The organism is Ruegeria sp. AD2(2025) (genome assembly GCF_056542385.1).
In genome coordinates this window covers 337,277-393,337 of sequence record NZ_JBQFZS010000004.1, presented here as the reverse complement: position 1 = coordinate 393,337, position 56,061 = coordinate 337,277, and the positions used below count along the sequence as shown (strand labels likewise).

The window sequence follows — 56,061 nt, the reverse complement described above, 5'->3', positions numbered from 1 at the left end:
GAAAACGCCACAAGGTTGATATTCACCGCCAACAGCATCAGTTCGATGCTCATCAGCAGGATGATGACGTTCTTGCGGTTCAGAAAGAGACCGAAAATGCCGATGACGAACAGCGTCGCCGCGACCGTAAGATAGTGTTCAAGTCCGATCATAGCTTCGCTCCTGGCGAGTCGGGGTAGTAGAGTTTGCAGCCGCAGGTGTAGTCGATGCGCTTGTGGTCTTTGGTTCGAGCAAAGAAATTTCTGAGTTCTTTCGTGAATGAGTAACGGTTATCGGTCGCAACCTCTTGAACATCGGAAACCGTTGTTTCCGGAGTCAGCCCAATTTCTCCAAGCGGTTTTTGGATTAGGTCAATGGAACTCGGCGTGTAGCCGGCGATTTCCGAAGTGTAGTGCAACCCATCCACGACGATGCCCGTTCCGTCAGTGCAATTCATGAAGAAAAGGCTTTCATCCGGGCTGCAACCTTCACCACTATGGATGCGTTGGCCGATACGTCCATTTCCAATATCGACAACCGGTTTGCCGCCGAAGATCGCAAATTGACCTCTGCCGCCATTTCGAAAGCTGCAATCAGGCATAACCTTCTTCATCTTGAAGCCTTCGTTTTGCGCGGCACTTTGGCAGGCAATGGCACCCGTCGAAAGCGAGACAAGGCAGCTTGTTACGGCCACTACTTTTGAAAGTTCGTGTCTCACAACCCCTGCCCCGGCTTCACGTCCTTCAACTCCATCGCCTTGGCCGGGTCGCGCATCATCTGGCCGATGATGTCCTGACGCTTGATGTCCTTGCGATGGCGCAGCGTCAGAACGATGGCACCGATCATCGCCACCAGCAGGATCAGGCCCGCCAGTTGGAACAGAAGGAAGTATTGATCGTAAAGGATGACACCCAGCGCCTCGGTATTGTGGCGGCCCGCCGGAACCGGCTGGGCCAGATTGGCCGCCGCACCCTGCGCGCTGTCCCATGCGCCAAAGGCCATGACGAACTGCATCAGGATGACCAGACCGATCAGCAGGGCCAGCGGCATATAGCGCGCCATCTCGGCCTTCAGCTCGGCAAAGTCCACGTCCAGCATCATCACCACGAACAGGAACAGCACCGCGACCGCGCCGACATAGACGATGATCAGCAGCATCGCCACGAACTCGGCCCCCAGCAGCACGAACAACCCTGCCGAGGACAGGAAGGACAGGATCAGCCACAGCACCGAGTGCACCGGCTGGCGGCTGATCACGGTGAACAGCCCGCCGGTGATGGCGCTGATGGCAAACAGGTAGAAGGCAAAGACGGTCATTGATCCTCATCCTCGTTATCGCCCAGAACCTCTTGCGCCAAATCCAGCGCGCGGGTCATGGCCGGGATGCCGGCAAAGACCGACATCTGACCGATCGTTTCCACGATCTCTTGTTTACTCGCCCCGGCCTCCAACGCATGGCGTACGGTCTGGCGCACAGCGGTATCGGCCTGTGCGCCCTGACAGGTCAGCCCAGCCAGCGTCAGCAGCAGACGGGTCTTGGCATCCAGACCGTCTTTGTTGACGGTGTTGCCGAACATCATCTCCATGACCTCTTTGGGCATGGTCGGCCAAAGCGCCTCGAACCCCTTGGGCGAGAAATTCTCCATCGCCGGGTTCATCGCCTTGGCCATGTCCTGCGCCTGCTTCATCATCAGTTCAAACGGATTTGTCGGCGTGTCAGTCATCTGTACGGCGCGTCCATTTCCAGATTGCGGGCGATCTCGGCTTCCCAGCGCTCACCGTTATCCAGCAGCTTTTCCTTATCGTAGAACAGCTCTTCGCGGGTTTCCGTGGCGAATTCGAAGTTCGGGCCTTCGACGATGGCATCGACCGGGCAGGCCTCTTGGCAGAAGCCACAATAGATGCACTTGGTCATGTCGATGTCATAACGCGTGGTGCGGCGGCTGCCGTCTTCGCGCGGTTCGGCGTCGATGGTGATGGCCTGTGCCGGGCAGATCGCCTCGCAGAGCTTGCAGGCGATGCAGCGTTCCTCGCCATTCGGATAACGGCGCAGAGCGTGTTCGCCCCGAAAACGCGGCGACAGAGGGCCCTTTTCGTGCGGATAGTTCACGGTCGCCTTAGGGGCGAAGAAATACTTCATCCCCAGTTTGAAGCCGACCCAGAAGTCCTGAAGCAGAAAATACTTGGCAGCGCGGGTATAGTCGATTTGGGTCATGGGTCAGCCTCCTACGCTCCAGCGGGCGAAGATGCCCCAGAACCAGTCGAATTTCGCTGCAAAGGACACGAACACCACCCAGGCCAGCGAGAAGGGCAGGAACACTTTCCAACCCAGCCGCATCAGCTGGTCATAGCGGTAGCGGGGCGTGATTGCCTTGACCATGGCGAAGATGAAGAAGAAGAACGTCATCTTACCGACCATCCACAGCACTCCGTCCGGCAGGCCGGGGATCGGGGACAGCCAGCCGCCAAAGAACAGCAGCGTGGTCAGCGCACACATCAGGAAGATGGCGATGTATTCACCGGCCATGAACAGCAGGAACATGGTGGCCGAGTATTCCACCTGATAGCCCGCCACCAGCTCCGATTCCGCTTCGGGCAGGTCAAAGGGCGGGCGGTTGGTCTCGGCCAGCGCCGAGATGAAGAACAGGAAGACCATCGGGAAGTGCGGCAGCCAGTACCAGCCGAAGAAGCCGTACCCGGTGTCCTGCGCACCCACGATGGCTCCGAAATTCATTGACCCGGTCGAGATGATAACGCCGATGATGATCAGGCCGATCGACACCTCGTACGAGATCATCTGCGCGGCTGACCGCAGGGACCCCAGGAACGGGTATTTCGAGTTCGAGGCCCAGCCCCCCATGATGACGCCATAAACCTCAAGCGAGGACACGGCGAAAATATACAGAACCGCCACGTTGAGGTCGGACAGAACCCAGCCGTCGTTGAACGGGATCACGGCCCAGGCGATCAGCGACAGCACGAATGAGGTCAGCGGTGCCAGGACAAATACTGCGCGGTCGGCGCCTGCGGGGATGACCACCTCTTTGACGACATATTTCAGCGCGTCCGCCACCGATTGCAGGATACCGTATACGCCCACCACGTTGGGGCCGCGGCGCATCTGGACAGCGGCCCAGATCTTGCGGTCGCCATAGACGAGGAACAGCAGCGAGATCATCACGAAAGCCACAACAGCCAGCACCTGCGCCAGGATGATGATGGCTATTCCGCCTGGGGTGTTAAAGAAATCAGCCATTTGTCCTCACACCTTGGGTATTCCGTTGGCCGCTTTGGGCGGCACGGGCCGGCGCGTTGGTGTAAACAGCATCCGCCGTCCATGCGCCACCCTTATTCTTCAGTTTCGCACGCAAAACAGGCGCGGCCATCTGCCGCCCATCCTCGCGCGTTATGACCCTGCGCCCGTTCATTCCGCCGCGATCTTTTCGGATTTGCGTGCCTGAGCCTGCGCCGACAGCTCGGCCATCAGTTGCGAGGCGCGGGCAATCGGGTTGGTCAGATAGAAATCCTTGACCGTATTGCGGAAGGCGGCCTTGCCCAGAGGGCCAGCGTCCAGCGCCTGAACCTCGTTCTCGATCACTTCGTCGATGCGGGCCAGATGCGGAACCGCCTCGACCAGCGCGCTGCGCAGTTGCGCCAGCGAGTCGAAGGGCAGCGTCGCACCCAGTTCGGCGGACAGCGCCCGCAGGATGGCCCAGTTTTCCTTGGCTTCGCCCGGAGCAAACCCGGCGCGCATGGCCAGTTGCGGGCGGCCTTCGGTGTTCACGAACAGGCCGTTTTCTTCCGTGTAGGCCGCGCCCGGCAGGATCACGTCGGCGCGGTGCGCGCCCCGGTCGCCATGGCTGCCCTGATAGATCACAAACGCGCCCTCGCCGATTTCGACCTCATCCGCGCCAAGGTTATAGATCACATCCGCCGCCGAGACCACATCCATGCCGCCTTCGTTGGTGGCACCCACATCCATAGCCCCCACGCGCGACGCAGCGGTGTGCAGGACGATCAGACCGCTCTCGGTATTCGCGGCAACGGCTTGCGCGGCGGCCAGAACGGCGGCACCGTCCGCCTCTTGCAGCGCGCCCTGCCCGACGATGACCAGCGAGCGTTTGCCCTTGATCTCATCATCCCCGCCCATCTCGACGACCTGTTGCAAGGCCGCACGGTCGTCCCCGACATGATGGTAGTCATAGGTCAGATCGACCGCAGGCCCGACCAGAGCCACCTCGGCCCCATGCGCCCAGGCCTTGCGGATCCGCGCGTTCAGCACGGGGGCCTCGTCACGCGGGTTGGTCCCGATCAACAGGATACGTTCAGCCGCATCAATGTCTTCGATCGCTGCGGTCCCGGCATAGGCTGCTCGGTTACCCGCAGGCAGTTTCGCACCGTCGGTGCGGCACTCGACGACCCCACCCTGCCCTTCGATCATCTGTTTCAAGGCAAAGATTGCCTCGACCGGGGCCAGATCGCCCACGATTCCGGCGGGCTTTTCAGCGCCCTTCAGCGCCTCGGCGGCTTTCGTCAGCGCCTCCGGCCACGAGGCCGGGCGCAGTTTGCCGTTTTCGCGCACATAAGGCTTGTCCAGGCGCTGACGACGCAACCCGTCCCAGACAAAGCGCGTCTTGTCGCTGATCCATTCCTCGTTCACGCCATCATGGTTGCGCGGCAGAAAACGCATCACTTCACGGCCCTTGGTATCCACGCGGATGTTCGAGCCCAAGGCATCCATCACATCGATGCTCTCGGTCTTGGTCAGTTCCCAAGGCCGCGCGGTAAACGCATAAGGCTTAGAGGTCAGCGCCCCAACCGGGCACAGATCGATGATGTTGCCCTGAAGGTTCGAATCCAGCGTCTGGTTCAGGTACGAGGTGATTTCGGCATCCTCGCCACGCCCGGTCTGGCCCATCTGAGTGATCCCGGCGACCTCGGTGGTGAAGCGGACACAACGGGTGCAACTGATGCAACGGGTCATTGCCGTGCCAACCAGCGGTCCCAGATCCAGATCATCGACCGCCCGCTTGGCTTCCTTGAACCGCGTGCCCGACAGACCATAGGCCATCGCCTGATCCTGCAGGTCACATTCGCCGCCCTGATCGCAGATCGGGCAATCGAGCGGGTGGTTGATCAGCAGGAACTCCATCACCCCTTCGCGGGCCTTCTTGACCATGGGCGAGTTCGTCTTGACCTGCGGCGCCTGCCCCTCGGGGCCCGGGCGCAGATCACGCACCTGCATGGCGCAGGACGCGGCGGGCTTGGGCGGGCCGCCCACAACCTCGACCAGACACATCCGGCAGTTCCCGGCAATCGACAGACGCTCGTGATAGCAGAAACGTGGCACCTCGACCCCGGCCTGCTCACACGCCTGGATCAGGGTCATCGCACCATCGACTTCGATTTCCTGCCCGTCGATATTTACCTTGCGGAGGTCAGACATGGTCTAGTTCGCCCTCAAATACACGCCGATGGCGCTGTTTCTTTCAATCTCTTTCCGCCCCAAGGTGCAGAAAGAACTGGGATTTTCGTAAGACACACCGTTCTGGGCCAGATACGCCTCGCCTTTGGCGCGCATCCGGTCCTTTTCGGCATCCGAATCCACGTAGGCGCGGATTTCCTTGTCCGAATATCCCAGTTTGTTCGCTTTGGACCGCAGATCCCACATCACCCCAATCGCCTTGAGCCGACGCCCGCTGATCGACGGGCAGTACTCGGAAATCTCATTTGCGATGGCGATGTAATAGAGCTCGTTGTCGATCTCTTTGACTTCGCGCAAGGGCGGTTTGGCCTCGGCAGCGACCGGAAGGATCAGGGCGGCGGCCAGGGCAAGCGTTTTTACTGCAGACATGGGGTTTCCTTTCGTCTTGGGTTCCCCAAGACGCGCCCCATCTGCGCTGCTAGGCAATAACGCCCGGCCCGTTGGCCCGTGATATCCGATAACGCGGTTCATGGGCGTTGACAGGTCCCCGCAAAGGTCAGCTGATCCTTCTCGATCCGCAGCTTCTGCGGCTCGGTATCCGGGCCCACCTTCCACTTGATCCGCGAAGATCCAAAATTCTGCACGCAGAACTTGATGCCTTCATGCCGACCAGCCTCGCGCGCACCGTCGAGCGACGCGGACACATCCTTAACCGTCACCGTGAATTCGGTGGGTGACACCTTCTTATCCACCTGCTTGGCAGAGGCACGGAAGAAGTTGCCGTCAAAGGCGACGCGCGTACCGCTGGACGGGGCATCGCCACAAGCGGCGGTCAGCAAGACCGTAGCCAGAGGCAGAAGAAGCGACTTTGATACCGGCATCATTCCCCCTCAGAACGCGGCCACAAAAGACATCAGGCCCAGCACAACCATACAGGCCCAGCCGACCACATAAAAAACCGAGCGCACCCCGCTATGCGGCTGACCCAGCCCACGCAGATGGATCACCAGCATGACAATCCGCGCAACCAGTGCGAGCGAGGCCAGCAGATTTACCCAGAACGGGCTGACCCCCAGCAGAATGGCCGCAATCGTCACCGCCAGAAATGCCGGCAGCGTTTCCGTGCCGTTCAGATAGGCCCGGTTCAGCCGATAGGCCTTGTCGGCATAGTCCTGATCAGGCGTCGCACCGGGGGCGAGGCCTTTGCCCTGCTTTGCCAGCGCCGAAAACGGCGACAGGAACAAGACGATCAGGGTGAAAATCACTACAGACGCAATCGCGTGGCCGTATTCCGCATAGGCTTCCATATCGCTACTCCGCCGCCATCGCGCCCGTGCGGCCCGATTTCTGCGCCTTGATGCGATCTTCGATCTCTTCGCGGAAGTTGCGGATCAGGCCCTGGATCGGCCAGGCTGCCGCATCACCCAACGCACAGATCGTATGACCTTCGACCTGTTTGGTTACGTCGAACAGCATGTCGATCTCTTCCAGTTCCGCCTCGCCGCGCACCAGACGGTCCATCACGCGCATCATCCAGCCGGTGCCTTCACGGCACGGCGTACACTGGCCGCAGCTCTCGTGCTTGTAGAATTTCGACAGCCGCCAGATCGCCTTGATGATATCGGTGGACTTGTCCATCACGATCACGGCAGCGGTGCCCAGGCCCGAGCCCAGCTCTCCGCGCAGATAGTCGAAATCCATGATCGCATCGCGCATATTCTCACCACGTACGCAAGGAACGGACGAGCCACCTGGGATCACCGCCAGCAGATTGTCCCAGCCGCCGCGAATGCCGCCGCAATGGGTTTCGATCAGGTCCTCGAAGGAAATCGACATCGCCTCTTCGACGACGCAGGGGTTGTTCACATGGCCCGAGATCGCAAACAGCTTGGTGCCTGCATTGTTCTGACGGCCAAAGCCCGCGAACCAGTCCGCGCCCCGGCGCAGGATCGTCGGCACAACGGCAATCGATTCCACGTTGTTCACCGTAGTCGGGCAGCCATACAGCCCCGCCCCCGCCGGGAACGGAGGTTTCATCCGCGGCATCCCCTTCTTACCCTCAAGACTTTCGATCAGGGCGGTTTCTTCACCGCAGATATAGGCGCCTGCCCCGTGATGCAGGAACAGGTCGAAATCCCAGCCCGAGCCAGCGGCGTTCTTGCCCAGCAGGCCCGCATCATAAGCCTCGTCAATCGCGGCCTGCAGCGCCTCACGCTCGCGGATATATTCGCCGCGGATGTAGATATAGCAGGTATGCGCGTTCATCGCGAAAGAGGCGATCAGGCAGCCCTCGATCAGCGTGTGCGGATCATGGCGCATGATCTCGCGGTCTTTACACGTTCCGGGCTCGGATTCATCCGCGTTCACCACCAGATAAGCCGGACGTCCGTCGCTTTCCTTGGGCATGAACGACCATTTCAGACCGGTGGGAAAGCCCGCCCCGCCACGACCGCGCAGACCGGAATCCTTCATCGTCTGGATGATCCAGTCGCGGCCCTTTTCGATCAGGCCAGCGGTGCCGTCCCAGTGCCCCCGGGCCTGCGCCCCCCTCAGGCTGCGCTCATGCATCCCGTAGATGTTGGTAAAGATCCGGTCCTGATCCTTCAGCATCGCTTACCCTCAGCTCTCCTGACGCATACGCCAGAGTTGAAATATGTTGACGCCCGCATAGATGAATCCTGCCAGAGCGGCAAAATCAAACAGCAGCGCATGGCGTGCCGTCAGCTCCAATGCGGGGCCGATGAACAGGTTCATGGCAAGCCAGATCACCATCGTCACGGCGATGACGATGCCGATATGACGGCCCTTGCGGGCTATGGCCAGTTCCTTGTCCTTGTCCATCTCATCCCGATGCCCCGGACGGGCACCCGTTTAGTCCTCGTAAGTGCCGTCTTCCTTGGCACGTTTGGCGAATTCGGTCTCTTCCCCGGCGGCCAGCTTGGCGGCTTGTTCGATCCAGCCGTCGCGCTCGATCCGGCCCTTGAACTTCAGCCGCGCATCGACCCAGGCCACCTGTTCCGGCGTCCATTTCGCGATCTGGTCATAGTGGTAAAAGCCCAGCCCGTTCAGGGTTTCTTCCAGCTTCGGCCCCACGCCCTTCAGCATCTTGAGGTCATCGGCCTTGCCATCCCGTGCAGCGGTCAGCGTTTCAGGCTGCGCCTCCTTGGCCTCAGCCACCTGTTTCACCGCAGGTTTGCCCTGCGCCGGAGCCTTGGGCGGTTTCGGAGCCGCCTTCGTCGCGGCCGCCTTACCATCCTTGCCCAGCCACGGGGTCAGGATCGGCACCTCAGTCCCGTCGATGCGCTTGACGGTGTCGCCCAGATCAGTCGCCAGTTGCACGCTGGCATTATACTGGGTCTTGCCACTGTCATGCTCGGTCAGGCTGGACAGGCCTTTAAGCGGTTCTGCCCCATAGCGCCCGTTCTGCGGGCCCGGAACCGGAACCTTGCCCGCCACCAGATCTTCGAGGATCTTGCCGAAACTCTCAGCGGTCAGATCCTCGTAATAATCCTTGCCGATCTGCGCCATCGGTGCGTTGGTGCAAGAGCCAAGGCATTCCACCTCTTCCCAGCTCAGCTTGCCATCGGCTGACAGCTCATGCGGCTTGGCGGCGATCTTTTCTTTGCAAACCGCAATCAGATCCTCGGCCCCGCAGATCATGCAGGAAGTCGTGCCGCAGACCTGAATATGCGCCACCGATCCAACCGGTTGCAGCTGGAACATGAAGTAGAACGAGGCGACCTCGAGCACGCGAATATAGGCCATGCCCAGCATGTCGGCGACCGCTTCAATCGCCGGGCGGCTCAACCAGCCCTCTTGTTCCTGCGCGCGCCACAGCAGCGGGATGACCGCGCTGGCCTGACGGCCTTCGGGATATTTCGTAATCTGCGCTTCGGCCCATTGCTGGTTGGCAGCGGTGAAGGCGAAGGCTTCGGGTTGTTCGGGGTGAAGACGGCGGAGCATTAGCGGTCAATCTCTCCAAATACGACGTCCATCGTGCCGATGATGGCGGCGACGTCGGCCAGTTGGTGGCCTTTGGCCACGTGGTCCATGGCTTGCAGGTGCAGATAGCCCGGCGCGCGCAGTTTGGCGCGGTAGGGTTTGTTGGTCCCGTCGGCGACCAGATAGACGCCGAACTCGCCCTTGGGGGCCTCGACGGCGGCATAAACCTCGCCTGCGGGGACGTGGAAACCTTCGGTATACAGCTTGAAGTGATGGATCAGGCTTTCCATCGAGGTCTTCATATCCGACCGTTTCGGCGGAGTGATCTTGCCGCGCGCCAGAACGTCGCCGGGACATTCGCGGATTTTGGCGATGGCCTGACGGATGATCAGCAGCGACTGGCGCATCTCTTCCATACGCACCAGATAGCGATCATAGCAGTCGCCATTCTTGCCGACGGGGATCTGGAACTCGAACTCGTCATAGCATTCATAGGGCTGCGCACGGCGCAAGTCCCATGCCAGACCTGAACCACGAACCATCACGCCCGAGAAGCCGTATTTCTGGATGTCATCCTCGGTCACGATGCCAATATCGGCGTTGCGCTGTTTGAAGATGCGGTTCTCGGTCAGCAACCCGTCAATGTCATCCATGACCGAGGGGAACTCGTGGCTCCACGCCTCGATATCGTCCAGCAGTTCCGGCGGCAGGTCCTGATGCACACCACCGGGGCGGAAATAAGCCGCGTGCAGACGGGCACCACAGGCGCGCTCATAGAACACCATCAGCTTTTCGCGTTCTTCGAACCCCCACAGCGGCGGGGTCAGCGCGCCCACGTCCATCGCCTGCGTGGTGATGTTCAGCAGGTGGTTCAGAATGCGCCCGATCTCGGAATACAGCACCCGGATCAGCGAGCCGCGGCGTGGGACCTCGACTCCCGTCAGCTTTTCGATGGCCAGACACCAGGCGTGCTCCTGATTCATCGGCGCCACGTAATCCAGACGGTCGAAATACGGCAGGTTCTGCAGATACGTCCGGCTTTCCATCAGCTTCTCAGTACCGCGGTGCAGCAGACCGATATGCGGGTCGCAGCGCTCGACGATTTCACCATCAAGCTCAAGAACCATCCGCAAAACACCATGCGCCGCAGGGTGTTGCGGGCCGAAGTTGATGTTGAAATTGCGGATCTTCTGTTCTCCGCTCAGCGCGTCCGTGCTGCCGTCATCGTATCTTGAGCCGTCCATCAACGCCCTCGTTTCTTCTTTGCCTCGGCCCGGACCCGGACCTTTTCGGCTTCGGCCGCTTTCGCAGCGGCCCCTGCAAGCAAGACGCCCAACGCGCCCAATATGATCAGTTCGCCCATCATGTCAGCGCCGCTCCATCTCTTGCAGCTTCATGGCCATCATCCAAAGCAGGACAACCACAGCCGGAGAGAGGATGCAGGCAAACGCCCAGTTCTTGTTGATCCCGAAATGCGGTAACAGCTTGATCATCGGTACAACCGTAGCCACCACCAGAATTATCCAGATCAGGAACTCAAACATGATGACTACTCCTGTTTCTCATCCCCCGGGAGAATGTAGTTGGCACCTTCCCACGGGGACATGAAGTCAAACTGCCGGTATTCCTGCACCAGACTGACGGGTTCATAGACCACGCGCTTTTGCGCCTCGTCATAGCGGACCTCGGTATAGCCGGTGGTCGGGAAATCCTTGCGCAGCGGATAGCCGCGGAACCCATAGTCGGTCAGGATGCGCCGTAGATCCGGGTGGCCTGAGAACAGGATACCGAACATATCGAACACCTCACGCTCGAACCAGTTGGCCGAAGGGTGGATGTCGGTGATCGAGGGCACCATGTCTTCCTCGCGGATCGAAACCCTCAGGCGGATGCGCTGGTTCTGGTACATAGACAGGAAGTGATAGACCACGTCGAACCGCTTGGCCCGTTCGGGATAGTCGACGCCGGTGATGTCAACCAGAGTCGAGAACTTGCAGTTCTGGTCGGTCCGCAGGAACTCGACGAATTCCACAAGGTTCGACGGGGCCACATCCACGTTCAGTTCGCCATGGGTCACATCCCAGGACAGAACGCAATCGGTCCGCTTCAGCTCAAGCTGCGCGCCGAGCTCCTTGAGTGCTTCACTCATCGCGTCCCTCCTGAAGAACTTCGTCATAAAACGTCGCTTCGGCATCGTATGACTTGAAAAACTTCGCCATAAAATCAGGCATGACCGTCTTTTTGGCGTTTTGGCCAGCATATGCCACGACTGCTGCCATATCGCGCCATTTTGTCAGCACGACAACGTGACAGGGGTCCTGCTCGCGTCTGACCAAGAACGAAACCGACAGGAACCCGTCCAAGGCGCGCATTCCGGGCAAAGCTCGGGTACGAAACGTCTCGATCCAGCCCTCGACATCACCCCGGGCGACCACGGCTTCCCAGCGCCTGACCACAGCAGCACTCATCGGACAATCGTCCCGGTGCGGCGGATTTTGCGTTGCAGCTGCATCAGTCCATAAAGCAACGCCTCAGCGGTCGGAGGACAACCGGGCACGTAGATATCTACAGGCACAACACGGTCACAGCCGCGCACCACCGAATAGGAATAGTGATAATAGCCGCCGCCATTGGCGCAGGACCCCATCGAGATCACATAACGCGGCTCGGGCATCTGGTCGTAAACCTTGCGCAGCGCCGGGGCCATCTTGTTGGTCAGGGTCCCAGCCACGATCATCACATCCGACTGACGTGGAGAAGCGCGGGGAGCGATGCCGAACCGTTCCGCATCATAGCGCGGCATCGAGGTATGCATCATCTCAACCGCGCAGCAGGCCAGACCAAAGGTCATCCAGTGCAACGACCCGGTGCGCGCCCAGTTGATAATGTCTTCGGTCGAAGTCAGCAGGAAACCTTTGTCCTGCAGTTCCGCATTCAGGGCCTGGGTGGCGACTTCCTTGTCGACGCCGGCGGTGTTTGCACCCGTCATCACTCCCATTCCAGCGCCCCCTTCTTCCATTCATAGGCAAAGCCGATGGTCAGCACGGCAAGGAACACCATCATCGACCAGAAGCCGACGTCGCTGATGTCGCGGAAACCGACGGCCCACGGGAACAGGAACGCGATTTCCAGATCGAAAATGATGAACAGGATCGAGACCAGATAGAATCGAACATCGAATTTCATCCGCGCATCGTCGAAGGCGTTGAAGCCACATTCATATGCACTGACTTTTTCGGGGTCGGGATTGCGGACGGCCAGAACCACGGCAGCCAGAATCAGGACGATTCCAAGGCCCACGGCAACGGCCAGAAACACCAGAATCGGGAGGTACTCCCGCAGCAGGTCTTCCACGTATAGCTCCTTTCCTGCGCCTGTCCCAAAGGGATGCGCCGTCAATTGGCGTGTTGACTGGCCATTCTCTATCTGCGCGGGGTCAGAGGGTCAACCGAACAGAAACGCGCAGGGGGGCATTATTACAATTGCCCCGCCACAGCTTGTCAGGAATGTGGATGGATCAGCTAGATCGGCTAAACCTGCTTGTTCCATACAGGTTTGCGTTTATCGAAGAACGCACCGATTCCCTCTTGGGCCTCGTCGGTTTCCCAACGTGCGACAAGTTGTTGAATGGTATGGTCGATCACCGCATCATCAATGCGCGGGCCCAGCGATTGAACCAGCGCCTTGGCCGACGATACCGCCCCCGGAGCGCAGGACAGATAGGGCCGCACCTCGGCCTCGACCGCTTCGGCCAATGCGTCCGCAGGTACCGCGCGAGCCAAGAGGCCGAGATCAACCGCCTCGGCTGCGTCGAACAGGCGGGCCGACATGAAAACGCGCCGTGCCCGTGCCTCGCCCATGCGAGCAATGACATAAGGGCCGATCGTAGCCGGGATCAGGCCCAAACGGGTCTCGGTCAGGCCCATCTTCAGGCTGTCGACGCCGATCGCAACATCACAGACCGAGGCCATCCCCACACCGCCGCCAAACGCATTGCCCTGCAGCGCCCCGATCAGCGGCTTGGGAAGCGTGTTCAAAGCGTTCAGCATCTCGGCCAGCTTGCGCGCCTCGACAAAGCGGGTTTGAGGGTCGGCAGCCATCTGCGCCTGCATCCAACCCAGATCGCCCCCGGCGCAAAAGCTTTTGCCTGACGCGGCCAGAACGACCACGCGCACCGAGTCATCGCGGGCCAGCTGCCCGGTGGCTTGGGTGAGCTCGGCAATCATCTGCGCCGACAGAGCGTTGTGTTTTTCGGGACGATCCAATGTCAAGGTGGCCACGCCACGCGCATCGGTATTCAGTGTGATTGTGTCGAACATATCCTACTCCGCCCGCATGGCCCGCGCCATGCCTGCCGCCTGTTCCAGAACAGCCGCGTCCAGACCGGTTTCATAGCCCAACCGTTCCAGATGGGCGGCCACGGCCTCGGTCGCAACATTGCCTGCGGCACCCGGCGCATAGGGGCAGCCGCCCAGCCCGCCTGCAGCGGTGTCAAACACCCGCACGCCCAGCGCCAGCGAGGCGTCGATATTGTCGATTGCCCGCCCGTTGGTGTCGTGGAAATGGCCAGCTAGCCGGGTGACTGGTACACGTTCACGCACCGCCAGCAGCATATGGGCGATCTTGTCCGGAGTCGCCTGCCCGATCGTGTCGCCTAGAGAAATCTCGTAGCAGCCATGGGCGAACAGCGCGTCCGCTACCTCGGCCACCTTTTCGGGTGAGGTCGGGCCGTCATAGGGGCAATCGGTCACGCAAGAGACATAGCCCCGCACCGGCAGGTCGATATGGCGCGCGGCTTCGAGGATCGGCACAAACCGCTCGATGGACTCGGCGATGGTTGCGTTGATGTTGGCTTTCGAAAACCCCTCGGAGGCAGAGGCAAACACCGCGACCTCATCCGCCTTGGCCGCCAGCGCATCCTCATACCCGCGCATATTCGGTGTCAGCGCCGCATAGCGGACACCGTCGGCCCGGGCAATTCCGGCCAGCACCTCTGCGCTGCCCTTCATCTGCGGCACCCATTTCGGAGAGACAAAGCTCGCCACCTCAATCCGGTTGAACCCGGCGCGGCTGAGGCAATCGACCAGAGCCACTTTCTCGGCCACCGGAATTGCGCGCTGTTCGTTCTGCAGACCATCGCGCGGCCCGACCTCGAATATCTCGACCCGTTCTTTCATCAGCGCATCCCTTCCCGGCTTCTTCTTGTTTCAAATACGGATGACTGTGCCACGCAATGCACGGCCCGAACAGATCAATCCTCGGCCAGCCGGACCAAAGCCGCCCCGGCCTCGACCTGAGCACCTGCCCCGGCCAGCACCTCGGCCACCACGCCATCTCGGGCGGCCAGCAGCGAATGTTCCATCTTCATGGCTTCCAGAATGGCCAACCGGTCGCCTTCCTTTACCGCCTGCCCCGCCGAGGCAAAGACGGCCTTGACCAAACCAGGCATCGGAGCCTCGATCACATTGGTGTCACCCGCCGCGCTGGCGTCACGGTCCAGCGGGTCAACGACCTCAAACACCTGCCCGTAGTCGTCGAATACAGTGATATGCGACCCGGCGATTGCGACACTGGGCATCGGCTTGCCATCGATGGTCCAGTCGCCGCTGCGCTGAGCGATCAACTGCGTGCCGTCGACCTCCCAAACCTGACGATCAGGCCCGTCGACCTGCACATCCAGATCGACGATGTCCCCATCCCGCAGCAACTGAACCGCGCGGTGCATTGGTCCCCAAAGGGTAAAGCCGGTCTCCGAAACTGCATCTGTCAAACCCAGCGCAGTCATCGCAGCGGCCACGGCGGACGCAGGGCCTGGGTCGGCCTTTTGAACCAGATTTTCCAGGTCACGCCCGATCAGACCAGTATCCACATCGCCTGCAGCAAAGCCGCTGTGCCGCGTCAAAGCCCCCAGGAAAGCAAGATTGGTCACCGTCCCTGCCACCTCGGTACGACGCAAGACACGGTGCAGGCTTTCCAGAGCAACCGCACGGGTCGGTCCATGTACCACGACCTTGGCAATCATGGGATCATACCACGGGCTGATCGTATCCCCGGCCCGCACGCCACTATCGGCGCGGCAATCTTGCGGGAAGTTCAGATGGGTCAGAGTGCCCGTCGCGGGCAAAAAGCCCTTGGGCACATCTTCGGCGTACAACCGCGCCTCAAAAGCATGCCCGCTGATGGACAGATCGCTTTGCCGTTTCGGCAGGCTCTCGCCCGCTGCCACGCGCAGTTGCCATTCGACCAGATCGACGCCCGTGATCGCCTCGGTCACCGGGTGTTCGACCTGCAGGCGCGTGTTCATCTCCATGAACCAGAACCGGTCCGGGCGCAGCCCGTCCGAGGCATCGACGATGAACTCAACCGTCCCCGCGCCCTTGTAGCCAATCGCCTCGGCAGCCCGCACGCCCGCCTGCCCCATCGCCGCGCGCATTTCAGCGGTCATGCCGGGGGCCGGAGCCTCTTCAATCACCTTCTGATGCCGCCGCTGCAACGAGCAGTCGCGTTCGAACAAATGCACTGCATGGGTGCCGTCGCCAAACACCTGCACCTCGATATGACGGGGTTTGGCGACGAATTTCTCGACCAGCACGGCGTCATTGCCAAAGGCTGTCTTAGCCTCACCGCGCGCGCTGTCCAAGGCCGCTGAGAACTCCTCGGGACGTTCGACCAGCCGCATTCCCTTGCCACCGCCTCCGGCAACGGCCTTGATCAGGACCGGATAGCCGATGGTTTCCGCCGCCCCGGCCAAATGTTCGGGATCCTGATTGTCGCCATGATAGCCGGGCACGACGGGAACGCCCGCGTCCTCCATCAGCACCTTTGCCGCGTCCTTGAGGCCCATCTTGCGGATCGCATCCGCAGACGGCCCGATGAAGGTCAGGCCCGCAGCTTCGACCGCATCCACAAAATTCGGGTTCTCGGACAGAAATCCATAGCCGGGGTGGATCGCCTGCGCACCCGTATCCAGCGCCGCCTGTATGATCACGTCGCCCTTCAGATAGCTCTCCGCCGGGGCCGCGCCGCCGATATGCACGGCCTCATCCGCCATCTGCACATGCTTGGCCGAGGCATCTGCGTCAGAATAAACCGCCACGCAGGACACGCCCATCTTCTGAGCGGTTTCCGTGACGCGGCAAGCAATCTCGCCCCGGTTGGCAATCAGGATTTTGTTGAACATCAAGACTCTCCGGCTACTTCGGCAAAGGGAACAGTGAATGAAACAACTGCCAACAAGAAGAAAATCAGCAACAGGATCGCAGGCACAGACTGTGCGAGGAATTTCCCATCCAGTTGGAAGATTGGGTCACCAATACCAGGAAGATCTGCCTTTAGAGCACCAAACAAAGCACCATCAAACTGCGCCATCCGCGCGATGATAGCCCATTGTATTAGCATCAATATTGCCCCCAAAAACACCGTGAGAAATGCGAAGCCCGACAATCCCTTGTTATAGAGAGCAAACCAGCCAGCAATGACTGGTATCGCAACAATTGGTGTCGCATAGACCGTGCGCCACATCTTGTTACTGTGCTCTACCCAGAGATAGGCAATTTTATCCTTCGAAAGCTCAGCCATAGAAAACTTTCATTACATCCTGAACACGCCGAAACGTGTCTCCTCAATCGGGGCATTCAGCGCAGCACTCAGCGACAGGGCCAGCACATCGCGCGACTTGCGTGGGTCGATGATGCCATCGTCCCAAAGACGGGCCGAAGCATAGAGCGGGTGCGACTGCTCCTCGAACATCTCCAGCGTCGGGCGTTTGAACTCGGCCTCTTCCTCGGCCGACCATGTGCCACCCTGCCGTTCGATCCCGTCGCGCTTGACTGTGGCCAGAACGCCCGCGGCTTGCTCTCCGCCCATCACCGAGATGCGCGAATTGGGCCATGTCCACAGGAACCGAGGCTGATACGCCCGCCCCGCCATGCCGTAGTTCCCAGCCCCGAATGAGCCACCCACCAGCATGGTGATCTTCGGCACAGATGTCGTCGCCACGGCTGTCACCATCTTGGCCCCGTGTCGCGCAATGCCCTCGTTCTCGTATTTCCGTCCGACCATGAAGCCGGTGATGTTCTGCAAGAACACAAGCGGCGTCTTGCGCTGCGAGCACAGCTCAACAAAATGCGCGCCCTTCTGCGCCGCCTCGGAGAACAGCACACCGTTATTGGCGATAATCCCGACCGGACAGCCTTTGACATGGGCAAAGCCGGTCACCAGTGTCTCGCCAAAGCGCGGCTTGAATTCATCGAACCGAGAACCATCGACCAGACGCGCAATCACCTCGCGGATGTCATAGGGCGTGCGCAGATCAGCGGGAACAACGCCCAGGATTTCTTCGGGGTCATAAGCCGGGTCCTCGGGAGTCTCGAACTGTAGGCCGGGCTTCAGCCCGGCACCGCCCAACGACCCGACCGCGCGGCGGGCCAAGGCCAGCGCGTGGGTGTCATCCTCGGCCAGATAATCCGCCACGCCCGAAAGGCGCGTGTGCACATCGCCACCGCCCAGATCTTCGGCGCTGACCACCTCTCCGGTCGCGGCCTTGACCAGAGGCGGCCCGGCCAGAAAGATCGTCCCCTGCTCTTTGACAATGATCGTCACGTCCGACATCGCAGGCACATAGGCCCCACCTGCCGTGCACGAGCCCATCACGACAGCAATCTGAGCAATCCCCTTCGCACTCATCCGCGCCTGGTTGTAGAAGATGCGGCCAAAGTGGTCGCGGTCGGGAAAGACCTCATCCTGATTGGGCAGGTTCGCGCCGCCGCTATCGACCAGATAGATGCAGGGCAGATGGTTTTCCTCGGCAATCTCCTGCGCGCGGAGGTGTTTCTTGACGGTCATCGGATAGTAAGTGCCGCCCTTCACGGTGGCGTCGTTGCATACCACCATGACCTCGCGCCCCTGTACCCGGCCAATGCCCGCGATCACCCCGGCACAGGGCGCTGCATCACCATACATCCCATGCGCCGCCGTCGCACCGATTTCCAGAAACGGAGACCCCGGATCGAGCAGGTTCGCCACCCGGCGTCTGGGCAGCATCTTACCCCGAGAGACGTGCCGCGCGCGAGATTTCTCGCCGCCGCCCATGCGGGCCGCTTCGGCAGCCGTCGAGATTTGCGCCAACGCGTCGAGATGAGCAGTACGGTTTGCTTTGAAGCCCTCGGAGGTGGGCATGGCTTTGGATGTGAGTTTCATGTTTCCTCCAGAAGCGATTCAATTTCAGAGAGCTGCCGCATCCACCAACTTGCAGCTTCGGACAACAACTCATCAAAAGACCAACCTGCAAACGGTCCTGTTGGCATGAGTATCGCTTTCATTGTTCTACCCTCCAAACCCGTGAAAAACGCTTCCGAAAACTGTTTTGACTCTTCTGATGCGTTCGGCCCGGCCGGCAAAGCTCTCCACTTGAGTTCCACCTCGTTGTCAGGCGACCAATTGGGCGCGTACTCTTTCAGAATTAAGTTTCTCTCTTTCTCGATGAACTCGGTAAAAATAACGTCTCGACCTTCGCCCTTCTTCCATTGTTGAAATTTGCTTTCGACCTCAGCCCGAATTTCGGGGAATTTTTTGCAATCCACTTTATGCAGTACGTGGCCAACGACTCGCAGGAGGGTTACAGCTGAAACATACATTACTCTGGATTCGCCACCCGGCTGAATTGGGCCGTAAGCCCATTTGTAAATTGCGCTAGATGCATCATCCAGCGCCACTTGAGCTTTCAAACGCCGCGCTTCCTTGCCAAAGTTTACCCAAGTCATGCTTGGGCCTCCCCAACAGCCCGCGCCTTCAATTCCTTTCGGATCACCTTCCCAGTCACCGTCATCGGCAGTTCTTCTAGAAACGCCACCTCACGCGGATAGGAATACTGCGCAAGCCGATCTTTGACCCACGCCTGCAACTCCGCGCCCGTCGCTTCGACCCCCGGCTTCAGCACCACATAGGCCTTCACGATCTCGGTCCGCAGCGGGTCGGGCTTGCCAACGACGCCCACCGTTGCCACCGCCGGATGGGTCAGCAGGCAATCCTCGATCTCGGCTGGTCCGATGCGGTATCCGGCAGAGGTGATCACGTCGTCGTCGCGGCCCACAAAGCGCAGATAGTCGCCCTCCCAAACCCCACGGTCTCCGGTGATCAGCCAGTCGCCGCGGAACTTCTCAGCCGTGGCCTCGGGCCGGTTCCAGTACTCCAGCAGCATCGAGGCCGAACCACGCCGGATTGCCAGGTCGCCTTCTTCATCAGTTGGGTGACCGTCCTCATCAATCACCGCAACCTCATGGCCCGGTACCGGTTTGCCAATGCAGCCGGGGCGCACGGGGAAATCCTCGGCGCAGGAGGACACGACCATGTTGCATTCGGTCTGGCCATAGAACTCGTTGATCGTCAGGCCAAACGCCTGCTGCCCCCAGGCCAGCATCTCGGCCCCCAGAGGCTCACCCCCCGATGCCACCGAACGCAGGCCGGAGATCGACTGATCCGCCGCCTTCAGCATCCGCAGCGCGGTTGGCGGGAAAAACACATTCCGCACCCCACCGCGCGTTACCACATCGGCGCAGGCCTCGGGCGAGAACTTCTCAAGCCGCGCCGCCACCACGGGGATGCCCAGCGCCAGACCGGGCATCAACACGTCAAACAACCCTCCGATCCACGCCCAGTCGGCGGGGGTCCACAGGCAATCGCCCGGACGCAGATGATTGTGGCTGATCGAAACACCCGGCAAATGACCGGTCAGAACCCGGTGCCCATGCAGCGCCCCTTTGGGACTGCCCGTGGTGCCCGAGGTGTAGATCAGCACCGCCGGATCCTCAGGCCCGGTATCGGCAAAGGGCACCGCCGCGCCCTCTTCACCGATTTCATCCACGATCAGCGGCTGGGCCAGCCCCCCCAACAAGGCCGCGCCCTCGGCATCGGTCAGCACCAGCCGCGCGCCCGCGTCACCGACACGCGAGGCCAGCGCATCATGCTTGAACAGCTTGAACAATGGCACCGAGATCGCGCCGATCTTCCAGATCGCCAGATGCGCCGCCGCGCACCAGGGCGACTGGCTCAGCAACACACCCACCCGGTCGCCGGGCTGAACCTGCCCCAGCAGCGCGCGCGAGAGACCGTCGGTCATAGCGCCGAGTTCACCAAAGGTAACTGTACGGCACCCGTCCCGGGTCAGGTCCACGATGGCCGTTTGCTCGGACGGCTGCGAAAGGCATTGCCGCGCCATATTCAGCCGATCCGGCAGCGCCCAGCTTTGATCGGGGTGCAAACCCGGTATGACCTTATCGGGATGCATGATCAATCACCCTTGTTTTACAGGCCTTTGAGCAGGCATCGCTGCTCATCTCTGTCACGACAACTTGATGCAGATCAGAGTTCCCGCGCCGCCCTGCCCCCAGAACTTGGGAACCAACAAAACAAAAGGCATGAATATGACAAAGAAACTCGCCGCTTTGACTCTTTCTACCGCACTTGTCGCGCTGGCCGCCCCCGCTTTGGCCCAATCGCAGGGCGATTGGACGCTTGGTGCCGGTCTCGGTTATCTGGATCCCAAGTCCGACAACGGCACCCTGGCCGGCGCCGACGCCGAAGTCGGTTCGGACACCCGCCCGATCTTTACGGTCGAATATTTCATCCGTGACAATCTGGGCATCGAACTTCTGGCCTCGACCCCCTACGACCATGATGTCTCGCTTGGGGGCACCGAGATCGGTAGCGTCGATCACCTGCCGCCCACCCTGTCGCTGAACTATCACTTCCCGACCAGCAGCGCCTGGACGCCCTACGTCGGTGCGGGCGTGAACTACACCATCTTCTTCGACGAGCAATCGTCGCTGGGCGACCTCGAGCTTGACAACTCGGTCGGTATCGCGCTGCAGGCCGGTGTGGACTATGCCGTCTCGGATGCGGGTGCGGTCCGTCTGAACGTGCGCTGGTTCGACATCGACTCGGACGCAACTCTGGACGGTGCCGATATCGGAACCGTCGAGATTGACCCTTGGCTGGTGGGCGTGTCCTACGTTCATCGCTTCTGATCCAATCACATCAAAGCTCCGCGGCCTACCCGGCCGCGGGGTTTTTCGTCACCGCATCTCATTCATCATTTCGCGCCCGATCAGCATCCGGCGAATTTCGCTGGTGCCCGCGCCGATCTCCATCAGCTTGGCATCGCGGAAAATCCGGCTGACCGGCGCGTCCGACAGGAACCCGGCCCCGCCCAGCGCCTGCACCGCCTGATGCGCCTGCACCATCGCCTGCTCGGACGCATAAAGACAGCACGCCGCCGCATCCTGACGGGTCACATCCCCCCGATCACAGGCTTTGGCCACCTCATAGACATAGGCGCGCGCCGAGTTCATCGCGGTATACATATCCGCAATCTTGCCCTGCATCAGCTGGAACGACCCGATCGGTTTTCCGAACTGCTTACGCTCGGCCAGATAGGGCATGACCTCATCCAGACAGGCCGCCATTATGCCCGTTCCGATCCCGGCCAGCACAACGCGTTCATAATCAAGACCGGACATCAGCACAGCAACGCCCCGGCCCTCTTCGCCCAGAACGTTCTCGAACGGCACTTCGACGTCTTCAAAGATCAACTCGGCCGTGTTCGACCCGCGCATCCCAAGCTTGTCGAAATGGGGCGAGGTCGAAAATCCCTTCATCTCTTTCTCGATCAGAAAGGCGGTGATCCCCTTCGATCCCGCCTCAGGGTCGGTCTTGGCATAAACCACAAGGGTATCCGCGTCCGGCCCGTTGGTGATCCAGTATTTGTTGCCGTTCAGCCGGTAATGATCGTTGCGCTTCTCGGCGCGCAGCTTCATCGACACCACATCCGACCCGGCCGAGGGTTCCGACATCGCCAGCGCCCCCACATGATCGCCCGAGATCAGACGCGGCAGGTATTTCTGCTTCTGTTCTTCTGAGCCATTCAACTTGATCTGGTTCACGCACAGGTTCGAATGCGCCCCGTAGGACAGCGAAACCGAGGCCGAAGCCCGCGCCACCTCCTCCACCGCGATGGTATGGGCCAGATAGGACATCCCCGCCCCGCCATATTCCTCGGGCACCGTGACGCCCAGAAGACCAAGATCGCCCATCTCTTTCCACAGCTCATTCGGGAACGCGTTGGATTTGTCGACCTCTGCCGCCATCGGCTTGACCCGCTCCTGCGCCCAGCGGTGGACCATCTCGCGCAGGGCGTTCACGTCCTCGCCCAGATCGAATTGCATTGTGGCCGTGAACATGCGGGGGCACCTCCGATTGAGTTAATGAACAAGTGTTCAATAACCAGATAACAGCGAATCCTTCCCCGGTCAACGACAGTGCACAAAGCGACGCCCTGCAAAGGGCGGCGCTTTGCCAAAAATCGAGCGTGCGCTGAAAGCGCACTCCGTTGGATTACGACTGATAGACAGCGCCTACCTCGGCGCGGATGATCCGCGCGATCAGGCGGCAATCTTCGATGGAAAAGGTTAGCGGTACCCGCATATCCATGATCCCCGCCAGAATACGGTCACTGTCCGGCATCCGGACACTGTCCGCATAGCGCCAGCTGTCATAGCGCGAGGTAAAGCCAATGGGCTCGGACCCGCCGAACCACTTCAACTCCACCCCCCGCGCGGCGCAGCGGCGGATCACCTCGGCAATGCGCTCGGGCGACCAATCCAGCAGCAGAAACTGGATCGACGATCCTACATAGGTCTCGTCCGAGGGCCGCTCGACAACCGTCAGGCCCGGTGTCCCGCGCAGACCTGCCTCGACCTCGGCATAGCGCTCGTTCCAGCGCATGACCTGCCGGTCCAGATCGCGCAGTTGCGGGCGCAGGATTGCCGCCCGCAGATTGTCCATCCGGCCCGAGATATTGGGCGTGTCATATTTGATCCGCTCGAACACTTCAGGCCCCGGCGCGGCCAGATGACGTTCATACAGCATATAGGACCCCGACAGCATAATCGCCCGCGCCGCAATCTCGGGATCATCGGTGATCAGCAGACCACCCTCGCCCGAGTTGACATGCTTGTAGGTCTGGCAGGAATAGCATCCGATGGCCCCCTGCCGCCCGGACATATGCCCCCGCCAGGCGGCCCCCATCGTATGCGCACAGTCCTCGATCACGGTAACCCCGGCGGCATCACATATCTGCATCAGCCGGTCCATGTCGCACAGATGGCCGCGCATATGACTTAGCATCAGCACCCGCGCCTGATCCAGCTTGGCCGCCAGATCGTCCAGATCAATCGTCAGCGCCTCGGTCACGCCCACAAACATCGGTCGCGCCCCCACCGAGGCAATCGCCCCCGGCACCGGAGCCAGCGTAAAGGCATTGGTCAGCACCGCGTCGCCGGGTCGCACCCCCACCGCCCGCAGCGCGGTGGCCAGAGCATACCCGCCCGACGCCACCGCCAGACAGTATTTCGCGCCCATCTGCGCGGCAAAGTCCTGTTCCAGCAATGCCGTCTCGCTCAACTCGCCGGGCGTGACATTGTAACGGTGCAAGCGACCATGGTTCAGCACGGCCAGCGCCGCCTCGATGGCCTCATCGGGGATCGGTTCCTGCTGGGTGAAGCTGCCGGTAAAGGTCTCGGTCATAAGGCTGTTCTGATACCGGCTGCCGCCCGGGTCAAGGGATCACACCGCCGCTCCGATCAAATCGGAAACCAGTTTCGGTAAATCATCAAAATGATGCAGCAGCGCCTCAGGTTCCAGCGCCGCCATATCATCGCCCGAGGGGCTAAAGGTCACCAGAACCGAAGGCACCCCGGCGGCCCGCGCCGTATTCCGGTCGGTGTCCGAGTCGCCGATCAGGACGCAGTGATCGGGATGCCCGCCCGCCCGCCGCGCCGCCTCGCGCAGCGGTTCGGGATCGGGCTTGCGCACCGTCAGCGTATCGGCCCCCACCAGCGAGGCAAACCGGTCACGCACCCCTAGCCGGGTCAGAAGAAGATCGGCCAGCGCCTCGGGCTTGTTGGTGCAGATCCCGACGCCATAACCCGCATCCGCAAGGCGCTCGACCGCCGCAATGGCACCGGGGTAGAACCGTGTATGAGTGTCGATTGCCTCGGCATAAGCGTCCAGCAGCATGGGATAGTAGGCCAGAACCGTCTCTTCCGCATAGGCACCCACGCGTTTCAGCCCGTGGGTCAGCATCATCCGCCCGCCGCGCAGCGCGACGCCTGCATCCTGATCGTGGATCAGCACATCGCCATGCCCCATCTGCCGGAAGCAATGGTTCGCGGCGGCCAGCAGGTCACCGGATGTATCCGCCAGCGTGCCGTCCAGATCGAAGATCACCGTGCGCATGTTGCCTCCTGCCTCAGCGGGTTTTTGCCGTGTCATGTTGCAAACGGCAATCTTCTTTGATGCCCGAACCGCTTGCGCCCTTGATCACAGCGGATAAAACGGGCCGCATCAAAACACAAAGAGAAAACGATTTCATGACCACCGCCCTTGTCATTCTTGCCGCCGGGAAAGGCACAAGAATGAACTCTGACCTTCCCAAAGTCCTGCATCCCATCGCGCAAACCCCCATGCTGGTCCATGCCATGCGCGCCGGGGCCGTCCTGTCGCCCGAACGCACCGTGATCGTCACCGGCCACGGGGCCGAGGCGGTCTCGAATGTGGCACAGGCCGAGGACGAGACCGCGCAGATCGTCGTGCAGCAAGAGCAACTGGGCACCGCGCACGCCGTCGCCCAGGCTCGTGATGCGCTGGCAGAGTTCGAGGGCGATGCGGTCGTGCTGTTTGGCGACACACCGTTTCTGCAACCCGATACGCTGGAACGGATGATCGCCGCGCGAGCCGGGAACGATCTGGTCATCCTGGGCTTCGAGGCTGCGGACCCGGCGCGTTATGGCCGCCTTGTCATGAATGGCGAAATGCTGGAACGGATTGTCGAATTCAAGGACGCATCGAATGAAGAGCGCGCCATAACCCTTTGCAACTCAGGCCTTATGGCTTGCGACGCGCAAGCACTGTTCTCGCTGATTGACGCGGTTGGGAATGACAACGCGTCGGGCGAATACTATCTGACCGACATTGTCGAGATCGCCCGGAATCGCGGCCTTCGCGTCACAGCCGTGGCCTGTGACGAGGCACAGACATTGGGCGTGAACTCGCGGGCGGATTTGGCCGCCGCAGACGCGATCTTTCAGACGCGCGCTCGGGCCGAGTTGCTGGATCTGGGCGTCACGCTGATGGCCCCCGAGACGGTATATCTGGCCGCCGACACCATCATCGGGCGCGACACTGTGATCGAACCAAACGTGGTCTTCGGCCCCGGCGTAACCGTCGAAAGCGGCGCGACGATCCGGGCGTTTTCCCATCTGGAAGGCTGTCATGTCAGCCGAGGTGCCACCGTTGGCCCGTATGCCCGCCTGCGCCCGGGCACGGAACTGGCCGAAAACACCCGCATCGGCAATTTCGTCGAGATCAAGAATGCCGAGATCGCCGAAGGCGCGAAGGTGAATCACCTCAGCTATGTGGGCGATGCCTCGGTCGGGGCAGCGACAAATATCGGTGCGGGCACGATCACCTGCAACTATGACGGCGTGATGAAGCACAAGACCACGATTGGGGAAAATGTGTTCATCGGGTCGAACACGATGCTGGTCGCTCCGGTCTCGCTGGGCGATGGGGCGATGACGGCAACCGGCACCGTGGTGACGAAAGATGTGGAACCGGATGCGCTCGCCGTCGCCCGCGCGCGGCAGGACAACAAACCCGGTTATGCGCGAAAACTGTTTGATATGCTGAAGGCGAAAAAAGCGCGCCGCGACGGAGGAGCCTGAACCATGTGTGGAATCGTAGGTGTTCTGGGCAGTCACGAAGCAGCCCCCATTCTGGTCGAGGCGCTGAAGCGCCTTGAATATCGCGGCTATGACAGCGCCGGGATTGCGACCGTCAATGACGGCACGCTGGACAGACGGCGGGCCGTGGGCAAGCTGGTCAATCTCAGCGATCTGCTGGTGCATGATCCCCTGCCCGGCAAATCCGGCATCGGGCACACCCGCTGGGCCACCCATGGCGCGCCGTCGGTCGGCAACGCTCATCCCCACAAGGCCGGGCCGGTCGCGGTGGTGCACAACGGCATCGTCGAGAATTACCGCGAGCTGCGCGCCGAACTGGCCGCGCATGGGATCGGGTTCGAGACGGAAACCGACACCGAAACCGTTGCCCTGCTGACGGAACACCACATGGCATCGGGCCTTGACCCGGTCGCGGCCGCCTTCAAGACCATTGATCGGCTGGACGGAGCCTTTGCGCTGGCCTTCCTGTTCAACGGGCAGGACGATCTGATCGTGGCCGCCCGCAAGGGCTCTCCTCTGGCCATCGGTCATGGTGACGATGAGATGTATGTGGGCTCGGACGCGATTGCGCTGGCACCGCTGACAGACCGGATCACCTATCTGGAAGAAGGCGACCGCGCGGTTCTGACCCGCACCTCACATGAAATCCGCAACGAGGCCGGTGAGATCGCCAACCGCGAGATGCGCCAAATCCGCATTGATCAGGCGCGCACCGACAAGGGCGGGCACAAGCACTACATGGCCAAGGAAATCGCCGAGCAGCCGGTCGTGGTGGCCGAGGCGATCCGCTCGTATCTGCCCACAGGCGGCGATCGCGTCATCCTGCCCGACGAGCTGGACTTTTCGCAGCTGGACAGGCTGACGATGGTGGCCTGTGGCACCGCCTACTACGCCTGCCTCACCGCAAAATACTGGTTCGAGCAGCTGGCGCAGATGCCCGTTGAGGTCGATATCGCCAGCGAGTTCCGCTATCGCGAGCCTCCGATCACCGACCGTACGCTGGCCCTGTTTGTCAGCCAGTCGGGCGAGACCGCCGACACGCTGGCGGCGCTGCGCTATTGCGAAGGCAAGGCGGACAAGATCGTCTCGGTGGTGAATGTGCCCGAAAGCTCGATCGCGCGCGAAAGCGATGTGGCGCTGCCGATCCATGCAGGCGTCGAGATCGGCGTGGCCTCGACCAAGGCGTTCACCTGCCAGCTGAGCGTGTTGCTGATGCTGGCCCTGAAGGCGGCCGCCGACCGGGGGACACTAAGTGACGAGGAACTGGCCGACCACGCCGCCGCCCTGCGCGGATTGCCTGCCGTCCTGAACACCGCACTGGATCAGAGCGAGGTCATCCGTCAGGCCGCCCAACGCCTGTCCGAGGCGCGCGATGTTCTGTTTCTGGGCCGCGGCCTGATGTATCCCCTGGCGATGGAAGGCGCGCTGAAACTCAAGGAAATCAGCTATATCCACGCCGAAGGTTATGCGTCGGGCGAACTGAAGCACGGCCCCATCGCCCTGATCGACAAGCACATGCCGGTGGTGGTCATGGCCCCGCGCGACGCGGTGTTCGATAAGACGGTTTCCAACATGCAAGAGGTGATGGCCCGCAAGGGAAAGGTCATTCTGGTCTCGGACGATGACGGCATCGCCGATGCCGAGGACGGGGTCTGGAGCACGATCAGGATGCCGCATATCCACACCAGCGTCGCCCCGATCCTGTATTCGGTGCCGGCGCAGCTTCTGGCCTATCACACCGCCGTCGCCAAAGGGACGGACGTAGACCAGCCCCGTAATCTGGCGAAATCCGTGACCGTTGAATGAGCGCGGCTCTGCTCAGGACCCATCTGGATCAGATCAAAGCCCATGCCGACCCGGCGCGGGCCGAGCAGGTCGCGGCCTATCACAAGGTTGACCGCACCTATCTGGGCGTCGCCAACCCGATCCTGAACGATCTGACCAAAGAATGGCGGCGCGAGCTCGACCTGCCCCAGCGGGTCGAACTGGCCTCGGCCCTTTGGCAGACAGACATCCACGAAGCCCGCGTGGCAGCGGCGAAGCTGCTGACTCAGGCGCGTATCCGGCCCGATGACCGCGTTTGGGACCTGTTGCAAAGCTGGGTGCCCGATTTTGATGCCTGGGCCATCGCCGATCATGCCTGCATGGCGATGCAGAAGCGATTGTCTGCCGACCCGTCAAGGCTGGATCAGGTCGAACAATGGACTTTGTCCGATCACATGTGGACCCGGCGCGCGGCGCTGGTCGCCACCCTGCCGTGGACCAAGCAAAACCACCCGAAGCCCGACGAGTTGGCGTACCGAGACCGGGCACTTGGTTGGGCGGCTGGCTATGTCCCCGACCGGGATTGGTTCATCCAGAAAGCCATAGCATGGTGGCTGCGTGAACTGTCCAAACATGACCCAAAACGGGTGGTCGATTTTCTGGATCAGCACGGCGCGGCGATGAAACCCTTCGCCCGGAAAGAGGCCGGAAAATACCTGAGGGATCAGTCTGAATAAACGTCCAGCTCGACCAGTTCATCGAACGGGATCAGCAAGGCGCGCATCGCCTCAAGCGACAGGCGGCTGCCGCCCCCTTCCGGCCCGGGCGCGGGCACAAGCGTCACATAGGCCTGCGCCCCGGTGCGCGGCACGACCACGCGACCATTGGTTTCGACCTTCACCAATGGCGTCTGCAACCAGCGCCCCGGCGCGTTCGGATCCCCGAGACCCGCGATCGTCCTCTTGGCTCCGGTCCATCCTGCATCACCGACCACCGGCGCGGGCGGCTCCTCGGTAACTTCTACCGCTGGCGCGACCTCGGGCTGCGCCGAGGGGCCCCCGAACACCCGATCCGTCGTCGACCGGACAGCATCGCAACCCGCGATCAGGCCGCACACCAAAAACAACGCATATCTCATGCGCAAAGCGTAAGGCCCTGCGCCTATCTGTACCAGTCCAAAACGCAGATCGCTCTTGCCGCGTCCCCGCCTGCGCTTTACCTATAAGCCATGACAGCTCCGCTTATCGACCCGTTTGCCCGCGCCATCACATATCTCCGCGTCTCCGTCACGGACCGCTGTGATTTTCGCTGCGTCTATTGCATGTCCGAGGACATGAAGTTCCTGCCCAAAAAGGACCTGCTGACGCTGGAAGAACTTGACCGCATGTGCACCACCTTCGTGAACATGGGTGTCGAAAAGCTGCGCATCACTGGTGGCGAACCGCTGGTGCGGCGAAACATCATGTCCTTCTTCCACAACATGACGCGGCATCTGGACAGCGGCGCGTTGAAAGAGTTGACCCTGACCACCAATGGCTCGCAACTGCACCGTTTCGCGGATGATCTTTATGCGGCGGGCGTGCGCCGGGTGAACGTCTCGCTGGACACGCTGGACGAAGACAAGTTTTCCAAGGTCACGCGCTGGGGCCGCCTGAAACAAGTGCTGAACGGCATCGACGCGGCGCAAAAAGCAGGACTGCGGATCAAGATCAATGCCGTGGCGCTGAAAGGTTTCAACGAACCGGAACTGCCGCGGATCACCGAATGGTGCGCCGAACGCGACATGGACCTGACCTGGATCGAGGTCATGCCCATGGGCGATATCGGCAACGAGGACCGGCTGGATCAGTACTGGTCCCTGAAAGACGTGCGCAAGGAATACGAAAACCACTACACCGTGACAGATCTGGCAGAACGCACTGGCGGCCCGGCCCGTTATGTCCGGCTGGAAGAAACTGGTCAGAAGATCGGCTTCATCACCCCGCTGTCGCATAATTTCTGCGAAAGCTGCAACCGCGTGCGCCTGACCTGCACGGGTGAGCTGTATATGTGCCTCGGGCAAGAGGATATGGCCGATCTGCGCGGCGCATTGCGCGACTACCCCGATACCGAAGAGCCACTTGAACAGGCGATCCGCGCGGCGATCAACCTCAAGCCCAAGGGCCATGATTTCGACTATTCCAGACAGGCGGTCGACGGCCAGATGAGTCGCCACATGAGCCATACCGGCGGCTGAGATGTCCCGGCCCGGCGGACAACCGACGCTGCTGTACAAACTGTACTGCGGCCTGACTTCTCTGGTCGGCCCACTGATCTGGCGTAAGGTGCGCGTGAAACTGCAGGCCGCAAACGTGCCCGAACAGCGACAGCAGGAACGGCTGGGCTATGCCAGCCTACCCCGCCCCAACACCCGCCTGATCTGGTTCCACGCAGCCAGCGTCGGCGAAAGCCTGTCCGTCCTCAGCCTGATCAAGCGACTGGGCGAACGCCTGCCCGATGCCGAGTTCCTGATCACCTCGGGTACCCCGACCTCCGCCGAGCTGATCGCCAAACGCCTGCCCCCGCGCACGCGCCACCAATACCCTCCGCTCGACAGCGGCGGACCGGTGCGACGGTTTCTGGACCATTGGCGACCGGATGCCACCATCTTCGTCGAAAGCGAAATCTGGCCGCGTCTCATCGTCGAGACCTCAAGACGCGGAACACCGCTGGCCCTGCTGAACGCGCGCCTGTCCGAGAAATCCGTCGCCGGTTGGACGAAGCGCCCCAAGACTGCCCGGTTCCTCCTGAACCATTTCTCCCTGTTCCTGACCCAGAACAAGAAAACCGCCAGCAACCTGATCGCTATGGGTGCCGCTCCTGAGAAGGTACAACCCGGCACCAACCTAAAGGCCCTGTCCGACCCACTTCCTGTGGACACAAAAACGCTGTCTCAGATCAAGCAGCAGATCGGCGATCGCCCGGTCTGGATCGCCAGTTCCACTCATCAGGGTGAGGAAGAAACCGTTCTCACCGCGCATAAAGCTCTGCTCGACCGCCGGCCCGATCTGCTGCTTCTGCTGATCCCGCGCCACCCCGAGCGCCACACCGAAATCGGTAATCTGATCCGTGCCCAAGGCCTTACACATGCCCTGCGCAGCGCCGACCAGCCCATCACCGGACATACTCAAATCTACCTGGCCGACACGCTGGGCGAGTTGGGCACATGGTACACCCTTTGCCCCATCGTCTTCCTCGGCGGTTCCCTCAAAGAGATCGGAGGCCACAACCCCTTCGAACCCGCGCAAGCCGGAGCCGCGGTCCTGACCGGCCCGGGCACCTTCAATTTCGCGGAAACCTTCGCCCCGCTGATAGAAACTGGCGGCGCCATCGAGGTCCAGTCAGCGCCCGATCTGACCAAGGCCGTCGACCGCTGGCTCTCGGACATCAACGCACTGACCAAAGCCCGCGCCGCCGCCCAGTCCTGCGTCAACACCCAAGCCACCGCGCTGGACATGGTCATCGAAACCCTCTGCTCCACGCTCGACTTGCGTGCACCGGATCCCTCTTCATCTGGCTAAAAATATCCCGGGGGTGTGGGGGCAGAGCCCCCACGCTGTCCATCAGGCTGCAGGCATCCGCTGCTCAACAATCTCGGCCCACCAGCTGCACCCAGCCGGAATCGCTTCATCGTTGAAGTTATACTCGGGGTGATGAACCATCGCCGTGTCGCCGTTGCCCACCAGAATATACGCCCCCGGACGTTCTTCCAGCATAAAGGCGAAATCCTCGCCCCCCATGACCAGCGGTGCGTCATCGCAAGTCCCCGATACCGACCGCGCCACGTCTGCGGCAAATTCGGTCTGCGCGTCGCTGTTCACCATCACAGGATAGCCCCGGATATAGGTCACGTCCGCAGTTCCGCCAAACGTCGCGGCCACTCCGGCGCAAATCTCGTTGATCCGGGTCTCGGCCAGATCGCGCATCTCTTTGCTCATGGTGCGCACGGTGCCCTTGATCTGCACCGTCTGCGGGATCACGTTGAATGCCTTCGAGGAGGTCTCGAACGACGTCACCGACACCACCACCTGATCAATCGGGTCGGCATTGCGCGAGGCAATCGTTTGCAACGCCAACACCGCCTGCGCCGTCATCACGGTCGTATCCACCGTCTCCTGCGGTTTGGCGGCGTGACCTCCGCGGCCCTCGAAGGTGATGTCGAACTGATCGGTCGCCGCAAAGAACGAGCCCGGGCGGATCGCAAAACTGCCGACCGGACGACCCGGCCAGTTGTGCATGCCGTAGACTTCCTGAATGTTCCACCGCTCCATCATGCCGTCTTCGCACATCTCGCGACCACCGCCGCCGCCTTCTTCGGCGGGCTGGAAGATCACTACTACGGTGCCGTCGAAATTGCGTGTCTCGGAAAGGTACTTGGCCGCCCCAAGCAGCATTGCCGTATGCCCGTCGTGACCGCAAGCATGCATCGCGCCATCGGTTTTTGAAGCATAGTCCAGCCCTGTCGCCTCATGGATGGGCAGCGCGTCCATATCAGCACGCAGGCCGATGACCTTGCCCTGTGAATCGGACTTGCCCTTGATCACACCAACAACGCCTGTGCGTCCGATGCCGGCGACGACCTCGTCACAGCCGAACTCTTTCAGCTTGTCAGCGACCAAAGCGCTGGTGCGGTGGGTTTCGAACAGAATCTCCGGGTTTTCGTGAATATCCCGTCGCCATGCGGTGATTTCATCCTGCAACTCGGCAAAGCGGTTTTTGACTGGCATCTCTTCTCTCTCCTATTTCAAGCCGCCGGCATCCGGCGCTCGACCATTTCGGCAAACCAGGAACATCCCATCGGGATGATCTCATCATTGAAATTGTATTCGGGGTGGTGCAGCCCGGCGCTGTCGCCATTGCCCAGCACGATAAAGGCCCCGGGGCGTTCTTCCAGCATGAACGAGAAATCCTCGCCCCCCATCACCATAGGCGCTTCACCACAGCTGCCGCTCACGGAAACGGCGGCCTCAGTCGCATACCCCGTCTGTTCCTCGGCATTGATCGTCACCGGAACGCCACGCGTATAGGTCACTTTGACCGCGCCGCCGAAAGTCTCGGCGATGCCCTGCGCCACCTCGGTCAGCCGCGCTTCGATCAGGTCGCGCATGTCGTTCGAATGCGTCCGCACCGTACCCTTCACCTGGGCCGACTGCGGGATCACGTTGAACGCCTTGGACGAGGTCTCGACCGACGTCACCGACAGAACCGCCTGCAAAATCGGGTCTGTGTTGCGTGACACAATGGTTTGCAGCGCGACGATCAGCTGAGACAGCATGACGGTTGTATCAATGGTCTCTTGCGGTTTGGCCGCGTGGCCTCCGCGCCCTTCCAGATGAATGTCGAATTCATCCGCGGCTGCCAGAAGCGGACCAGAGCGGATCGCAAACTGACCGGTCGGCACACCGGGTACATTGTGCATGGCATAGACTTCCTGAATACCGAAGCGATCCATCAGACCGTCCTTGCACATCGCCTCGGCTCCATTGCCGCCCTCTTCGGCAGGCTGAAAGATCACGATGGCCGTGCCGTCAAAGTTCCGCGTCTCGGACAGGTACTTCGCCGCGCCCAGAACCATCGCCGTGTGCCCATCATGGCCGCAAGCGTGCATGGCGCCTTCGGTCTTGGACGCATAGTCCAGCCCCGTCTGCTCCTGCATCGGCAGCGCATCCATATCGGCACGCAACCCGATCACGCGGCCCTGCGTATCGGTCTTGCCCTTGATCACGCCAACAACACCTGTGCGGCCAATGCCCGTCACAACCTCATCACAGCCAAATTCTTTTAGCTTTTCGGCGACCAAAGCACTGGTGCGGTGGGTCTCATACAGGATCTCGGGGTGCTGATGGATATCCCGCCGCCAACCGGTGATTTCCTCGTGCATTTCGGCAAGTCGGTTCTTGATTGGCATCTGATCCTCCCAAATCAGGCGACGGGCAATCGTCGTTCCACCAGTTCTGCAAACCAGCTGCATCCGGCGGGAATGGCGTCGTCGTCGAAGTTGTATTCCGGGTGATGGCACATGGCCGTGTCCCCGTTTCCGATAAAGATGTAGGCTCCGGGCCGTTCTTCAAGCATGTAGGCAAAATCTTCGGACGGCATGATCGGATCGGTGCTGTCATTGACCTTGCCCGCCACGGCCTGCGCGGCCTCGGCGGCATAGATCGTTTCGTCGTCCGAGTTCACCGTCACCGGATAGCCCGGCGTCCACGTCATTTCAGCCGCCGCGCCGAAGGCCGAGGCGGTGTCTTCCGCAATCCGGCGCACGCGGTCCTCGGCGATTTTCCGGTATTCCGGATCCAAAGTCCGCACCGTGCCCTGCAGCCGCACCGTATGCGCGATCACGTTCGAGGCGACGCTGTCCGTCACAAACGTCCCCACCGTCAGCACGACACGCTTGATCGGATCAACGGTGCGCGACACAACTGATTGCAAAGCCACAACAATATGCGAGGCCACAAGGGTCGTATCCACCGCTTCATGCGGCGCGGCGGCGTGACCACCTTTGCCCGTGACGACGATTTCAAACTCATCGGACGAGGCCAGCAAAGCGCCGGGCCGGATCGCGAATTCCCCGACCGGAAGGCCCGGCATGTTGTGCATGCCATAGACTTCCTGAATACCCCAGCGGTCCATCAGCCCGTCCTGACACATGGCCAGACCACCAGCGCCACCTTCTTCGGCGGGTTGAAAGATCAGCACAACCGTACCGTCGAAATTCCGCGTCTCAGCCAGATACTGCGCCGCGCCCAGAAGCATCGAGGTATGTCCGTCATGCCCACAGGCATGCATCTTACCCGAAACGGTCGAGGCATAGTCCAGCCCCGTCGCCTCTTCAATCGGCAGCGCATCCATATCCGCCCGCAGCCCGATCACCCTACCTTGCGTGTCCTGTCGTCCCTTGATCACTGCCACCACGCCGGTCTTGCCGATCCCCGGTGTGATCTCGTCGACGCCGAACTCTTTCAAACGGTCGACCACAAACCCTGCAGTTTCTTCCACGTCATACATCAGCTCGGGATGCATATGCAGATGACGACGCCACTTGGTGATCTCGCCATGCATTTCGGCGAGCCGGTTTTTGACGGGCATCTTTGACCTCCGATCAGAGTGTTATTCGCAGAGCCGTTCTACCAGACGTTCCATGAATTTTTGGCCTGCGTTGAATTGAGAAATCGTAATGAATTCATTTGGCTGATGCGCCTGCGCGATGTCACCGGGGCCGCAGATGACGGCGGAATAACCCGCCTCCTGAAACTGCCCCGCCTCGGTGCCATAGCTGACCACATGGCTGGCATTGTCGCCAGTGAGTGAACGCACCAGCATCTCGGCCTCACCTTCGGTCTCGGGCACCAAGGCAGGCACTGCGAAATGGTCGGTAACATCGATGCGCGCCTCGGGGTGAACGGCCTGCATCCGGGCCTCGGCCTGTTTTACCTGTTCAAGATAATCCGCGCGCCATTGGGCCGCGCTTTCCCCCGGCACCACACGGAAATCCATCATGAAGCGGCAATCCTTGGCGGTGATGTTATGCGCGGTACCGCCCTCGATCATGCCCACATGGCATGTGGTCCAAGGCGGATCGAACACTGCCGCGATGTCCGAAGGCTGCGCCGTCCTGTTCTGAGCATTGCGCTTGTTGGCCCAGTCGATCAGCGGCGCGGCCTCCATGATCGCGTTGACGCCGGTGTGCATGATCGAGCTATGCACCTCGAACCCAACCATATGCGTGTCATAGCCGAACCCACCCTTGTGGCCGGTGACGGCCTGCATCACCGAAGGCTCACCCACAATCACGGCAGAACCTTTCGGCAGGACCTTCTGCATGGCTTCGATCATCGGCGGGGCACCGGTGCAGCCGACCTCTTCGTCAAAGCTCAGCGCCAGTTGCAGAGGGCGTTTGATGCCTGCGTGATGCGCCTCGACCAGTGCCCAGATGGCCAGTGCGTCAAAGCCTTTCATATCGCAGGTGCCGCGCCCGAAATACTTGCCGTCTTTCTCGGTCACGACGAAGGGATCAGTATCCCAAGGCTGGCCATCGACGGGAACCACATCCGTGTGGCCAGACAGAACAATCGCACCCTCTTCCCACGGGCCGACATGCGCGAACAAAGCGGCCTTGTGGGGCTGATCCGGATCCGGCCAGCGACGCGCCTCGATCCCGTGGCTGCTCAGATAGCCTTCGACCCAATCCACCAGCGGCAGGTTGGTGTCGCGGCTGACCGTGGGAAATGAGATCAGCTTGGTCATGATCTCAAGCGGAGACAGGCGTTCAGCCATGAGGCTTAGTACCCGCTGTCGGTGGTCAGAACAAAATGGCCCGGTTCGACCTCGTTGTATTGCGAGGGTTCGGGGGTGTAGCCAATTGGATGAATTGGCGACGGGATCGGCTTGAAATTCAAATCTTTTTCCGACTTCCGCTTGTTCGGATCAGCAATCGGAACCGCCTTCATCAGCGCCTGCGTATATGCGTGCTGAGGGTTCTCGAACACCCGCGCACGAGGGCCCAATTCGACGATCCGACCCAGATACATCACGCCAACATGGTGGCTAACCCGTTCAACCACCGCCATGTCATGACTGATGAACAGATAGCTGAGGCTCAGTTCCGATTGCAGTTCCATCATCAGGTTCAGCACCTGCGCCTGTACCGAGACGTCCAGCGCCGAGACCGCCTCATCCGCCACGATCAGCTTGGGGTTCAGGGCAAGCGCGCGGGCGATGGCGATCCGTTGACGCTGACCACCCGACATCTCATGCGGGAAGCGGCGCATGAAGCTGCGCGGCAGTTGCACCTTGTCGAACAGCTGGGCCACCCGGTCCTGCAATTCCGACCCCGAGGCGACGCCGTAGTTGCGCATCGGTTCCGCCACCTGATCGACCAGTTGCATCTGTGGGTTCAGCGAGGCGAACGGGTCCTGAAAGATCATCTGCATGTCCAGCCGCGCCTTGCGCAGGCCCGCCGGATCCAGCTTCATGATATCGACGCCGTCCAGATCGACCTCACCCTTCATCGGTTCAACCAGACGCAGGATCGAGCGTCCGGCCGAAGACTTGCCGCAGCCCGACTCACCCACAAGGCTGAGGGTCTGACCCCGGTTGATGGTGAACGACACGTCCTCGACCGCGTGCACGTTCGAAATGGTCCGCCGCAGCAATCCGCCTTTGACCGGAAAGCGCGTGGTCAGGTTTTTGACCGTCAGCAGCACATCGTCGGTACCGGGAATCGGCGCAATGTTTTGACCTTCGACGCCCAGCAACTTCATTGGCTCGGGCGCGGCCTTGCCCTGCATCTCGCCCAGCTTGGGCACCGCAGCCAACAGCGCTTTGGTGTAATCGTGCTGCGGGTTTTCGAAGATTTCGTTAACCGTACCTTCTTCGACCTTGTTGCCCCGGAACATCACGACCACGCGGTCGGCCATCTGCGCCACCACGGCCATGTCGTGCGTGATGAACATCACCGCCGTCCCGGTTTCGCGCTTCAAACGGTCCATCAGAGCCAGAATCTCGGCCTGAATGGTCACGTCCAGCGCGGTCGTCGGTTCATCTGCGATCAGCAGGCGCGGTTCGCAGGCCATGGCCATCGCAATAACGACGCGCTGCCTCATGCCACCCGACAATTCGTGCGGGTATTGCTTTAGCCGCCGTTCAGGTTCGGGGATGCGCACCTGTCGCAGCAGCTCCAGCGCGCGTTCCTCGGCCTGCGTCTTCGACATGTTCTTGTGGATGCGCAGCCCTTCGGTCAGTTGGCGTCCAACCGTGAATACCGGGTTCAGGGCGGTCATGGGCTCCTGAAAGATCATCCCGATCTCATTGCCGCGAATCTGTTTCATCAGATCCTGATTGGCATCGGCCAAATTCATCTCATCGCCATCGCGGCGATCAAACAGCAATTGCCCGCCCGCGATCTCGCCCCCGCCGAACTCGACCAATCGCATCAGCGACAGCGAGGACACCGACTTGCCGGACCCGGATTCGCCAACGATACATACGGTTTCACCGGGGTTCACCTCGAACGAGACATCCTCGACGCCGACCACCGGACCGTCCTTGGTCTGAAACTCGACCCGTAGTTTTTTGATCTGGGCAATAGGCTGATCCAGCACGCGCGCTCTCCCCTTGGCGGCTTTTTGGTTTGAGTGCCAAACGCTAAGGCGGGGGGGCGGGAAAAGTCAAACCCATTGCCGGTTTTCCTGCAGGCAAGGCTTGCAATTTTCTAAAACTCTGTTTCGATACGCCGCGTAACCGTTTTGGGGAGAAGACGGAAAACACGTTCGTGTGATTACCGTTATCGTTGTTTTTCAACGCATTGCACCCCATCGCGGCAACGCCAAATCCGCAGGCCATGCGGAATACGACAAGACACATAAGTGTCCAACATGGAGTGTATGATGAAAATCAAAACCCTTTTGCTTGGTGCGATTGCAAGCACGGCGATGGCCCCGATGGCCATGGCCGAGCGCGGATCGGACGGCAATGTCAGCATTATTTACTGGCAGGCCCCGTCGATCCTGAACCCGTTCCTGTCGGGCGGCACCAAGGATGTGGAAGCGGCCTCGCTGGTGATCGAACCTCTGGCGCGCTATGACCAAGACGGCAACATGGTTCCGTTCCTCGCAGCCGAGATTCCCACCGTCGAAAATGGCGGCGTCAGCGAAGATCTGACGACAATCACCTGGAAGATCGCACCGGGAATCACCTGGTCGGACGGCACTCCGTTCACCTCGGCGGATGTGAAATTCACCGCTGACTACTGTATGCACCCCGAAGGCGGCTGTGCGCAGGTCACCAAGTTCGAAGGCGTCACCTCGGTCGAGGCGGTGGACGACCTGACCGTCAAGGTCACCTTCGACGCACCGACCCCGTTCCCCTACGGACCGTTTGTGGGCGGCGAAAGCCCGATCGTTCAGGCCGCTCAGTTCGCGGACTGCATGGGCGCAAAGGCCCCCGAATGCACCGATCAGAACTTTAACCCGATTGGCACCGGCCCGTTTGTTGTCACCGAGTTCAAGCCGAACGACGTGATCACCTTCAAGGCCAACGATAACTATCGCGACCCGGCGAAACCGGCCTTTGCGACCGTGACCTTCAAAGGCGGCGGCGACGCAACCGCGGCTGGCCGTGCGGTCATGGAAACCGGCGAGTTCGACTATGCCTGGAACCTGCAGCTGGCACCCGAAGTCATCGCGCAGATGCAGGAAGGTGGCAAAGGCGTTCCGGTTGCAGGCTTCGGCCCGCTGGTTGAACGTATCATGCTGAACCAGACCAACCCCTCGCCCGATCTGCCGGAAGGCGAGCGTTCGACGGCTGCGCATCCACACCCGTTCCTGCAGGACCCCGCCGTTTACAAGGCGCTGTCCATGGCCATCGACCGCCCGCTGCTGGTGGAAATCGGTTATGGTCAGGCAGGCAAAGTGACCTGTAACTGGGTCCCGGCACCTGCCGCGTTCAACTCGACCTCGATGACCTGCGACACACAGGATATCGAAGGCGCGAAGAAGCTGCTGGATGACGCAGGCATCGTCGACACCAACGGCGATGGCGTCCGTGAAAAAGACGGCGTTCCGCTGAAGATCGTTTATCAGACCTCGACCAACGCTGTCCGTCAGGACTTCCAGGCGCTGATCAAGGAGTGGTGGAGCCAGATCGGCGTTGAAACCGAACTGCGCAACATCAACGCATCGGTCTTCTTCGGTGGTGATCCGGGCTCGCCCGACACGTTCCAGAAGTTCTATGCCGATGTTGAGATGTATGCCAACACCTTCAACGGCACTGACCCGCAATCCTATCTGGGCAACGGCCTGTGCGACAAGGCGCCCAAGCCGGAATCGCAGTGGCAGGGTGAGAACATCAGCCGCTTCTGCAACGAGGAATTCGACAAGCTGCATGGTCAGCTGGCCGAAACCGCCGGTCTTGAGCAGCGCGCCGAGATCGCGAAAAAGCTGAACGACATCATCGTTGAAAACGGCGGTATGATCCCGCTGGTGCACCGTGGTCGTCTGTCGGCACATGCAAACACCCTGGGTGGCGTTGTCCTGAACGTATGGGACAGCGAGCTGTGGAACATTGCGGACTGGTACCGCAAGACCGGTTCCTAAGCATTAGCCTTGCAAATCTGCGCCCCGGTCCATATCGGGGCGCAGTCATTTGCACACCACTCCAACAAGAAGACGCATATAAAGGCGCCTCTTAATGCTCAATTTTACCATCAGACGACTGGTGCTGGCCGTACCCACGCTGCTGTTCATCAGCCTCGTCATCTTCCTGCTGCTCGAGCTTGCCCCAGGCGACCCGATGGCGCAGGTTCCGCTTACCGTCCCCCCCGAAGTCAAAGAGAAGATGCGCGAGGCGCTTGGCCTCGGCCAGCCGATGCATATCCGGTTCTGGAAATGGATCGTGCAGTTCTTCTGGATCGAACCGCAGGTTCTGGTCGACGCCATGTTCGGCACCACCTTTTCCGAAGGTGACCTGCGCGTGATTTCGTGGCAGACTCGTTCGCCCGTCATGGACATCGTCGTTCAGCGTATCCCGCAGACCCTGTGGGTTGTCGGCACCGCCTACGTAGTCGCCATCCTGATCGCGCTGCCCATCGGCATCTATTCCGCTTACCGCCAGTATTCGTGGTTCGACCAGATGGGCACGTTCGTGTCGATGGTCGGTTTCTCGGTCCCGCCCTTCTTCTCGGGCGTGCTGGTGATCGTGATCTTTTCGGTCCAACTGGGCTGGTTCCCGTCGATCTATGACACGACCCATGTGGTGAATAGCTGGGACAGCTTCGTCGTACAGCTGAAACAGATGATCATGCCGGTCATGGTTCTGGCGCTGCAGATCACCGCGCAGCTGAGCCGCTTCATGCGCGCCTCGATGCTGGACAATCTTAATCAGGATTACGTCCGTACCGCCCGCGCCAAGGGCCTCAGCGAATACACCGTCGTCATGGTCCACGTGTTGCGCAACTCGATGATCCCTGTGGTCACGGTGATTGCTCTGGGCATCCCGGCCATCTTTGGCGGCGCGATCATCACCGAGCAGGTGTTCAAGGTGAACGGCATCGGCCAGTTGCTGATCGGCGCCATTCAGGCCAATGACCTGCCGATGGTGCAGACGCTGACCTTCATCTTCGCCGTGCTGATCGTGCTGTTCAACCTGATCGCCGACGTCCTGTACGGCATTCTGGACCCGAGGATTCGCTATGACTGATCATGATCGTACCGACACTCTGGTCCCTGACGAGGGGTTGGCCCCGGCATCCACAGTCCTGCCAACCTCGGGTGTGATGGAGGAATTCACCACACCACCCAGCAGCCAATGGCGCGATGTGTGGGATCAGTTCAAGACCCACAAGGGCGCGATGATCGGGGCGATCCTATTCATCTTCATCGTCGCCGCGGTCTATCTCGGGCCATTTATCTGGACCATCGATCCCACCCAGATCGACATCCGGTCGCGTAATCAGGGCCCCAGCCTTGCGCATCCCTTCGGCACCGATCAGTTGGGCCGGGATATTCTGGCGCGGATGATGTCCGGCGGCCAGACCTCGGTTTCGGTTGGCATCACCGCGATGCTGCTGGCGCTGTTTCTGGGCTCGTTCATCGGGGTTCTGGCCGGGTTCTTCAAACGGCTGGACGGCCCGCTGATGCGCCTGACCGACCTGTTCCTGGCGCTGCCGCTGCTGCCGCTGCTGCTGGTCATGATGTTGCTGTTTCGCGAGCCGCTGTCGGCGGCCTTCGGGCTTGAACGCGGGATCTTCATCCTGATCGTCTGCGCCATCGGCATCACCTCGTGGATGCCAACTGCACGGATCGTAAGGGGGGACGTTCTGGCGATCAAGGAGCGTGAATTCGTTCTGGCCGCCCGGTCCATCGGCACCAGCAACAGCCAGATCATCACACGGCACATCCTGCCGAACGTGCTGTCGCCAATCATGGTCTCAGCCACGTTGGGCATCGCCACGGCCATCATCACGGAAAGCGCACTGTCTTTCCTCGGCCTCGGGTTCCCACCCGACTTCCCGACATGGGGTCGCCTGTTGTTCGATGGCGTCGACTATCTGCAGCAATACCCCGAGCGCGTGTTCTGGCCCGGTCTTGCGATCTCGCTAACCGTGCTCAGCGTGAACTATCTGGGTGACGGCCTGCGCGACGCGCTGGATCCGCGTATCCGCGGGCGTTAAACGAACCTCAGTCGGCGCGCTTCAGCGCGCCGGCCAACAGGATGATCAGAACGGCCAGCGGTAACAAAATCGCAAAGGCCAGTCGCAGCGTCATCAACTCGGCCAAAAACCCGATCAGGGGCGGCCCGATCAGCAACCCTCCGTAGCCCAAGGTCGCAACGCTTGCGATCGCCTGCCCCGGCGGCACATGCCGGTCATTTGCCGCGCGGCTGAAGGCCAGCGGCATGATCACCGCATAGCCGATCCCCATCAGCGCAAAGCCTGCCAGCGCAAGCCCTGCCCCGCCCGCCGACACCACCCCGAACACACCAAGCGCTGCGCAAACGCCCCCAAACCGCGCGGTCGCAACCGGTCCGAACCGCGCGATCACAAAGCCGCCCGCCAACCGGAAAGCCACCATCGCCACCGAAAACACCGCATATCCCAGCGCCGCAACACTCTCGGCCGCGCCGGTCACATCCCGCAGGAAAATCGCGCTCCAATCCGCCACCGCGCCCTCGCCCAACGCACCGCACAGCGCGGTGAACCCCACAAGGATCAAGGCACCAGATGGCAAAGCAAACACAGACCCCGCCCCGGCCTCGGCCCGGTTCGAGACCCAGCGCACCCACGACGCGGCCAAAGCCAACGCCACAACAACCCCGCCCGCCAGCAGAAAATGCTGTATCACGGTCAGCCCCGCCTGCACCGCGCCAAACCCGCTGAGCGCACCCAGCCCGGCCCCCAAGCTCCACATCGCGTGGAACGAGGACATGACAGGCTTGTCAAAGGCCTGCTCGACCTCGGCGGCCCAGGCATTCATCGCCACATCCATCGAACCGTGAAAGGCCCCGAAGACGAACAGAAACGCGGCCAGGGTCCAGAACTCACCAGCCAGCGCCAGCAGGATTAGGGAAAGCGTGTAAAGAACCGCGATGACCCGCGTGATCGAGACCGCACCAAACCGATCCGTCAGCCGCCCCGTGATCGGAAAGGAACACACCGCCCCGGCTGCCATGAACAGCAACCCATAGCCCAGCGCCTCATGGCTCAGGTCCAGCCGGTCGCGGACCGCCGGAATACGCGACGCCCAGATGCCGAACAACGCGCCATTCAGGATGAACATGGCGGCCACGGCCCGCCACGCGGCAACAATACCAATCATGGGGACCCCCTCGCGCGAAACCTGCCCAACCTGACCCGTTCTACAGGCCCAGCCGGAATTGGCAAATGCCGCCTATTCCAGCCGCTTGCGGATCTGACGAATGCCGATCCATACCCCCAGCACCACCGGAATAGTCACAGCCGCCGTCAGCATCCCCTTGCTGATCCCCGCCTTGGTCAGCGGATAAAGCAGGTAACTGACCAGTGAGACGGCATAATAGCTGATCGCCACCACCGACAGCCCCTCGACCGTGTGTTGCAGCCGCAGCGCCAGATCCGCGCGCCGATCCATGCTTTCCAACAGTGCCTGATTCTGCGCGCTGCGCTCGACATCGACACGGGTACGCAACAGCTCACCTGCGCGAATGGCCCGGTCCGACAGCGCCTGCAGGCGGCGCTCGGTCGCTTTGACAGTGCGGATCGCCGGGTCATAGCGGCGCATCATGAAATCAGCGAAGCTCTGCCCGCCGCGAAAGCGCTCTTCTCTCAGCACCGCGATCCGCTGGTTGACCAACGCCTCATAGGCCCCCGTCGCAGCGAAGCGATAGGAACAGCGGGCCGACAGGCTTTCAAGCTCGGTCGAGGTCGACAGCAACTGCGGCAACAACGCATCCGGAGGCGTGCTGTCATCGGTCATCTCTCCCATCAGCGTGGTCAGCTGACCGTCCAGTTCACCGATCCGGGGCATCAGTTCTTTGACACGGGCAAAGCCCAGCATCGACATCGCCTTATAAGTCTCGATCTCGCATAGCCGCTGAATGACCCGCCCGGTCCGGCGCTCATCGGTCCCGTCCGAGACAAACAGGGCGAACCGCATATGTCCGGCGGGATCGATGCGGAAATCGCCGGCACAAATGGCCGAATCGTCCAGAACCCGCGCCGTCGCCAGGCTTTCGGGCTCAAACCAATCGGCCAACGCAGCGCTCACTCCCTCATCATCCGGGCGCTCGACCACCCGCAACATGATCGACGTCACCCTCTTCCCCGGACACGCCCGCAACCAGTCCGGCGGAAACACTTCGAAATCGGCCGGGTGAAAGGGCCGATCGCTGACGTTCGGAGTGATGGCGGTATAGGTGACGAACTCGGTGTGCTGCTCCCATTTCAGCCGGTGCCGACCGATCTGGCCCGCATAATGCGTCGCCTCCGGCCGCGGATGCTGCGCACCATGCCGGTCGAGCAGATCAATCAGATGCCCCCGGTCTTCACCACGATCCCCCGCCACCGCGGCAGTGGGCTTCTTGATCGCCAGAAAGACGACTGTGCAGGGCGCAGACGCTGTCGGGAAAGGCCGTGCGTGCAACTCGTTGGCCAGCGCATAGCGCAGCGGATGGTCATCTATCGGCGTCATCTGTGGCTCCGTTTTGTCCGGCGCACTATAAGGCACCGGACAAATACATCAATTATCTTTTTATTTCATAGGCTTATATGGATACCACAGCATACCGAACAGCTATCTTATTGATTTGGCTCCCACAGCTCGATGGGATTGCCCTCGGGGTCGTGAATACGCGCGAATTTTCCAACCTCGCTGTCCCAATCCGGGCTGGTCTCGACCGTGATTCCGGCGGCCCTAAGCTGCGCGATCATCGCGTCCAGGTCATCCACGCGAAAATTGATCATCCACTGCTGCCCGGCGCGTCCAAAATACTCCGTATCTTCAGCGAAGGGTGCAAAGACCGTGTACCCCTCCTGCTGCTTCCACGGCACGGGGTCATAGTGGTTCACCCCCAGATGCGTCTCATACCAAACACTCAGCGCCTTCGGGTCTCGCGCACGAAAGAACACCCCACCAATACCATTCACCTTTTCCATAGCCGCCCCCGCCAAAACATCATCCTGCCCCAACCTACCACACCCCACCTGCTTCATCTGGCCAAAAATATCCTGGGGGGCCGCTGGGGGGCAAAGCCCCCCAGCCAACCAAACAAGAAAAGGGCACCCGCAAGGGCGCCCTTTGCATTTCACTGAAACTCTCCGATCAGTCGATCATCGGCAACAGCTTGTCCAGCGACGCTTTTGCATCACCATAGAACATGCGTGTGTTCTCCTTGAAGAACAGCGGGTTTTCGATGCCCGAATACCCGGTGCCTTGACCACGCTTGGACACAAAGACCTGCTTGGCCTTCCAGCACTCCAGAACCGGCATTCCGGCGATAGGGCTGTTGGGGTCTTCCTGCGCCGCAGGGTTCACGATGTCGTTCGAGCCGATGACGATGGCCACATCCGTATCCGGGAAGTCATCATTGATCTCATCCATCTCCAGCACGATGTCATAAGGCACCTTGGCCTCGGCCAGCAGCACGTTCATGTGCCCCGGCAGACGACCGGCAACCGGGTGGATCGCAAAGCGGACATTCTTGCCCTTGGCGCGCAGCTTGCGGACCAGTTCGCTGACCGATTGCTGCGCCTGCGCTACCGCCATGCCGTAACCGGGGATGATGACAATGCTATCGGCATCGTTCAGGGCTGCGGCTACACCATCGGCCTCGATGGCGATCTGCTCGCCCTCAACCGCCATCTGCTCGCCTTGCGGGCCGCCAAAGCCGCCCAGGATCACGCTGACAAAGTGACGGTTCATCGCCTTACACATGATGTAGGACAGGATCGCACCCGACGAGCCCACCAGAGCCCCCACCACAATCAGCAGGTCATTGCCCAGCGAGAAGCCAATCGCCGCAGCCGCCCAACCCGAATACGAGTTCAGCATCGACACCACCACCGGCATGTCGGCACCGCCGATGCCCATGATCAGGTGATAGCCGATGAACAGCGCCGCCAGCGTCATCAGGAACAGCGGGAAGAACCCACCGGACGCGGTGTACCAGATCAGGCAAATCAGCGAGAGGCCCGCCGCCGCTGCATTCAACGCATGACCGCCCGGCAGCTTGGTCGCCGCCGAGGTCACCTTACCCGCCAGCTTGCCATAGGCCACGACCGAGCCGGTAAAGGTAATCGCCCCGATGAAGATGCCCAGGAACAGTTCCACATGCAGGATCGAAACCTCGGCCGCCGTCTTCTTGGCGATCAGCTTGCCGAATTCGCCCAGCCCGGACAGTTCGACCTCTTTCGCGGCATCCGCGATAGCGAACAGCTCGGCCACGTTCAGGATTTCGAAATGGGCGTTATAGCCCACGAACACAGCCGCCAGACCGACAAGGCTGTGCATTGCCGCCACCAGCTGCGGCATCTCGGTCATCTGCACGCGCTGCGCCACATATTGACCGATCAGACCACCGCCGATCAGCAGCAGCAGCGACAGCAGCCACAGGCCCGAGCCGGGGCCGACCAAGGTTGCGAACACCGCCAGCGCCATGCCGACAATGCCATACCAGACCGCGCGCTTGGCGCTTTCCTGGTTCGACAGACCGCCGAGGGACAGAATGAAAAGGACAGCCGCAACAACATAAGCGGCAGAAGTGAAGCCAATCATATGCCCGACCTCCTTAAGATTTCTGGAACATGGCGAGCATGCGCCGGGTTACGAGGAAGCCACCGAAGATGTTGACCCCGGCCATAAAGACGGACAGCGCCGCCAGCAGAATGACCAGGAACGATCCCGATCCGATCTGCATCAACGCTCCAACGATAATAATCGACGAGATCGCGTTGGTGATCGCCATCAGCGGCGTGTGCAAACTGTGCGAGACGTTCCAGATCACTTGAAAGCCCACAAAGATGGCCAGCACAAAAACGATAAAGTGCTGCATGAAACTGGCCGGAGCGATCAGCCCCACCAACAGCATCAATGCGCCACCCACACCCAGCAGGGTGAACTGCTGCTTGGTCTGCGCCTTGAAGGCCGCAATCTCCTGCGCTTTCTTCTCTTCCGGGGTCAGTTCCTTGACCTCGGGCTTTTTCTGCGCCGCAATCGCCTGCACCTTGGGCGGCGGTGGCGGGAAGGTGATCTCGCCCTCGTGCGTCACGGTCGCGCCGCGGATCACGTCATCTTCCATGTCGTGGTTGACCTTGCCGTCCTTCTCGGGCGTCAGGTCGGCCATCATGTGACGGATGTTGGTGGCATAGAGCGACGAGGATTGCGCCGCCATCCGGCTGGGGAAGTCGGTATATCCGATGATGGTCACGCCATTATCGGTCACGATCTTCTCATCCGCTACGGTCAGCTTGCAGTTGCCACCCTTTTCCGCCGCCAGATCGACGATGACCGAGCCCGGCTTCATCGCCTCGACCATATCCTTGGTCCAAAGCTCAGGCGCTTCCCGGTTCGGGATCAGCGCCGTGGTGATGACGATGTCCATCTCGGGGGCCAATTCGCGGAACTTGGCCAGCTGCGCCTCGCGGAACTCATCCGACTGAACGGAGGCATAGCCACCGGTCGCCGCGCCATCCTGCTGATCTTCTTCGAAATCCAGATAGACGAACTCGGCCCCCATGGATTCGACCTGTTCGGCCACTTCGGGGCGCACGTCGAACGCGTAGGTGATCGCACCCAGCGAGGTCGAGGTCCCGATCGCCGCCAGACCGGCGACACCCGCCCCAACGATCAGCACTTTCGCGGGGGGCACCTTGCCCGCAGCCGTCACCTGACCGGTGAAAAAGCGGCCAAAGTTGTTGCCTGCCTCGATAACCGCACGGTAGCCCGCGATGTTGGCCATGGACGACAGCGCATCCATTTTCTGAGCCCGGCTGATGCGCGGCACCATCTCCATGGCAATCACGGTCGCGCCCTTGGACTTGGCCAGTTCCATCCCCTCTTCATTCCCGGCAGGGTTGAAGAACGAAATCAGCGTCTTGTCCTTGGTCAGACGCTTCAGTTCGGTCTCGGACGGCTGACGCACCTTGGCGATGATATCCGCCGCTTTCCACAGCGCGGCAGGGGTCTTGACGACCTCGACGCCGGCGGCCTCATAAGCAGCGTCGGAAAACCCCGCAGCCGCGCCTGCGCCTTTTTCGATCAGGCACTCATAACCCAGTTTCTGCAACTGCACCGCCGAGTCCGGGGTCATCGCGACCCGGTTCTCGCCTTTGAATATTTCCTTTGGCGTTCCTATTTTCACCAGTCGGTTCCCCCTAATTTTCTGTTAAGGCCAGGTGGGTGTCCGGCATTGTTTGACAAGCCGACATTTATCTTGCGCAAGATTATTTCGCAAGTGCAGCATTTCTTGCGGTGTGTCATGCCGACCACATCTTCAGATCCACCTTCGGGTTTTGTTTTCATACCGTGCAAAATCAGCGCGGAACGTGCGGCGCAGACGATCCTCTTCCGGCAGGATAAAACGCCGTTCGAGCAGCCAGACGAAGACCGGGATCAGCACCAGAGACAGCACCGCATCGAAGCGCAGAATCAGCCCGGCCAGGATCAGCACATCACCCAGATAGATCGGATTGCGGCTGCGTTTGTAGATACCGCTCTGCACCATGGCCGACGGTGTTTCATGCGGCAGTACAGTCGTCCGATGGCGGCGAAACTCGAGAACCGCCAGCAGCGCCAGCAGCACGCCGCCGCCGATCAGAATACCGCTGAGTAGATCGGTCACCGCCCCCTCGAGCGACAGCCCCAGAGGCAGCACCCGCGCCTGAGCCCAGGCCAAAACGGCAAAGCCCGCAAGCCAGACGGGTGGTATGTCGATCCGGCGCATGACCGCCTCCTGCCGCGGCAACATGCACCGGCGCATGTCGCTTCTGATCGATGTCCTACCGCTTTCCGGCCAAGATGGCAAAAGCGCAGGGTGTCGCATCATCCGCCCCCCGGCGATGGACAGGTTCGGCCAGATCGGATAGGCCGGATGCAACCCGTTCTTTCCCTTAATGACGCAAGAGCTTCCATGACCGATTTCGCCGCCACCAAATCCATGTTCCACCTGCCCGAGGGGATGATCTATCTCGACGGCAACTCTCTGGGTCCGCTGCCGAAATCTGCCGGTAACCGAGTGGGTGATATGATGCAGGACGAATGGGGGCAGATGCTGATCACCGGCTGGAACAAGGCCGGATGGATGGCGATGCCCACTGGTCTGGGCGACCGCATCGGCCGCCTGATCGGGGCCGAACCGGGCAGCGTGGTGGTTGGCGACACGCTGTCGATCAAGGTCTATCAAGCCGTCGCCTCGGCCTTGGAGTTGAACCCGACACGCAAAGTGGTGCTGTCGGACAATGGCAACTTTCCCTCGGACCTCTATATGGCTGACGGGCTGCTGCGGTCGCTTGGCCCGGATTACGAGTTGCGCGTGGTCGACCCGCAGGACGTCGCCGCCCATGTCACCGAAGAGGTCGCCGTGCTGATGCTGACCGAGGTCGATTACCGCTCGGGCCGCATGCATGACATGAAGGCGCTGACCGAACTGGCCCATGCCAATGGCGTGGTGACGGTCTGGGATCTGGCGCATTCCGCCGGGGCCATTCCGGTCGACCTGTCCGGCTGCAATGCCGATTTCGCGGTGGGCTGCACGTATAAATACCTCAACGGAGGCCCCGGCGCGCCCGCCTTTATCTATGTTGCGCCGCGTCTGTCCGACCGGGTGCGCCCGGCGCTGTCGGGCTGGCTGGGGCATGAATCACCCTTTGCCTTCGATCTGGATTACCGCCCCGGCGCGGGGATCGAGCGGATGCGGGTCGGCACCCCGCCGGTCATTCAGATGACCGCGCTGTCGGCGGCGATGGATATCTGGGATATGGCCGAGATGGCCGATATCCGCGCCAAATCCATCGACCTGACCGAGCTGTTTATCGCCCGGGTCGAGGCCACCTGCCCCGATCTGCAACTGGCCAGCCCCCGCGATCCGCAACAGCGCGGCAGTCAGGTCTCATTCCGGTTTGCCGAAGGCTACGCCGCCATGCAGGCGCTGATCGCGCGCGGTGTGATCGGCGATTTCCGGGCACCTGACGTGATGCGGTTCGGCTTCACGCCACTTTATATCGACGAACAGGATGTGGAGCAGGCGGTCGATATTCTGGCTGATATCATCACCAACAAGCTGTGGGATAAGCCCGAATACAAGATCCGCCAGCGCGTTACCTGACCTCAAGCCCCGCGCCCAACAGCGCGGCAAGCTGGGAAATCCGCCGCTCGAACTCGTCGGCGCTGGACGCCGTCAGCTTAACGCCCTTGAGCGTGGCGGTGATCGTCCGGGCGGTCTCGTCTGGGCCATCGGGAATGCGCACGCGCCCGTTGGCCGCCTCGCGCCGCAGCCAGTCGGCATAGAGGCTGGTCAGTTCGGCCTCGCCCTCGTCCACGATATCTGACGCGGTGGATTTGCTGGCATCCAGCATCTCAACCCCATGCGGCGAGGCAAGGATCATCGCCATGCCGTCAATCTGCGCGTCAATCGCGCGCGCGATGATCTGCGGCACGGTCCCGCCGCCAGACAGAGCACTGGCCACCCCGGCGATCTTTTCAGCGTAATGCGCCTGCGTCAGGCTGCGAACGATGGCCTCTTTATTCTTGTAATGCAGATAGACCGCCGGGCGCGACATGCCCGCCCCCTTGGCGATGTCATCCATCGAGGTCTTGCGGAATCCATAGGCCGCAAACGCCTCAAGCGCCGAGGCGAGGATGGCCAGTTGCCGTGGATCGTCCGGTTTTTGCTCCATGAATCCGATCTGACAGTTTTTGTTCAGATTGTCAATTGACAGACTGACACTTTGCGCTAATTATGTCAGAAACCGTCACAGCCAAGAGAGGTGCGCCATGGCGACCGCCCTTAAGATCAACGGAAAGACCCATCAGGTCGATCTGCCCGACGATGTCCCCCTGTTGTGGGTTCTGCGCGACGAGGTCGGCCTGACCGGCACCAAGTTCGGCTGCGGCGTTGCGGCCTGCGGATCCTGCACCGTGCATATCGATGGTGAGGCGGTGCGGTCCTGTCAGGTCGCCCTGTCCGATGTCTGGGGCGACGTGACCACGATCGAAGGTCTGGGCACCCCCGATGCAATGGCGACGATCCAGCAAGCGTGGGTCGATCATCAGGTGGCCCAATGCGGCTACTGCCAGTCGGGCCAGATCATGCAGGCGGCAGCGCTGCTGGCCGAAAACCCAGCCCCCTCGGACACCGATATCGATGACGCGATGCAGGGCAATCTTTGCCGCTGCGGCACCTATCCCCGCATCCGCGCCGCCATCCACGACGCCGCAGCCAAGCTGAAGGAGGTCTGATCCATGGCCAGCATCGGAAAAATCCTGCGCCGCACCTTCCTGATCGGCTCGGCCGCCATTGTGGGCGGTGTGGCCTTCGGCGCATATTACGTCACCCGCCCCGCGGCGAACCCGTTGAAACCGCGTGACGGTGAAACCGCGCTCAGCCCGTTTGTGCTGATCGACCAGCAGGGCATCACCCTATTTGCCCCGCGCGCCGAGATGGGCCAAGGCGTCATGACCACATGGGCCGCCCTTATCGCCGAGGAATTGGACGTCGAACTGGACGATATCCGCGTTCTGCACGGGCCGGCGGCAGCAGCCTATTACAACCATGCTTTGGTGGGTGAGGGCCTGCCGAACAAGGGCTATGACATCTCTGACTTCCAGCACAATCTGGGTGAGGCTCTGGGTGTTCTGGGCCGGACGCTCAGCCTGCAGGTCACCGGCGGTTCGACCTCGATGAAAGACGGGTTCGAGCGGATGCGCATGGCCGGTGCCACCGCCCGCGAGACACTGAAACAGGCAGCGGCGGATCAGTTGGGCGTGGACCGCGCGCAATTGCAAACCGAAAACGGCGCGGTGGTTGCCCCGGATGGCACCCGCATCCCCTATACCGAACTGGCCGAGGCCGCTGGCCAGATCGAGCCACCCGAGGTCGCGCTGCGCGACCCGTCCGAGTGGCGTTTGATCGGCAAATCCCTGCCCCGCGTCGACATCCCCGGCAAATCCACGGGCACCGCAACTTTCGGCATCGACGTACGCCCCGAGGGTCTGAAATTCGCGTCCGTGCGTATGAACCCCAAGCTGGGCGGCGCCATGAACGGCTTTGACGCAAGTGCTGCCGAATCCATGCCCGGTGTCGAAAAGATCGTCGATCTGGGCACTGGCGTCGCGGTGATTGCGAACAACACATGGCTCGCCATGCAGGCGGTCGAAGCCATCGACGTGGACTGGGGCGATGCCCCCTACCCGCCCGAGACCGACGCCGTGTTCGCCAAGATCGCCGAGGCGTTTGACGCCGCCCCGAACTCGACCATGCGCGATGACGGCGATGTTGACGTTCTGCCCGAAGGCGCGACCGAGATCACGGCGGACTATACCGTACCCTATCTGGCCCACGCCACGATGGAGCCGATGAACGCCACCGCGCTTTACACCGGCAGCAAGCTGGACCTGTGGTGCGGCAATCAGGCACCGACCCTGATCCAGATGCGCGCGGCCAATACCGCAGGTCTGGACACCGAAGCGGTCGAGATCCACACCACCTATCTGGGCGGCGGCTTTGGTCGCCGCGGAGAACTGGATTTTGGTGAGATCGCCACCAAGGTCGCCATGGCCATGCCCGGCACGCCGGTCCAGACAACGTGGAGCCGCGAAGAAGACATGCGCCACGACTTCTACCGCCCCGGCGCGATGGCCCGGATGCGCGGCGCGGTCAAAGGTGGCAAGGCCGTGCTGATCGACGGCAAGGTTGCCTCGCAATCCCCCACCCAGCAAGCGGTCGCGCGCTACACTGGCTTCCCCGGCGGCGGCCCCGACAAGGTTCTGGTCGAAGGCTTCTTCAACCAACCCTATTCGGTGCCCAACTACCGCATGGCCGGGCATATCGCCGATCTGGCCGTTCCTGTGGGCTTCTGGCGCTCGGTCGGCAACAGCCATAACGGGTTCTTCCACGAAACCTTCATGGATGAGATGGCCCATGCCGCCGGACGCGACCCGCTGGAGTTCCGACTGGAACTGGCCCAATCCGAACACGCGCCCTCAGCCGGGTGTCTGGAGGCCGTCCGGGAAATGTCAGGCTGGACCGGCAAGACCCCCGATGGCGTGGGCCGCGGCGTGGCACTCGCCTACAGCTTTGGCACCCCGGTTGCGCAGGTGATCGAAGTGATGGACGAAGACGGCACTATCCGCATCTCGAAGGCCTGGATCGCCTGCGACGTGGGCCTTGCGCTGGACCCGGCCACGGTCGAGGCGCAGATGATCGGCGGCATGATCTATGGCCTGTCGGCGGCGGTGTCGGGTGAGATCACCTTTGCCGATGGCGAGGTCGAGCAATACAACTTCCCCGATTATGACGCGCTGCGGATGCACACGACGCCCGCAACCGAGGTCCGCATCCTTGAGACCAACAAGCATCTGGGTGGGGTCGGTGAACCCGGTACGCCTCCGTCGATGCCTGCGCTGGGGAATGCGCTGTTTGATCTGACCGGCGAGCGCGCCCGCAGCCTGCCGCTGAACCAGCAGTTCAACCTGCTGGTCTGAGATATCCGGTCCGGCGCCCGTCGCCGGACCGCTTAAGCCGAACGCTGCAGCCGCGCGGCGTCTTTGCCTGCGGCCCAGCCGTGTACGGCGCGGCCGAATTCTTCGAACAAGGGGCGCGAGACTGGGTCGTTTGCGGCATCCCATTCGGGGTGCCATTGCACCGACAGGGTAAAACCCGGGGCACCTTGAATATAGATCGCCTCGGGCGTGCCGTCGGGCGCGAGACCGTCGATCACCACATTCTCGCCCAACGTTTTGATCCCCTGCCCGTGCAGCGTGTTGGTCATCACCTCGCAAGCGCCCAGCAATTGATGAAACACGCCGCCCTCGGTCAGTGTCACCACATGGCGCAGGGCAAATTTCTCTTCCAGCGTGCCATCGGGCGGCATCCGGTGGTTCAACCGCCCCGGCAGATCGCGGATTTCGGGGTACAGCGTGCCGCCCATGGCCACGTTGACCTCTTGAAAGCCGCGGCAGATGCCAAAGAAGGGCTGCCCGCGCTGGACGCAGGCGCGAACCAGCGGCAGCGTGATCGCATCCCGCGCCCGGTCAAAATCACCATGCGCGGCCGTTGCAGCCTCGCCGTATTCCTCGGGATGCACGTTGGGGCGGCCTCCGGTCAGCAGAAAGCCGTCGCAGACCTCAAGCAATTCATCCACCGACACATAGCGTGGGTCCGCAGGCACCAGCAGCGGCACACAATCCGAAACATTTGACACCGCGTCCGAATTCATCGTCCCGCCCGCATGTGTCGGGTACTGATCGTTCATCAGATAAGAATTGCCGATAATGCCGACGACCGGACGCGCCATGAGGTTTCCTTTGTCTCAACTGGTATCTGGCAAAACCTACCGGCAGGCCTGCCCTTGCGCAACGGCGCACACCCTGCATGTCAGCGCAGGCGCGTGTTCAACGGTGCACATTTTGGCGGGACGCATATCTGCTCTGCGCCCGGGCGCATTGGTTGCAGCGGCGGGGCGAAAACCATAACGTCGCGCCAGATTCCCAGTCAACGAGGCCCCCGATGCGCGATGCCGCCCCCACCACCATCTATCTGAAAGATTACACCCCGTTCAGCTATCTGGTCGACAGCGTGCATCTGACCTTCGATCTGGCTCCGAACGCCACCCGCGTGACCTCGCGCATCGCCTTCCGTCCGAACCCCGAGGCGACGGATCGTACGTTTTTCCTGCATGGTGAAGACCTCAGGCTGATCCGCGTCGCCATCGACGGGGCCGAAGTGTCACCTGACCTGACACCCGAAGGTCTGACCCTTGCCGCCCCCGACGCGCCCTTTGTCTGGGAGGCCGAGGTCGAGATCGACCCCGGCAACAACACCGCGCTGGAGGGGCTTTATATGTCGAACGGCATGTATTGCACCCAATGCGAGGCCGAAGGGTTCCGCAAGATCACCTATTACCCCGACCGCCCCGATGTGATGTCCACCTTCACTGTGCGTATCAATGGCGACCTGCCGGTGTTGCTGTCGAACGGCAACCCCACGGCCAAGGGCGAGGGCTGGGCGGAGTGGGTCGATCCCTGGCCCAAACCCGCCTATCTGTTCGCGCTGGTCGCCGGAGAGTTGATCGCCCATCCCGGCCAGTTCACCACCATGTCGGGCCGGGACGTCGAACTGAACCTCTGGGTCCGCCCGGGCGACGAGGGCAAATGCGCCTTTGGCATGGAAGCCCTGAAGAAGTCGATGAAATGGGACGAGGACGTCTATGGCCGCGAATACGATCTGGACGTGTTCAACATCGTGGCCGTCGACGATTTCAACATGGGCGCGATGGAGAACAAGGGGCTGAACATCTTCAACTCCTCGGCTGTGTTGGCCAGCCCCGAAACCTCGACCGACATGAATTTCGAGCGGATCGAGGCGATCATCGCCCATGAGTATTTTCACAACTGGACCGGTAACCGCATCACCTGCCGCGACTGGTTCCAGCTGTGCCTCAAGGAAGGGCTGACCGTCTATCGCGATGCGCAGTTCACCTCGGACATGCGCTCGGCCCCGGTGAAACGCATCCATGACGCCATCGACCTGCGCGCGCGGCAATTCCCCGAGGATAACGGGCCTCTGTCGCATCCCGTGCGGCCCGAGAGTTTTCAGGAAATCAACAACTTCTACACCTCGACCGTCTACGAGAAAGGTGCCGAGGTCATCGGTATGCTGAAGCGGCTTGTGGGCGATGAGGCCTATGCACGGGCGCTCGATCTCTATTTCGACCGCCATGACGGGCAGGCCTGCACCATCGAGGATTGGCTGCAGGTTTTCGAGGACACTACGGGCCGCGATCTGCGCCAGTTCAAGCGCTGGTACAGCCAGTCCGGCACCCCGCGTGTGTCGGTGCGTGAGGATTGGACCGATGGCACCTACACCCTGACGCTGGGCCAACGGACCGAGCCGACACCGGGGCAGGACGACAAGCAGCCTCAGGTGATC

The 56,061-nt window shown here is 61.2% G+C and carries 57 protein-coding genes (2 of these 57 only partly in view); 13 read left to right on the top strand and 44 right to left on the bottom strand.

The genetic code is table 11. From position 1 onward, the window contains the following. The 27 genes from nuoK to ACR1XV_RS11440 form a co-directional block, all read right to left on the bottom strand. On the bottom strand, positions 1-152 hold the 5' end (the start) of the coding sequence (nuoK, locus tag ACR1XV_RS11570; protein WP_005984024.1) for an NADH-quinone oxidoreductase subunit NuoK. Its footprint begins 154 nt before the window's first position; the window shows 152 of its 306 coding nt (coding positions 1-152); it begins with the start codon at positions 150-152; the stop codon falls past the left edge of the window. Next, entirely contained in the window at positions 149-697 is a 549-nt protein-coding gene (locus ACR1XV_RS11565; RefSeq protein ID WP_480516904.1) for a hypothetical protein, read from the bottom strand. The genes nuoK and ACR1XV_RS11565 overlap by 4 nt, the downstream gene beginning before the upstream one ends. Continuing rightward, a complete protein-coding gene (locus tag ACR1XV_RS11560; protein ID WP_480531398.1) occupies positions 694-1,296 on the bottom strand; it encodes an NADH-quinone oxidoreductase subunit J in 603 nt (200 codons plus the stop codon). The genes ACR1XV_RS11565 and ACR1XV_RS11560 overlap by 4 nt, the downstream gene beginning before the upstream one ends. Next, entirely contained in the window at positions 1,293-1,703 is a 411-nt protein-coding gene (locus ACR1XV_RS11555) for a carboxymuconolactone decarboxylase family protein (protein WP_480531396.1), read from the bottom strand. Before ACR1XV_RS11555 ends, ACR1XV_RS11560 begins: the two co-directional genes overlap by 4 nt. Next, on the bottom strand, positions 1,700-2,194 hold the full coding sequence (gene nuoI / locus ACR1XV_RS11550; RefSeq protein ID WP_353008116.1) for an NADH-quinone oxidoreductase subunit NuoI: 495 nt from the start codon (positions 2,192-2,194) through the stop codon (positions 1,700-1,702). Before nuoI ends, ACR1XV_RS11555 begins: the two co-directional genes overlap by 4 nt. Before the next feature lie 3 nt (positions 2,195-2,197). Beyond that, complete coding sequence (nuoH, locus tag ACR1XV_RS11545; RefSeq protein WP_480531394.1) at positions 2,198-3,235, bottom strand: NADH-quinone oxidoreductase subunit NuoH; 1,038 nt, start codon at positions 3,233-3,235, stop codon at positions 2,198-2,200. 168 nt (positions 3,236-3,403) lie between these two features. After that, positions 3,404-5,425 (bottom strand): NADH-quinone oxidoreductase subunit NuoG, encoded by a 2,022-nt coding sequence (gene nuoG, locus ACR1XV_RS11540; protein WP_480531392.1) that lies wholly within the window; start codon positions 5,423-5,425, stop codon positions 3,404-3,406. A gap of 3 nt (positions 5,426-5,428) precedes the next feature. Continuing rightward, on the bottom strand, positions 5,429-5,833 hold the full coding sequence (locus ACR1XV_RS11535) for a DUF5333 domain-containing protein (protein ID WP_480531390.1): 405 nt from the start codon (positions 5,831-5,833) through the stop codon (positions 5,429-5,431). Positions 5,834-5,931: 98 nt separating this feature from the next. Next, a complete protein-coding gene (locus ACR1XV_RS11530; protein WP_480531388.1) occupies positions 5,932-6,285 on the bottom strand; it encodes a hypothetical protein in 354 nt (117 codons plus the stop codon). A 9-nt stretch (positions 6,286-6,294) separates the two neighbouring features. After that, the gene (locus ACR1XV_RS11525) at positions 6,295-6,711 is read right to left on the bottom strand and encodes an MAPEG family protein (RefSeq protein ID WP_480531386.1); all 417 of its coding nucleotides are present in this window, start codon (positions 6,709-6,711) and stop codon (positions 6,295-6,297) included. A 4-nt stretch (positions 6,712-6,715) separates the two neighbouring features. Further along, positions 6,716-8,014: an NADH-quinone oxidoreductase subunit NuoF gene (gene nuoF, locus ACR1XV_RS11520; protein ID WP_480531384.1), complete on the bottom strand. Its 1,299-nt coding sequence runs from the start codon at positions 8,012-8,014 to the stop codon at positions 6,716-6,718. A gap of 9 nt (positions 8,015-8,023) precedes the next feature. Continuing rightward, complete coding sequence (locus tag ACR1XV_RS11515) at positions 8,024-8,245, bottom strand: DUF5337 domain-containing protein (RefSeq protein ID WP_480531382.1); 222 nt, start codon at positions 8,243-8,245, stop codon at positions 8,024-8,026. Positions 8,246-8,275: 30 nt separating this feature from the next. Next, positions 8,276-9,367 carry an NADH-quinone oxidoreductase subunit NuoE gene (gene nuoE / locus ACR1XV_RS11510; RefSeq protein WP_480531380.1) on the bottom strand — a complete coding sequence of 364 codons (1,092 nt, stop codon included), beginning with the start codon at positions 9,365-9,367 and terminating at the stop codon, positions 8,276-8,278. After that, positions 9,367-10,590 carry an NADH-quinone oxidoreductase subunit D gene (locus ACR1XV_RS11505; RefSeq protein ID WP_480531378.1) on the bottom strand — a complete coding sequence of 408 codons (1,224 nt, stop codon included), beginning with the start codon at positions 10,588-10,590 and terminating at the stop codon, positions 9,367-9,369. The genes nuoE and ACR1XV_RS11505 overlap by 1 nt, the downstream gene beginning before the upstream one ends. Then, positions 10,590-10,712 carry a hypothetical protein gene (locus tag ACR1XV_RS11500; protein WP_257599041.1) on the bottom strand — a complete coding sequence of 41 codons (123 nt, stop codon included), beginning with the start codon at positions 10,710-10,712 and terminating at the stop codon, positions 10,590-10,592. The genes ACR1XV_RS11505 and ACR1XV_RS11500 overlap by 1 nt, the downstream gene beginning before the upstream one ends. A gap of 1 nt (position 10,713) precedes the next feature. After that, on the bottom strand, positions 10,714-10,890 hold the full coding sequence (locus ACR1XV_RS11495) for a hypothetical protein (RefSeq protein ID WP_480531376.1): 177 nt from the start codon (positions 10,888-10,890) through the stop codon (positions 10,714-10,716). A 5-nt stretch (positions 10,891-10,895) separates the two neighbouring features. Beyond that, on the bottom strand, positions 10,896-11,495 hold the full coding sequence (locus ACR1XV_RS11490) for an NADH-quinone oxidoreductase subunit C (protein ID WP_480531374.1): 600 nt from the start codon (positions 11,493-11,495) through the stop codon (positions 10,896-10,898). Beyond that, positions 11,488-11,814 carry an antibiotic biosynthesis monooxygenase gene (locus ACR1XV_RS11485; protein ID WP_480531372.1) on the bottom strand — a complete coding sequence of 109 codons (327 nt, stop codon included), beginning with the start codon at positions 11,812-11,814 and terminating at the stop codon, positions 11,488-11,490. Before ACR1XV_RS11485 ends, ACR1XV_RS11490 begins: the two co-directional genes overlap by 8 nt. Beyond that, entirely contained in the window at positions 11,811-12,344 is a 534-nt protein-coding gene (locus ACR1XV_RS11480) for a NuoB/complex I 20 kDa subunit family protein (protein WP_010442777.1), read from the bottom strand. The genes ACR1XV_RS11485 and ACR1XV_RS11480 overlap by 4 nt, the downstream gene beginning before the upstream one ends. Continuing rightward, a complete protein-coding gene (locus tag ACR1XV_RS11475) occupies positions 12,335-12,700 on the bottom strand; it encodes an NADH-quinone oxidoreductase subunit A (protein WP_209504455.1) in 366 nt (121 codons plus the stop codon). The genes ACR1XV_RS11480 and ACR1XV_RS11475 overlap by 10 nt, the downstream gene beginning before the upstream one ends. Before the next feature lie 176 nt (positions 12,701-12,876). Next, positions 12,877-13,665 carry a crotonase/enoyl-CoA hydratase family protein gene (locus tag ACR1XV_RS11470; protein ID WP_480531370.1) on the bottom strand — a complete coding sequence of 263 codons (789 nt, stop codon included), beginning with the start codon at positions 13,663-13,665 and terminating at the stop codon, positions 12,877-12,879. Between the two features lie 3 nt (positions 13,666-13,668). Continuing rightward, a complete protein-coding gene (locus ACR1XV_RS11465; RefSeq protein ID WP_480531368.1) occupies positions 13,669-14,523 on the bottom strand; it encodes a hydroxymethylglutaryl-CoA lyase in 855 nt (284 codons plus the stop codon). Positions 14,524-14,597: 74 nt separating this feature from the next. After that, positions 14,598-16,526, bottom strand: a complete 1,929-nt coding sequence (locus ACR1XV_RS11460) for an acetyl/propionyl/methylcrotonyl-CoA carboxylase subunit alpha (RefSeq protein ID WP_480531366.1) — start codon at positions 16,524-16,526, stop codon at positions 14,598-14,600. Next, positions 16,526-16,924, bottom strand: a complete 399-nt coding sequence (locus ACR1XV_RS11455) for a hypothetical protein (RefSeq protein ID WP_480531364.1) — start codon at positions 16,922-16,924, stop codon at positions 16,526-16,528. The genes ACR1XV_RS11460 and ACR1XV_RS11455 overlap by 1 nt, the downstream gene beginning before the upstream one ends. Before the next feature lie 12 nt (positions 16,925-16,936). Further along, complete coding sequence (locus ACR1XV_RS11450; protein WP_480531362.1) at positions 16,937-18,544, bottom strand: carboxyl transferase domain-containing protein; 1,608 nt, start codon at positions 18,542-18,544, stop codon at positions 16,937-16,939. Further along, positions 18,541-19,107, bottom strand: a complete 567-nt coding sequence (locus tag ACR1XV_RS11445; protein ID WP_480531360.1) for a hypothetical protein — start codon at positions 19,105-19,107, stop codon at positions 18,541-18,543. Before ACR1XV_RS11445 ends, ACR1XV_RS11450 begins: the two co-directional genes overlap by 4 nt. Then, complete coding sequence (locus tag ACR1XV_RS11440; RefSeq protein ID WP_480531358.1) at positions 19,104-20,630, bottom strand: AMP-binding protein; 1,527 nt, start codon at positions 20,628-20,630, stop codon at positions 19,104-19,106. The genes ACR1XV_RS11445 and ACR1XV_RS11440 overlap by 4 nt, the downstream gene beginning before the upstream one ends. Positions 20,631-20,766: 136 nt before the next feature. On the opposite strand from ACR1XV_RS11440, the gene ACR1XV_RS11435 reads away from it, so the two are divergent. Beyond that, a complete protein-coding gene (locus ACR1XV_RS11435; protein WP_480531356.1) occupies positions 20,767-21,369 on the top strand; it encodes an OmpW/AlkL family protein in 603 nt (200 codons plus the stop codon). A gap of 48 nt (positions 21,370-21,417) precedes the next feature. Here the strand turns inward: ACR1XV_RS11435 and ACR1XV_RS11430 are convergent, their stop codons facing one another. The 3 genes from ACR1XV_RS11430 to ACR1XV_RS11420 all read right to left on the bottom strand — a co-directional run bounded on the left by ACR1XV_RS11430 (position 21,418) and on the right by ACR1XV_RS11420 (position 24,637). After that, positions 21,418-22,581 carry an isovaleryl-CoA dehydrogenase gene (locus ACR1XV_RS11430; protein WP_480531354.1) on the bottom strand — a complete coding sequence of 388 codons (1,164 nt, stop codon included), beginning with the start codon at positions 22,579-22,581 and terminating at the stop codon, positions 21,418-21,420. Positions 22,582-22,735: 154 nt separating this feature from the next. Further along, complete coding sequence (locus ACR1XV_RS11425) at positions 22,736-23,926, bottom strand: DegT/DnrJ/EryC1/StrS family aminotransferase (RefSeq protein ID WP_480531352.1); 1,191 nt, start codon at positions 23,924-23,926, stop codon at positions 22,736-22,738. A gap of 39 nt (positions 23,927-23,965) precedes the next feature. After that, the gene (locus ACR1XV_RS11420) at positions 23,966-24,637 is read right to left on the bottom strand and encodes an HAD-IA family hydrolase (protein WP_480531350.1); all 672 of its coding nucleotides are present in this window, start codon (positions 24,635-24,637) and stop codon (positions 23,966-23,968) included. A 134-nt stretch (positions 24,638-24,771) separates the two neighbouring features. Between ACR1XV_RS11420 and glmU the strand changes: the two genes are divergently transcribed. From glmU to ACR1XV_RS11405, 3 genes are read left to right on the top strand one after another with little or no spacing between them, the layout of a single operon-like run. Continuing rightward, a complete protein-coding gene (gene glmU, locus ACR1XV_RS11415) occupies positions 24,772-26,124 on the top strand; it encodes a bifunctional UDP-N-acetylglucosamine diphosphorylase/glucosamine-1-phosphate N-acetyltransferase GlmU (RefSeq protein WP_480531348.1) in 1,353 nt (450 codons plus the stop codon). Positions 26,125-26,127: 3 nt separating this feature from the next. Continuing rightward, the gene (glmS, locus tag ACR1XV_RS11410) at positions 26,128-27,948 is read left to right on the top strand and encodes a glutamine--fructose-6-phosphate transaminase (isomerizing) (RefSeq protein ID WP_480531346.1); all 1,821 of its coding nucleotides are present in this window, start codon (positions 26,128-26,130) and stop codon (positions 27,946-27,948) included. After that, on the top strand, positions 27,945-28,643 hold the full coding sequence (locus tag ACR1XV_RS11405) for a DNA alkylation repair protein (protein WP_480531344.1): 699 nt from the start codon (positions 27,945-27,947) through the stop codon (positions 28,641-28,643). Before glmS ends, ACR1XV_RS11405 begins: the two co-directional genes overlap by 4 nt. Here the strand turns inward: ACR1XV_RS11405 and ACR1XV_RS11400 are convergent. Next, complete coding sequence (locus ACR1XV_RS11400) at positions 28,631-29,023, bottom strand: hypothetical protein (protein ID WP_480531469.1); 393 nt, start codon at positions 29,021-29,023, stop codon at positions 28,631-28,633. The genes ACR1XV_RS11405 and ACR1XV_RS11400 overlap by 13 nt on opposite strands. Before the next feature lie 111 nt (positions 29,024-29,134). Here ACR1XV_RS11400 and moaA point away from each other — a divergent pair, with 111 nt between their 5' ends. Both moaA and ACR1XV_RS11390 read left to right on the top strand, forming a co-directional pair. Next, positions 29,135-30,142: a GTP 3',8-cyclase MoaA gene (gene moaA, locus ACR1XV_RS11395; RefSeq protein WP_480531342.1), complete on the top strand. Its 1,008-nt coding sequence runs from the start codon at positions 29,135-29,137 to the stop codon at positions 30,140-30,142. Between the two features lies 1 nt (position 30,143). Further along, a complete protein-coding gene (locus ACR1XV_RS11390) occupies positions 30,144-31,466 on the top strand; it encodes a 3-deoxy-D-manno-octulosonic acid transferase (RefSeq protein WP_480531340.1) in 1,323 nt (440 codons plus the stop codon). A gap of 42 nt (positions 31,467-31,508) precedes the next feature. Here ACR1XV_RS11390 and ACR1XV_RS11385 read toward each other — a convergent pair whose 3' ends face one another. Genes ACR1XV_RS11385 through ACR1XV_RS11365 form a run of 5 tightly spaced genes read right to left on the bottom strand, consistent with a single transcriptional unit; the run spans position 31,509 to position 38,048 of the window. Further along, on the bottom strand, positions 31,509-32,672 hold the full coding sequence (locus tag ACR1XV_RS11385; protein WP_480531338.1) for a M20 aminoacylase family protein: 1,164 nt from the start codon (positions 32,670-32,672) through the stop codon (positions 31,509-31,511). 17 nt (positions 32,673-32,689) lie between these two features. Beyond that, positions 32,690-33,853 carry a M20 aminoacylase family protein gene (locus ACR1XV_RS11380; protein ID WP_480531336.1) on the bottom strand — a complete coding sequence of 388 codons (1,164 nt, stop codon included), beginning with the start codon at positions 33,851-33,853 and terminating at the stop codon, positions 32,690-32,692. Positions 33,854-33,867: 14 nt separating this feature from the next. Beyond that, positions 33,868-35,034, bottom strand: a complete 1,167-nt coding sequence (locus ACR1XV_RS11375; protein ID WP_480531334.1) for a M20 aminoacylase family protein — start codon at positions 35,032-35,034, stop codon at positions 33,868-33,870. Positions 35,035-35,055: 21 nt separating this feature from the next. After that, positions 35,056-36,222, bottom strand: coding sequence for an acetylornithine deacetylase (gene argE / locus ACR1XV_RS11370; protein WP_480531332.1), 1,167 nt, complete (start codon positions 36,220-36,222; stop codon positions 35,056-35,058). 5 nt (positions 36,223-36,227) lie between these two features. Continuing rightward, the gene (locus ACR1XV_RS11365) at positions 36,228-38,048 is read right to left on the bottom strand and encodes an ABC transporter ATP-binding protein (RefSeq protein ID WP_480531330.1); all 1,821 of its coding nucleotides are present in this window, start codon (positions 38,046-38,048) and stop codon (positions 36,228-36,230) included. Positions 38,049-38,333: 285 nt separating this feature from the next. Here ACR1XV_RS11365 and ACR1XV_RS11360 point away from each other — a divergent pair, with 285 nt between their 5' ends. The 3 genes from ACR1XV_RS11360 (at position 38,334) to ACR1XV_RS11350 (ending at position 42,115) form a co-directional block, all read left to right on the top strand. Further along, positions 38,334-40,040: a peptide ABC transporter substrate-binding protein gene (locus ACR1XV_RS11360; protein WP_480531328.1), complete on the top strand. Its 1,707-nt coding sequence runs from the start codon at positions 38,334-38,336 to the stop codon at positions 40,038-40,040. A 94-nt stretch (positions 40,041-40,134) separates the two neighbouring features. After that, positions 40,135-41,142, top strand: coding sequence for an ABC transporter permease (locus ACR1XV_RS11355; protein ID WP_170647655.1), 1,008 nt, complete (start codon positions 40,135-40,137; stop codon positions 41,140-41,142). Further along, positions 41,135-42,115: an ABC transporter permease gene (locus tag ACR1XV_RS11350; protein ID WP_480531325.1), complete on the top strand. Its 981-nt coding sequence runs from the start codon at positions 41,135-41,137 to the stop codon at positions 42,113-42,115. The genes ACR1XV_RS11355 and ACR1XV_RS11350 overlap by 8 nt, the downstream gene beginning before the upstream one ends. Before the next feature lie 7 nt (positions 42,116-42,122). On the opposite strand, the gene ACR1XV_RS11345 is transcribed toward ACR1XV_RS11350, so the two are convergent. From ACR1XV_RS11345 to ACR1XV_RS11320, 6 genes are all read right to left on the bottom strand, one after another. Further along, positions 42,123-43,259 (bottom strand): MFS transporter, encoded by a 1,137-nt coding sequence (locus ACR1XV_RS11345; protein ID WP_480531323.1) that lies wholly within the window; start codon positions 43,257-43,259, stop codon positions 42,123-42,125. Between the two features lie 72 nt (positions 43,260-43,331). Further along, positions 43,332-44,609, bottom strand: a complete 1,278-nt coding sequence (locus ACR1XV_RS11340; protein ID WP_480531321.1) for a DUF3422 family protein — start codon at positions 44,607-44,609, stop codon at positions 43,332-43,334. 107 nt (positions 44,610-44,716) lie between these two features. Further along, entirely contained in the window at positions 44,717-45,073 is a 357-nt protein-coding gene (locus ACR1XV_RS11335; RefSeq protein ID WP_480531319.1) for a VOC family protein, read from the bottom strand. Positions 45,074-45,239: 166 nt separating this feature from the next. Next, complete coding sequence (locus ACR1XV_RS11330; RefSeq protein WP_480531317.1) at positions 45,240-46,691, bottom strand: NAD(P)(+) transhydrogenase (Re/Si-specific) subunit beta; 1,452 nt, start codon at positions 46,689-46,691, stop codon at positions 45,240-45,242. Positions 46,692-46,704: 13 nt separating this feature from the next. Further along, a complete protein-coding gene (locus ACR1XV_RS11325; protein WP_480531315.1) occupies positions 46,705-48,276 on the bottom strand; it encodes a Re/Si-specific NAD(P)(+) transhydrogenase subunit alpha in 1,572 nt (523 codons plus the stop codon). Positions 48,277-48,408: 132 nt separating this feature from the next. Then, positions 48,409-48,858, bottom strand: coding sequence for a methyltransferase family protein (locus tag ACR1XV_RS11320; RefSeq protein ID WP_480531313.1), 450 nt, complete (start codon positions 48,856-48,858; stop codon positions 48,409-48,411). A 186-nt stretch (positions 48,859-49,044) separates the two neighbouring features. On the opposite strand from ACR1XV_RS11320, the gene kynU reads away from it, so the two are divergent. Next, positions 49,045-50,238, top strand: coding sequence for a kynureninase (gene kynU, locus ACR1XV_RS11315; RefSeq protein WP_480531311.1), 1,194 nt, complete (start codon positions 49,045-49,047; stop codon positions 50,236-50,238). Here the strand turns inward: kynU and ACR1XV_RS11310 are convergent. Next, entirely contained in the window at positions 50,231-50,809 is a 579-nt protein-coding gene (locus ACR1XV_RS11310) for a TetR/AcrR family transcriptional regulator (RefSeq protein ID WP_480531309.1), read from the bottom strand. The two genes, kynU and ACR1XV_RS11310, sit on opposite strands and share 8 nt — an antisense overlap. A 97-nt stretch (positions 50,810-50,906) precedes the next feature. On the opposite strand from ACR1XV_RS11310, the gene ACR1XV_RS11305 reads away from it, so the two are divergent. Together ACR1XV_RS11305 and ACR1XV_RS11300 are read left to right on the top strand one after the other, a co-directional pair. Further along, a complete protein-coding gene (locus tag ACR1XV_RS11305) occupies positions 50,907-51,371 on the top strand; it encodes a (2Fe-2S)-binding protein (protein ID WP_480531307.1) in 465 nt (154 codons plus the stop codon). Between the two features lie 3 nt (positions 51,372-51,374). Further along, positions 51,375-53,615, top strand: coding sequence for a xanthine dehydrogenase family protein molybdopterin-binding subunit (locus ACR1XV_RS11300; protein ID WP_480531305.1), 2,241 nt, complete (start codon positions 51,375-51,377; stop codon positions 53,613-53,615). Positions 53,616-53,647: 32 nt separating this feature from the next. On the opposite strand, the gene ACR1XV_RS11295 is transcribed toward ACR1XV_RS11300, so the two are convergent. Next, the gene (locus tag ACR1XV_RS11295; protein WP_480531303.1) at positions 53,648-54,427 is read right to left on the bottom strand and encodes a gamma-glutamyl-gamma-aminobutyrate hydrolase family protein; all 780 of its coding nucleotides are present in this window, start codon (positions 54,425-54,427) and stop codon (positions 53,648-53,650) included. 212 nt (positions 54,428-54,639) lie between these two features. Here ACR1XV_RS11295 and pepN point away from each other — a divergent pair, with 212 nt between their 5' ends. Further along, on the top strand, positions 54,640-56,061 hold the 5' portion of the coding sequence (pepN, locus tag ACR1XV_RS11290) for an aminopeptidase N (protein ID WP_480531301.1). The gene runs 1,131 nt beyond the window's last position; the window shows 1,422 of its 2,553 coding nt (coding positions 1-1,422); its start codon is at positions 54,640-54,642; its stop codon lies off the right edge, out of view.

Excerpts from the sequence above, each read along its gene's own strand:
- ACR1XV_RS11560 (WP_480531398.1), bottom strand. The coding sequence starts at position 1,296 with ATGACCGTCTTTGCCTTCTACCTGTTTGCCATCAGCGCCATCACCGGC.
- ACR1XV_RS11505 (WP_480531378.1), bottom strand. The coding sequence starts at position 10,590 with ATGGACGGCTCAAGATACGATGACGGCAGCACGGACGCGCTGAGCGGA.
- ACR1XV_RS11430 (WP_480531354.1), bottom strand. The coding sequence starts at position 22,581 with ATGTTCACGGCCACAATGCAATTCGATCTGGGCGAGGACGTGAACGCC.
- ACR1XV_RS11340 (WP_480531321.1), bottom strand. The coding sequence starts at position 44,609 with ATGACGCCGATAGATGACCATCCGCTGCGCTATGCGCTGGCCAACGAG.
- ACR1XV_RS11525 (WP_480531386.1), bottom strand. The coding sequence starts at position 6,711 with ATGGAAGCCTATGCGGAATACGGCCACGCGATTGCGTCTGTAGTGATT.
- ACR1XV_RS11375 (WP_480531334.1), bottom strand. The coding sequence starts at position 35,034 with ATGCCCGTCAAAAACCGGCTCGCCGAAATGCATGGCGAGATCACCAAG.
- ACR1XV_RS11330 (WP_480531317.1), bottom strand. The coding sequence starts at position 46,691 with ATGATTGGCTTCACTTCTGCCGCTTATGTTGTTGCGGCTGTCCTTTTC.
- ACR1XV_RS11300 (WP_480531305.1), top strand. The coding sequence starts at position 51,375 with ATGGCCAGCATCGGAAAAATCCTGCGCCGCACCTTCCTGATCGGCTCG.
- argE (WP_480531332.1), bottom strand. The coding sequence starts at position 36,222 with ATGGCTGAACGCCTGTCTCCGCTTGAGATCATGACCAAGCTGATCTCA.
- ACR1XV_RS11485 (WP_480531372.1), bottom strand. The coding sequence starts at position 11,814 with ATGAGTGCTGCTGTGGTCAGGCGCTGGGAAGCCGTGGTCGCCCGGGGT.
- ACR1XV_RS11435 (WP_480531356.1), top strand. The coding sequence starts at position 20,767 with ATGACAAAGAAACTCGCCGCTTTGACTCTTTCTACCGCACTTGTCGCG.
- ACR1XV_RS11500 (WP_257599041.1), bottom strand. The coding sequence starts at position 10,712 with ATGATGGGCGAACTGATCATATTGGGCGCGTTGGGCGTCTTGCTTGCA.
- ACR1XV_RS11320 (WP_480531313.1), bottom strand. The coding sequence starts at position 48,858 with ATGCGCCGGATCGACATACCACCCGTCTGGCTTGCGGGCTTTGCCGTT.
- ACR1XV_RS11405 (WP_480531344.1), top strand. The coding sequence starts at position 27,945 with ATGAGCGCGGCTCTGCTCAGGACCCATCTGGATCAGATCAAAGCCCAT.
- ACR1XV_RS11360 (WP_480531328.1), top strand. The coding sequence starts at position 38,334 with ATGAAAATCAAAACCCTTTTGCTTGGTGCGATTGCAAGCACGGCGATG.
- nuoI (WP_353008116.1), bottom strand. The coding sequence starts at position 2,194 with ATGACCCAAATCGACTATACCCGCGCTGCCAAGTATTTTCTGCTTCAG.
- ACR1XV_RS11460 (WP_480531366.1), bottom strand. The coding sequence starts at position 16,526 with ATGTTCAACAAAATCCTGATTGCCAACCGGGGCGAGATTGCTTGCCGC.
- ACR1XV_RS11535 (WP_480531390.1), bottom strand. The coding sequence starts at position 5,833 with ATGTCTGCAGTAAAAACGCTTGCCCTGGCCGCCGCCCTGATCCTTCCG.
- ACR1XV_RS11295 (WP_480531303.1), bottom strand. The coding sequence starts at position 54,427 with ATGGCGCGTCCGGTCGTCGGCATTATCGGCAATTCTTATCTGATGAAC.
- ACR1XV_RS11470 (WP_480531370.1), bottom strand. The coding sequence starts at position 13,665 with ATGTTCGACACAATCACACTGAATACCGATGCGCGTGGCGTGGCCACC.
- nuoF (WP_480531384.1), bottom strand. The coding sequence starts at position 8,014 with ATGCTGAAGGATCAGGACCGGATCTTTACCAACATCTACGGGATGCAT.
- ACR1XV_RS11425 (WP_480531352.1), bottom strand. The coding sequence starts at position 23,926 with ATGACCGAGACCTTTACCGGCAGCTTCACCCAGCAGGAACCGATCCCC.
- kynU (WP_480531311.1), top strand. The coding sequence starts at position 49,045 with ATGACCGATTTCGCCGCCACCAAATCCATGTTCCACCTGCCCGAGGGG.
- nuoH (WP_480531394.1), bottom strand. The coding sequence starts at position 3,235 with ATGGCTGATTTCTTTAACACCCCAGGCGGAATAGCCATCATCATCCTG.
- ACR1XV_RS11380 (WP_480531336.1), bottom strand. The coding sequence starts at position 33,853 with ATGCCAATCAAGAACCGACTTGCCGAAATGCACGAGGAAATCACCGGT.
- ACR1XV_RS11440 (WP_480531358.1), bottom strand. The coding sequence starts at position 20,630 with ATGCATCCCGATAAGGTCATACCGGGTTTGCACCCCGATCAAAGCTGG.
- ACR1XV_RS11455 (WP_480531364.1), bottom strand. The coding sequence starts at position 16,924 with ATGGCTGAGCTTTCGAAGGATAAAATTGCCTATCTCTGGGTAGAGCAC.
- ACR1XV_RS11515 (WP_480531382.1), bottom strand. The coding sequence starts at position 8,245 with ATGGACAAGGACAAGGAACTGGCCATAGCCCGCAAGGGCCGTCATATC.
- ACR1XV_RS11490 (WP_480531374.1), bottom strand. The coding sequence starts at position 11,495 with ATGAGTGAAGCACTCAAGGAGCTCGGCGCGCAGCTTGAGCTGAAGCGG.
- glmS (WP_480531346.1), top strand. The coding sequence starts at position 26,128 with ATGTGTGGAATCGTAGGTGTTCTGGGCAGTCACGAAGCAGCCCCCATT.
- glmU (WP_480531348.1), top strand. The coding sequence starts at position 24,772 with ATGACCACCGCCCTTGTCATTCTTGCCGCCGGGAAAGGCACAAGAATG.
- ACR1XV_RS11390 (WP_480531340.1), top strand. The coding sequence starts at position 30,144 with ATGTCCCGGCCCGGCGGACAACCGACGCTGCTGTACAAACTGTACTGC.
- ACR1XV_RS11385 (WP_480531338.1), bottom strand. The coding sequence starts at position 32,672 with ATGCCAGTCAAAAACCGCTTTGCCGAGTTGCAGGATGAAATCACCGCA.
- nuoG (WP_480531392.1), bottom strand. The coding sequence starts at position 5,425 with ATGTCTGACCTCCGCAAGGTAAATATCGACGGGCAGGAAATCGAAGTC.
- ACR1XV_RS11450 (WP_480531362.1), bottom strand. The coding sequence starts at position 18,544 with ATGAAACTCACATCCAAAGCCATGCCCACCTCCGAGGGCTTCAAAGCA.
- ACR1XV_RS11465 (WP_480531368.1), bottom strand. The coding sequence starts at position 14,523 with ATGAAAGAACGGGTCGAGATATTCGAGGTCGGGCCGCGCGATGGTCTG.
- ACR1XV_RS11480 (WP_010442777.1), bottom strand. The coding sequence starts at position 12,344 with ATGGGAGTGATGACGGGTGCAAACACCGCCGGCGTCGACAAGGAAGTC.
- ACR1XV_RS11305 (WP_480531307.1), top strand. The coding sequence starts at position 50,907 with ATGGCGACCGCCCTTAAGATCAACGGAAAGACCCATCAGGTCGATCTG.
- ACR1XV_RS11335 (WP_480531319.1), bottom strand. The coding sequence starts at position 45,073 with ATGGAAAAGGTGAATGGTATTGGTGGGGTGTTCTTTCGTGCGCGAGAC.
- ACR1XV_RS11445 (WP_480531360.1), bottom strand. The coding sequence starts at position 19,107 with ATGACTTGGGTAAACTTTGGCAAGGAAGCGCGGCGTTTGAAAGCTCAA.
- ACR1XV_RS11350 (WP_480531325.1), top strand. The coding sequence starts at position 41,135 with ATGACTGATCATGATCGTACCGACACTCTGGTCCCTGACGAGGGGTTG.
- nuoE (WP_480531380.1), bottom strand. The coding sequence starts at position 9,367 with ATGCTCCGCCGTCTTCACCCCGAACAACCCGAAGCCTTCGCCTTCACC.
- ACR1XV_RS11495 (WP_480531376.1), bottom strand. The coding sequence starts at position 10,890 with ATGTTTGAGTTCCTGATCTGGATAATTCTGGTGGTGGCTACGGTTGTA.
- ACR1XV_RS11530 (WP_480531388.1), bottom strand. The coding sequence starts at position 6,285 with ATGCCGGTATCAAAGTCGCTTCTTCTGCCTCTGGCTACGGTCTTGCTG.
- ACR1XV_RS11310 (WP_480531309.1), bottom strand. The coding sequence starts at position 50,809 with ATGGAGCAAAAACCGGACGATCCACGGCAACTGGCCATCCTCGCCTCG.
- ACR1XV_RS11345 (WP_480531323.1), bottom strand. The coding sequence starts at position 43,259 with ATGATTGGTATTGTTGCCGCGTGGCGGGCCGTGGCCGCCATGTTCATC.
- ACR1XV_RS11355 (WP_170647655.1), top strand. The coding sequence starts at position 40,135 with ATGCTCAATTTTACCATCAGACGACTGGTGCTGGCCGTACCCACGCTG.
- ACR1XV_RS11555 (WP_480531396.1), bottom strand. The coding sequence starts at position 1,703 with ATGACTGACACGCCGACAAATCCGTTTGAACTGATGATGAAGCAGGCG.
- ACR1XV_RS11420 (WP_480531350.1), bottom strand. The coding sequence starts at position 24,637 with ATGCGCACGGTGATCTTCGATCTGGACGGCACGCTGGCGGATACATCC.
- moaA (WP_480531342.1), top strand. The coding sequence starts at position 29,135 with ATGACAGCTCCGCTTATCGACCCGTTTGCCCGCGCCATCACATATCTC.